This window comes from Streptomyces silvae (assembly GCF_016745505.1).
Lineage (GTDB): Bacteria > Actinomycetota > Actinomycetes > Streptomycetales > Streptomycetaceae > Streptomyces > Streptomyces silvae.
The window spans coordinates 1-56553 of record NZ_JAERUC010000103.1; the positions used below are offsets into that span (position 1 = coordinate 1).

Below are 56553 nucleotides of genomic sequence, written 5' to 3' on the forward strand. Positions count from 1 at the left end.
CCGGCCGCGCCCGCCGCTCCGGCCCAGGCCGCCCCGGCACCTGCCGCACCCGCCCCGGCTGCTCCGGCTCCGGCCGCCGCCGCCCCGGCTCCGGCCGCACCGGCCGCGCCTTCCGGTGACGACGGCGCGTACGTCACGCCGCTGGTCCGCAAGCTCGCCGCCGAGAACGGCGTCGACCTGGGCGCGGTCAAGGGCACCGGTGTCGGTGGCCGCATCCGCAAGCAGGACGTCGTCGCCGCCGCGGAGGCCGCCAAGGCCGCCGCTGCTCCGGCTCCGGCCGCCGCCGCCGCTCCCGCGGCCAAGGCCGCGCCGAAGCTCGAGGCGTCGCCGCTGCGCGGTCAGACGGTCAAGATGACCCGCATGCGCAAGGTCATCGGCGACAACATGATGAAGGCCCTGCACTCGCAGGCGCAGCTGACCTCGGTCCTCGAGGTCGACATCACGAAGCTGATGAAGCTGCGCAACCAGGCGAAGGAGTCCTTCGCCGCCCGTGAGGGCGTCAAGCTGTCCCCGATGCCGTTCTTCGTGAAGGCGGCGGCCCAGGCGCTGAAGGCCCACCCGGTCGTCAACGCCCGGATCAACGAGGACGAGGGCACCATCACGTACTTCGACTCGGAGAACATCGGCATCGCCGTGGACGCCGAGAAGGGTCTGATGACCCCGGTCATCAAGGGTGCGGGCGACCTGAACATCGCCGGTATCGCGAAGAAGACCGCCGAGCTGGCCGGCAAGGCCCGCGGTGGCGGCCTCACCCCGGACGACATGTCCGGCGCGACCTTCACCGTCAGCAACACCGGTTCGCGCGGTGCGCTGTTCGACACGGTCATCGTCCCGCCGAACCAGGCGGCCATCCTGGGCATCGGCGCCACCGTCAAGCGTCCGGCGGTCATCGAGACCGCCGAGGGCACCGTCATCGGCGTCCGCGACATGACGTACCTCTCGCTCTCCTACGACCACCGTCTGGTGGACGGCGCGGACGCCGCCCGTTACCTGACCACGGTCAAGGCGATCCTGGAGGCGGGCGAGTTCGAGGTCGAGCTCGGCCTCTGAACCGGCCGGCTGTAACCAGCCTCACCAGCGGCGCCCCCGTCCGGAACCCTTCCGGGCGGGGGCGCCGCCGTATTGTCTAGACACCAGCCGGTCACCCCCGGCCGCCGTGTCGGCGCAGGCAGCACCGGTTCGCCCCCGAAGGAGCCCCCCATGACCCCGCCCGTCGTCCACTCGCTGCGCGAACAGATCCGCGAGCACATCGTGGAAGGGATAGTCAGCGGGCGCTGGAAGCCGGGTGAGCGCATCGTGGAGCGCCGCATCGCCACCGAGCTGGAGGTCAGCCAGACGCCCGTGCGCGAGGCGCTGCGGGAGCTGGAGACGCTGCGGCTGATCGAGTCGGCGCCCAACAAGGGCGTCCGGGTGCGCAATCTGACCGCGGCCGATCTGGAGGAGAGCTATCCCGTACGGGCCGGGCTGGAGCAGATCGCGGCGGAGCTGGCCGCCCCCGCGCTCGGCGAGGACTGCTCGGCGCTCACCCCGCACGTGACGGCGCTGTACGAGGCGGACCGGCTGGCGGACGGCGAGGCGCAGGTGCGGCACACGGTGGCCTTCCACCGGGAGATGGTGCGCGCCGCGGGCAACGCGGTGCTGCTGCACACCTGGGAGGGGCTGGGCATCGAGGTGTTCACGGCCCTGTCGATCCGCTGGCTGGGCACGGTGCAGAAGTCGTACGCGGAGGAGCACGAGGCCCTCATCGAGGCGTTCCTGCGGCGCGACCCGGCGATCGCCGTGCTGGTGAAGGAGCACGTCCTCGGGTGCGCGCCGCGCGCCTGAGCGGTACGGCCTGTCGCCCATCTGTGGGGACAGGCGCTCGGCCGTGCGGGCCGGTGCCCGTTTCACCCCCTTGATCCCGTCACTCCGTGCCCCGTTTCGCGGCACCGCATGCCACTTTTCTTCATATCGAGAAGTTTTGCCCTTCACCCTTTGATCGATCATCGATCGGCGACTTACAGTTCAGTCGCGGGCCCACCGGCCCGATCGCCCTGTCCTGCCAGTCAGGGCCTTCTCCACCCCCCTCCACTCCGGAAGGCGGCGATCATGACCGACCCCGTAGCACAGCTTCCGAGCGAGCTCGACCAGCTCCCGGACCGCGACCCCGAGGAGACCGCCGAGTGGGCGGCCTCCCTGGACGCCGTCACCAAGGCCGCGGGCCCGCACCGCGCCGCGTACCTGATGCGGCGTTCGCTCCAGCACGCTGAGGGCGCCGGCATCGCGCTGCCCAAGCTGCTGGAGAGCGATTACGTCAACACCATCCCCACCTCCGCCGAGCCCGAGTTCGACGGCGACCTGGAGATGGAATCGAAGATCACCGCGTGGAACCGCTGGAACGCGGCCGCGATGGTCACCCGTGGCGCCCGGTACGGCGTCGGAGGCCACATCGCCACGTTCGCCTCGGCGGCCTGGCTGTACGAGACCGGCTTCAACCACTTCTTCCGCGGCAAGGAAGGTGACGGCTCCGGCGACCAGCTCTACATCCAGGGCCACGCCTCGCCCGGCATCTACGCCCGCGCCTTCCTCGACGGCCGCCTCTCCGAGCAGCAGCTCGACAACTTCCGCCAGGAGTCCGGGGGCGACGGCCTGCCGTCCTACCCGCACCCGCGGCGGCTGCCCTGGCTGTGGGAGTTCCCCACCGTCTCGATGGGCCTCGGCCCGCTCTCGGCGATCTACCAGGCGCGCTTCAACCGCTATCTGACCAACCGCAGCATCAAGGACACGTCGAACTCGCACGTCTGGGCCTTCCTGGGCGACGGCGAGATGGACGAGCCCGAGTCGACCGCCGCCCTCGCCCTCGCGGCGCGTGAGCAGCTCGACAACCTGACCTTCGTCATCAACTGCAACCTGCAGCGCCTCGACGGCCCGGTCCGCGCCAACTTCCGCGTGGTCCAGGAGCTGGAGGGCGCGTTCCGCGGCGCCGGCTGGAACGTCATCAAGACGCTCTGGGGCAACGCCTGGGACGAGCTGTTCCAGCTGGACACCACGGGCGCGCTGATCCGCCGCCTCCGCGAGGTCCCGGACGCGCAGTTCCAGACGTACGCGACGCGCGACGTGGCCTACATCCGCGAGCACTTCTTCGGCGCCGAGCCCGCCCTCGCCGAGCTGGCGAAACTCCTGAGCGACGCGAAGATCGCCGAGTGTTTCTACAGCTCCCGCGGCGGCCACGAGGCCCGCAAGGTCTACGCGGCCTACCGCGCGGCCCTGGAGCACAAGGGCGCGCCGACCGTGATCCTGGCCCAGACGGTCAAGGGCTACACGCTCGGCAAGGGCTTCGAGTCCAAGAACGCCAACCACCAGATGAAGAAGCTGTCGGTCGACGAGTTCAAGGGCATGCGCGAGCTGCTCGGCCTCCCGATCCCGGACAGCGCCTTCGAGGACGGTCTCGTCCCCTACGGCCACCCGGGCGCCGACTCCCCCGAGGTCCGCTACCTCCAGGAGCGCCGTGCCGCCCTCGGCGGTCCTGCCCCCGCCCGCCGGGTGCACGCCGTGGCGCTGCCCCAGCCGGAGGAGCGCGCGTTCAAGGCCCTGTACAAGGGGTCCGGCAAGCAGGAGATGGCCACCACCATGGCGTTCGTCCGCCTGGTGAAGGACCTGATGCGGGACAAGGAGACCGGCAGGCGCTGGGTTCCGATCGTCCCGGACGAGGCCCGTACCTTCGGTATGGAGTCGCTGTTCCCCTCGGCCGGCATCTACTCGCCGCTCGGCCAGACGTACGAGCCGGTCGACCGCGACCAGCTGATGTACTACAAGGAGGCCAAGGACGGCCAGATCCTCAACGAGGGGATCACCGAGGCCGGGGCCATGGCCGACTTCATCGCCGCCGCCTCGTCGTACGCGACGCACGGCGAGACGATGATCCCGTTCTACATCTTCTACTCGATGTTCGGCTGGCAGCGGACCGGCGACCAGATGTGGCAGCTCGCCGACCAGCTCGGCAAGGGCTTCATCGTGGGCGCCACGGCGGGCCGTACGACGCTGACGGGTGAGGGTCTCCAGCACGCGGACGGCCACTCGCACCTGATCGCGTCCACGAACCCGGCGTCGCTCAACTACGACCCGGCGTTCGCGTACGAGATCGCGGTGATCGTCAAGGACGGTCTGCGCCGGATGTACGGCCCCGAGGCCGAGAACGTCTTCTACTACCTGACGGTCTACAACGAGCCGAAGCAGCAGCCCGCGATGCCGGAAGGCGTCGAGGACGGCATCGTCAAGGGCCTGTACCGCTTCAAGGAGGGCGTGCCCGCCGAGGCGGACGCCCCGCGCCTCCAGCTGCTCGCCTCCGGTACGGCGATCCACTGGGCCCTGGAGGCCCAGGAGCTGCTGGCCGCCGACTGGGGTGTCACGGCCGACGTCTGGTCCGCCACCTCGTGGGGCGAGCTGCGCCGCGACGCGCTGGAGTCCGACGAGGCACTGCTCCGCGGCGAGGAGCGCGTGCCCTACGTGACCCAGGCGCTCTCCGGTGCGCCGGGCCCGGTCCTCGCGGTCAGCGACTGGATGCGCGCGGTCCCGGACTCCATCAGCCAGTGGGTGGAGCAGGACTGGTCCTCGCTCGGCACGGACGGCTTCGGCCTCTCCGACACCCGCCAGGGCGCCCGTCGCCACTTCGGTGTCGACGCCGAGTCCGTCGCGGTCGCCGCGCTGGCCCAGCTGGCCCGCCGTGGCGAGATCTCGGCCTCCAAGGTCAAGGAGGCCCGGGAGAAGTACGGCATGTGAGTCCGCGCGGGGGCGGGTACCGGGTCGCCCGGTACCCGCCCCCGCCGCGTTCTCCGCCGCGTCCTCAGCCGCGTGCTCCGGGCGCCCCACAATGGGTTCATGCGTGCTGCCCGGCTGATCAAGATGGTGCTGCTCCTGCAGTCCCGGCCCTCCATGACCGCCTCACAGCTGGCCCGGGAGCTGGAGGTCTCGGAGCGCACCGTGACCCGGGACGCCCAGGCGCTCTCCGAGGCTGGTGTGCCCGTGTACGCCGACCGGGGCCGGGCCGGCGGCTACCGGCTCGTCGGTGGCTACCGGACGCGGCTCACCGGGCTCGCCCGCCACGAGGCCGAGGCGCTCTTCCTGTCCGGGCTGCCCTCCGCCCTGCGCGAGATGGGGCTCGACGACGCGGCGTCGGCGGCCCGGCTGAAGGTGACGGCGGCCCTGCTCCCCTCGCTCCGGGACGCCTCGCGGACCGCCGCCCAGCGCTTCCACCTGGACGCCCCGGGCTGGTACCAGGATCCGGCCACTCCCGAGCTGCTGCCCGCCGTCGCGGAGGCCGTCTGGGACGACCGGCTCGTCCTGGCGCGCTACCGCCGCCGGGCCTCGGACGAGGTGGAGCGGGAGCTCGCTCCGTACGGTCTCGTCCTGAAGGCCGGGGTCTGGTACGTCTGTGCCCGGGCCGGGGACGACTACCGGGTGTACCGGATCGACCGGTTCGCCTCCGTCGACGTGTCGGAGACCCGGTTCGTCCGGGACGAGGGCTTCGACCTGCCGCGCTTCTGGGCGGATCGGGCCGCGCAGTTCGCCCGGTCGATCCTGCGCACCGAGGTGACCGTACGGCTGTCGGAGGACGGCGTACGGCGGCTCCCCCACGCCGTGGACCGGGCCGCGGCCGACGAGGCGCTGGCGGGGGCCGGGGCGCCGGACGCGGAGGGCCGGCGCACGGTCGTCCTGCCGGTCGAGTCCGCCGAGGTGGCGTACGAACAGCTGCTGGCCCTCGGGCCCGAGGTGGAGGTCCTGGCCCCCGCCGCCCTGCGCGAACGCTTTGCCGGTACGGCCGAACGACTGCGCGACCTCTACCGCTGAAGGGACCCGGAAGTGAGGCCGAAGGCTTCAATTCGGTGTCTGGGCGTGCGTCGCCCGCCGCCGGGGCAGATGCTGGACCCGTGATGGACGAGACGGAGTTCTGGGAGATCATCGACAGCACCCGCGAGGCCGCCGAGGGCGACCCCGAGGACCACGCCGACCTGCTCGTCGAACGGCTGGTGCGGCTCGATCCCGACTCCGTGCTGGACTTCGCCAGGCACTTCGAGGCCCGCTACAACCGCGCCTACCGCTGGGACCTGTGGGGCGCGGCGGCCGTGCTGCTCGGCGGGGCCAGCGACGACGCCTTCGACTACTTCCGCTGCTGGCTGATCGGCCAGGGCCGGGAGGTCTTCGAGGGCGCGATGCACGACCCGGACAGCCTGGCCGAGCTGCTGGACGACTTCGACGACGAGCTCGACGGGGACGGCGAGGACATCGGCTACGCCGCCGACGAGGCCTACGAGCAGCTCACCGGGGCCGTCGCCCCCGACCTGGGGCTGCCGCCGCAGGCCGCGGAGCCGGCGGGTACGCCCTTCGGCTTCGACGACGACGCGGCGCTGGCGGAGCGCTACCCCGCGCTCTGGGAACGCTTCGGTCCGGTCTGATCCGCGCCCGGCTGCCGTCCGCCCGGTTCAGGCCGTCAGCGAACGGCCCATCAGGACGTCGTCGACGTACCGCCCGCCCAGGAAGAACTCACCCGGCAGGACGCCCTCGACGGCGAAGCCCTCGGCCTCGTAGAGCGCCCGCGCGGCGCTGTTGTGGCCGAGCACCCGCAGGGTGAGCCGCCCGGCGCCCTGCCGCCGCGCCTCGGCGTACGCGGCGCGCAGGAGCGCCCGCGCGACGCCGTGGCGCCGCGCCCAGCCGGCGACCGCGAGCCCCTGTATCTGGCGTACGTGCGCGTTGCAGGCGAGAGGCGTCGGGCGGGCGAGCCGCAGATATCCGGCGATGCGCACCTCGACCCCGCCTGCGGCGGCCTCGGCCACCAGGATGTCCTCCGGCCGGTGCCGGTCGTCGAAGAACGGCTCGTACGGCGGCTGCGGCCTCGGCTGTACGGCGTGGAGGGTCGACCAGGTGGCCCGGTCGAGCTCGCCGAGCGCGGGCCCGTCCCCGGGCACGGCGGGGCGGACGGGGCGGAGGGAGCTGAAGCGCGGCGCGGACATGCGCGCCACTGTGCCATGCGGGTTCCGTGTCACCGGAGGCCCATGGGGCAGGATGGTCGTCATGCCGCGCTCACGCATCGCCGTCACCGGATCGACCGGACTCATCGGGGCGGCGCTCGTGCGCTCGCTCCGCGCCGACGGGCACGAGGTGGTGCGCCTGGTGCGCCGCCCGGCCGCCACCGGTGACGAGGTGGAGTGGGACCCGAAACGCCAGTACGTCGATGTGGCGGGCCTGGTCGGCTGCGACGCCGTCGTCCACCTCGCCGGGGCCGGGGTCGGGGACCACCGGTGGACCGAGGCGTACAAGCAGGAGATCCGTGACAGCCGGGTGCTGGGCACGGCGGCCGTCGCCGAGGCCGTGGCGTCCCTGGACACCCCGCCGAAGGTGCTGCTGTCCGGGTCGGCCATCGGCTTCTACGGCGACACCGGTGACCGTGCCGTCGACGAGGGCGCGCCGCCCGGTGAGGGCTTCCTGCCGTCGGTCTGTGTGGAGTGGGAGGAGGCCACGGCTCCCGCCGAGGAGGCGGGCGTCCGCACGGTCCACGCACGGACCGGTCTGGTCGTCTCCCGGCGGGGCGGCGCCTGGGGCCGGCTCTTCCCGCTGTTCAAGGCGGGGCTCGGCGGCCGGATGGGGGACGGCCGGCAGTACTGGAGCTTCATCGCGCTGCACGACCACATCGCGGCCCTGCGGCACATCCTGGACACGGAGACGCTGTCCGGGCCGGTGAATCTGACGGGCCCCTCCCCCGTCACCAACGGCGAGGTGACGGCCGCCATGGGACGGGTGCTGCGGCGTCCGACCCTGTTCACCGCCCCGGCGCCCGCGCTGAAGGCGGCGCTGGGCGAGTTCGCCGGGGACGTCCTGGCCAGCCAGCGGGTGCTGCCCGGCCAACTTCTCGACTCGGGCTTCGCGTTCGCCTTCCCCGGCATCGACGACGCCATCCGCGCCGCACTGCGCTGACCACGGCCCGGCGCCGTCCGGGCCCCGCACCGGGCCGCCGTGCGACCCCGTGCTCCGGTGCCCGGGGTGCGCGCGACTGCGCCTCTCTCGGCCATACGCCTAGCCTCATCCCGAACTCGGGCATTCCGGGGGCCTGTTGGGGGCAATAGCCCCCCAGCAGTCGCACCGACTCGGGGAGGGGCACGTGATCGGGGCACACACAGCGGACCACGCGGATGTGGTCATCATCGGGGCCGGGATCGCCGGCCTGTCGGCGGCCCACCGGCTGATCGGCGCAGGGGTGGGCGTCAGCGTCCTGGAGGCCGCCCCGCACGTGGGCGGCCGGATGGCCACCCAGGACCTGGACGGGTTCCGGCTCGACCATCTGGGTCCGCTGCTCAGCTCCGCGTATCCGGAGCTGAGCGGCACACCGGGGCTCGAAGGGCTGGTGCTGCGGGACTTCGCCCCCGGGGTGCTCGTCCACAGCGGGGGGCGGCGGTACAGCGCCGGGGACGTGCGGAGCGCGAGGGGCGCACTCCGCGCCGTACGCTCCCGGCCGAGCGCCCCTCACGCCCCCCTGGGCGGGGCCATCGAACAGGCCAGGCTCGGCGCCTGGCTGGCCCGTCTCGCCACCACCGGGGACTCCCGGATCCTGGCCCGGCCCGACAGGACGGCACTCGACGCCCTGTCGGCGCGGGGCCTGCCGCCCCGTACGGTCGGCGGCTTCCTGCGCCCGCTGCTCTCGGCGCTGCTCGCCGACCCCGGGCTGACCACGTCCAGCCGTATGGCCGACCTCGCGCTCCGGGACTACGCGCGCGGCGGGCTCTGCGTGCCCTCGGGCGGCTCGGCGACGCTGCCCGAGCTGCTGGCGGCCTCCCTGCCGCCGGGGACCGTGCGCACCGGGGTGCATGTCACGGGGGCCGACATCACCTCCGTACGCACCAAGGAACACGGTGAGCTGAGCTGCCGGTCGCTCCTGCTGGCCACCGGCGCGGGGGCCGCCGCCGAACTGCTGCCCGGGCTGCGGACGCCCGCCTTCCACCCGGTGACCGTGCTGCACCACACCGCCCGGGAGGCACCGCCGACCGGTGGCCGTCTGCTGCTGGACGCGGACCGCTCGGGTCCGGTCGCGCACACCGTCGTGATGAGCGAGGTCGACCCCTCGCGCGCCCCGCGCGGCCGGGCGCTCATCACCTCCACGGTGCTCGGCACCCCGCCCGGGGACCTCGACGGCGAGGTACGCGCCCATCTGGCCAGGCTCTACGGCACCCCCACCGGCGACTGGGAGCTGCTGGCCGCCCGTCACGACCCGGAGGCGGTCCCGGCCATGCCGCCGCCGCACGATCCGCACCGGCCGGTCCGGCTGCTCGCCGGGCTGTACGTGTGCGGCGACCACCGCGACACCAGCACCGTCCAGGGCGCGCTGCGCTCCGGCAGGCGCGCCGCCTCGGCGATCCTCACGGACCTGGGGGTGCGCCTGCGGCAGGGCGACGGGACGGAGCTGCCGGCCGCCGCCTGAGGCCGGTCAGCCGAGCGCGGCGACCCGGTCGCGGTAGCCGCGCACGGCGACGGCGTCGCGGTACGGCTCCAGGCGGCGCTCGAAGTCGCGTACGTACTCCGTGGCGCGCACCGACCGCATCTCCGCCGCCTGCTGGGCCGCCTCGGCGCCCAGCAGGCAGGCCTGGTCCAGCTCGCCGAGGCCGAGCCGCGCGGAGGCGAGCACCACCCGGCAGAACAGCCTGCTCCGGGCGTACGCCGGCGCGCGCAGCTGGAGCGACCGCTCGGCGTGCTGCGCGGCGACGCGGTACTGCTGGAGGTCGCGGTGGCAGTGGCCGAACTCGTCGGCGAGCTGGGCCTCGTCGAAGTACCGGGCCCAGTACGGCACGTCGTCCCCGGGCCGGGAGATCCCCAGCGCGCGTTCCGCCCGCGCCAGGGCGGCGACGCACTGCCTGGTCTCCCCGAGGACGCCGTGCCCCCGGGCCTCGACCGAGTGCAGCAGGGCCAGCACGACGGGCGGCGCCGACGAGCCGATGCCCTGCTGGGCGACGCGGGCGAGCTGGACGGCCTCCCTGCCGTGCCCGAGGTAGACCGCCTGCCGGCTCATCGTGATCAGGACGAAGGCGCCGTACGCCCGGTCCCCGGCGGCCTGGGCGAGCCGGAGGGCCTGGACGAAGTAGCGCTGGGCGAGGCCGTGCGCCGCGATGTCGTACGAGGTCCATCCGGCGAGCCGGGTCAGATCGGCGGCGGCCGCGAACAGCCGCCGGCCCAGCGCCTCGCCGTAGCTCCCGCGGAGCATGGGCTCGGCCTCGTGCTCCAGGTACCGGACGAGGGCCTGCCTGGCGTGACCGCCGCCGTAGGCGTTGTCCAGGGTGCGGAAGAGCTCGCCCACCGAGCGCAGGGCGGCGACGTCACCGCTGCCGACCCGCTGGCCCGCGCCGCGGTCGGTCTGCCGCTGGCGCGGGACGCCGAGGAGCGGCGGGGCGGGCGCGGGCGGACGGGAGGGCGCGGGGCCCCGGGTGGCGCCGGGCCGTGCGCCGTTGGCCCCCGCCCCGTACGCCGTGCCGGGGGCGGCGGGCCCGTGCGGGGGCCGGTTCCCGTGCCCCTCGGCGGGCGTACGGGGACCGGGCAGGCCGGCGGAGCCGTTCGCACGGTCCTGCGGCTCGCCGCGGCCGACCCATTCGTCGGCCCGGCCGATCAGCCAGTCCCTGCTGGGGACGACCAGTCCGGCGGGCGTGAACGCGATCTTGCGCAGCTCCGCGTGGCTGCCGGAGTCCTTGCGCCAGAGCCCGCTGACGATGTCGACGGCCTCGGCGGGCGTGGCCGCGAACTCCAGGCCGGCGTAGACGGGCGCGCACGCGTCCAGGCCCAGGTCCTGTGCGGAGAGCCGGCGTCCCAGCCGTCGGGTGAAGACCTCGGCGATCAGCGCGGGGGTGGTGCCCCGGGGCTGCTGGCCGCGCAGCCAGCGGGTCACCGAGGTCTTGTCGTATCGCAGGTCGAGCCCGTGTTCGAGGCCGAGCTGGTCCACCCGGCGGGCCAGGCCCGCATGGGAGAACCCGGCCTCCGCGATGAGGGCAGCGAGCCGCCGGTTCGGGGTGCGCTGCGGAGGTCGTTCCGACATCAGCTGTAAGGTCTCCTGCCTTCGGCGCCGGGCGGGCAGCCCTTACGGGCTCCCCCACGTTTGGGAGCGGGCGAGCCCGTTATGGAACGGCGCGAACTTAACCGCCCCGGCGGTGGCGGCGACGGCCTTCGCTCCACGTTCATCCGATCGTGTGAGGATTGTCGGATCGCTGACGGAAGGCGCCCTGTCCGTAACCTGCCGGACGCCGTCCTCCGGAGCGGTCGTACAGTGGCTCAGGGCGCACATCAGTGCATGGTGACGTGGCTCCGGGGACTCCCCCCGGCCCTCCGGCACCGCGAGTAGGGAGGCACCCGAGTGAGTGAGCTGCGGTTCGTCCGTCTGGGATTCGGTGAGGAACGCGTCGACTACCAGGAGGCCTGGCAGAAGCAGCGCGAGGTTCATGCCGCCCGGTTCGAGGACACCGTCCCCGACACCTGCCTGCTCCTCGAGCACCCGTCCGTCTACACGGCGGGGAGGCGCACGACGGAGAGCGAGCGCCCGCTGGACGGCACCCCCGTCATCGACGTCGACCGCGGCGGGAAGATCACCTGGCACGGTCCGGGACAGCTCATCGGCTATCCGATCCTCAAGCTGCCCCGCCCGGTGGACGTGGTCGCCCACGTCCGCCGCCTGGAGGACGCCCTGATCCGCACGGCTGCGGAGTTCGGCGTGGAGACCAGCCGGGTCGAGGGCCGCAGCGGCGTCTGGGTCCTGGGCGACCCGGTCGAGGACCGTCCCGCGCTCGGCGGGCTCTCGCTCGACTTCGACCCCCGGCTCCACGACGAGGAGTTCGACCCCCGGCTGAACGGCCCCGAGTACGCGCCGTCCAACGCCGGGCAGCGCCGCGAGGACCGCAAGCTGGCCGCGATCGGCATCCGGGTCGCCAAGGGAGTGACCATGCACGGCTTCTCCCTGAACGTGAACCCGGACAACACCTCGTTCGACCGGATCGTGCCGTGCGGCATCCGGGACGCGGGCGTCACCTCGCTCTCGTACGAGCTGGGCCGCGAGGTCACGATCGACGACGTGCTCCCGGTCGCCGAGAGGCACCTGCGGGACGTCCTGGAGAACGCGGATCTCGCGCCCCGCGTCGTCGCGCCGAAGGAGCCGGTCGCGTCGGCGTAGGGAATAGGCCCTGTCGGCCACAGGTTGGCCAGACGCAAGGCCGTTCTAACCACGGGCGTACCCTGGTGTTCGCCGAAGAATCCAATGCAGCGAAAGCAAAGGGGTGCCGGAGTGTCCGGTGTCGCACCCGACGGGCGCAAGATGCTGCGCCTGGAGGTCCGAAACAGCCAGACCCCCATCGAGCGCAAGCCCGAGTGGATCAAAACCCGGGCGAAGATGGGCCCCGAGTACACGAAGATGCAGGCGCTCGTGAAGAGCGAGGGACTGCACACCGTGTGCCAGGAGGCCGGCTGTCCGAACATCTACGAGTGCTGGGAGGACCGCGAGGCGACGTTCCTCATCGGCGGCGACCAGTGCACCCGGCGCTGTGACTTCTGCCAGATCGACACGGGGAAGCCGCAGGCGCTGGACCGTGACGAGCCGCGCCGCGTGGGCGAGTCCGTCGTGACGATGGACCTGAACTACGCCACGATCACCGGCGTCGCCCGCGACGACCTGGACGACGGCGGCGCGTGGCTGTACGCGGAGACCGTGCGCCAGATCCACGCCCAGACCGCGGAGCGGGAGGGCGGCGCCACCAAGGTGGAGCTGCTGATCCCCGACTTCAACGCGGAGCCCGCGCAGCTCGCCGAGGTCTTCTCCTCGCGCCCGCAGGTGCTCGCGCACAACGTCGAGACGGTGCCGCGGATCTTCAAGCGGATCCGCCCCGGCTTCCGTTACGAGCGCTCCCTGGAGGTCATCACGCGGGCCCGCGAGGCCGGCCTGGTGACGAAGTCCAACCTGATCCTCGGCATGGGCGAGACCCGCGAGGAGGTCAGCGAGGCGCTCCAGGACCTGTACGACGCGGGTTGCGAGCTGATCACGATTACGCAGTACCTGCGGCCCTCCGCGCGGCACCACCCCGTCGAGCGCTGGGTGAAGCCGCAGGAGTTCGTCGAGCTGAAGGACGAGGCCGACGCGATCGGTTACTCGGGCGTCATGTCCGGCCCGCTGGTGCGTTCCTCGTACCGCGCGGGACGTCTCTTCCAGCAGGCGATGGAGCGGCGCGGTGCGACCGCCGCGACCGCCTCCGCCGTGTGAATCGGCGCACAGACAGCTACTGAGCGTCAACGCCCGCAACGACGCGGCCCGTACGTCCCCCGCAGGCAGGGGGCCCGTATGGGCCGCGTCGGCGTGCGCGCCGCCGAAATCAGAGTTTCATTGGTGTTTGACCGACCGGTCATGCACTGGTAACACCGAGCAGTGACCCTAGGTACATACGCGGTGGCTCCGCAGCCGCCGTCGTCATTGCTTCCCGCTACTCAGTGCGCGCCGGGCGCGCGCATCCGCTCCGAGGGGGAACACCCACGATGCACGCCGCACCGGTACGAGCCAACGCCATCCCGACCGTGACCACCGCGCTCCGCGCGGTCGAGTCGCTGCTCATGAGCAGCGGCCAGCGCACCGCCCGCCGCAACGCCTGGACGGCCGTCCTGGAGGACCGCCGCAGGGCACAGGACCGGGTCGAGGCGGAGCATGTGCTGAAGGCTGTGGCCGACCACCGTTCCTAGGTCGCTCCTGCGCCACGTAAACTTCGTTGCATGGCGAGGAAGGCAAACACTGAAGGCGCGGACAGCGCCGAGAACGCGGGGCGGCTCAAGCAGATCGCCCTGACCTACAAGATGACCAGGCGGTCGGACCCCAAGGTGGGTCTCGTCGTCGCGGGTGTGGGAATCGTCACCTTCGGTGTCCTCCTCGCGATCGGTTTCCTGATCGGTCACCCCGTCTACGCGGGCATCCTGGGCTTCGTCCTGGCCTTCCTCGCGATGGCGATCATCTTCGGACGGCGTGCCGAGCGTGCGGCCTTCGGACAGATGGAGGGCCAGCCGGGCGCGGCAGCGGCGGTGCTGGACCGGGTGGGCCGTGGCTGGACCACGACTCCGGCCGTCGCGATGAACCGCAGCCAGGACGTCGTCCACCGGGCGGTCGGCAAGGCCGGCATCGTCCTGGTGGCCGAGGGCAACCCGAACCGGGTGAAGAGCCTGCTGGCGGCCGAGAAGAAGCGGATGGCCCGCATCGTCGTCGACGTACCGGTGCACGACATCATCGTCGGTGACGGCGAGGGCCAGGTGCCGCTGAAGAAGGTGCGCACCACGATGCTGAAGCTTCCGCGGGTCCTGACCGGCCCGCAGGTGACCGCGGCCAACGACCGGCTCCGGGCGATGGGCGACCTGATGAGCAACATGCCGCTGCCGAAGGGCCCGATGCCGAAGGGCATGCGGATGCCGCGCGGCGGAAAGATGCGCTGACCGAGCACGTACGCGGAGGAGCGGCCCCGGACGACGTACACGTCCGGGGCCGCTCCTCTGCTCTCTGTCGTCCTCGGTTGCCCGTACGTCTCAGATGCGGACCTGGACGGCGCGGGCCAGCCGGTCGTGGAGGCCGCGGCTGTCGCGGTCCCAGACGATGGCCGGGATCACCAGGAGCAGCAGCACCGTCCGCAGGACGACCCGCACGGTGCCGAGCCGTCCGCCGTCCTCGGCGACGACCCGCAGGCCCATGATCCGCTTGCCGGGGGTGGAGCCGACGGTCCCGACGGTGAGCAGGCTCAGGACGAGGAAGACGCCGAGCGCCCAGTTCCCCGCGGCCTGCTGGTCACCGCGAGCGATCAGCCCGTATGCGATCAGCATGCAGGCGGCCCAGTCGATGAAAAGAGCCCCGAAACGCCGGCCGAGCGGGGCCACGGACCCCGGGCCTTCCTGGGGCAGACCGAGGCGCTCGCCCCGGTAACCGAAGTCGGCGCCCATCTCCTCGGCCGCCGCGCGGGGCCCCGAGAGCCACGATCCGATTGCTTGCCTGTTGTCCACCCGACCACGGTACTGCGCCCAGGTTTGCACCCCGCCGGGCGGGGCACCGAACACGTCGCTGAGGTGCTGACCACCGGCGCCCTGGTTAACTTGTGCGAAACAAATGGGTCATGCTGGAGAAATCCTGTCTGCCTATGGTCGGGTCCAGCGTGTGCCACCGCACTGGCCACACAGACGAGCTGCAACCCCGCCCTTTCCCGGGTCGGGAGTAGGAGGAGTTGGATGTTCCAGAACGCCGACGAAGTCCAGAAGTACATCGCCGACAACGACGTCAAGTTCATCGACGTCCGGTTCTGCGACCTGCCGGGTGTGATGCAGCACTTCACGATCCCTGCGGCGACCTTCGACCCGGCCGATGAACTGGCTTTCGACGGCTCGTCGATCCGCGGCTTCCAGGCCATTCACGAGTCGGACATGGCGCTCCGTGCGGACCTGTCCACGGCCCGTGTCGACCCGTTCCGCCGCGACAAGACGGTGAACGTCAACTTCTTCATCCACGACCCGATCACGGGCGAGCAGTACAGCCGTGACCCGCGGAACGTGGCCAAGAAGGCCGAGGCGTACCTCGCCTCGACCGGGATCGCCGACACCGCGTACTTCGGCCCCGAGGCGGAGTTCTACGTCTTCGACAACGTCCGCTTCCAGACGTCGGCGAACGAGAGCTTCTACCACATCGACTCCGAGGCCGGCGCCTGGAACACCGGTGCGGTCGAGAACAACCGCGGTTACAAGGTCCGCTACAAGGGCGGCTACTTCCCGACGCCCCCGGTCGACCACTTCGCCGACCTGCGCGCCGAGATCTCCATGGAGCTGGACAAGAACGGCCTCCAGGTCGAGCGCCAGCACCACGAGGTCGGCACCGCCGGCCAGGCCGAGATCAACTACAAGTTCAACACGCTGCTCGCCGCGGCCGACGACCTGATGCTCTTCAAGTACATCGTGAAGAACGTCGCCTGGCGCAACGGCAAGACCGCGACGTTCATGCCGAAGCCGATCTTCGGTGACAACGGCTCGGGCATGCACGTCCACCAGTCCCTGTGGTCCGGCGGCTCGCCGCTGTTCTACGACGAGCAGGGCTACGCGGGCCTCTCGGACATGGCGCGCTACTACATCGGCGGCATCCTGAAGCACGCCCCGTCGCTGCTGGCCTTCACCAACCCGACGGTGAACTCCTACCACCGCCTGGTCCCGGGCTTCGAGGCGCCGGTCAACATGGTGTACTCGCAGCGCAACCGCTCCGCCGCGATGCGTATCCCGATCACGGGCTCCAACCCGAAGGCGAAGCGCGTCGAGTTCCGCGCCCCGGACCCGTCGTCCAACCCGTACCTGGCGTTCTCGGCCCTGCTGATGGCCGGCCTGGACGGCGTCAAGAACAAGATCGAGCCGCCGGAGCCGATCGACAAGGACCTCTACGAGCTGGCTCCCGAGGAGCACGCGAGCGTCCAGCAGGTCCCGACCTCGCTCCCGGCGGTCCTCGACGCGCTCGAGGCCGACCACGAGTACCTCCAGGCCGGCGGCGTCTTCACGCCCGACCTGATCGAGACGTGGATCGACTACAAGCGCACCAACGAGATCGCCCCGATCCAGCTGCGCCCGCACCCGCACGAGTTCGAGCTGTACTTCGACCTCTAGGCTGTGAATTCCGCACGAAGGCCGCCACCCCGCTCCGGGGTGGCGGCCTTCGTGCGGAAGCAGGCTACTACTCGGGTGGTTCGGGGATCCGCCAGACGATCGTGAACCGGTCCGAGCCCGAGAGACTGAGTGGGCGTACAGGGCTGATCTGCTGGATCAGGTAGCCGAAGACCATGTGGTGGGCCTCTTCCGAGACCTCGTCCCAGGTGTCGGGCGTCACGATCATCACCTCGCGCATCAGGCTCGGATCCGACTCGTTCTCCAGCATTTGGGTCCTGTCGTCCCGGTCCATCGTCTCGTCGGCGCGCATCGCGCGGATCGACTCCGCGAGGAGGTTCGGCTCGCGGCGCAGGCGCCCGAGGATCTTCTGGCAGCCGTACTGGAAGGCCGCCTGCGCCTCCAAGGCCTCCCGGTCGGGGTTGCGGTAGCCGTACGGTGCGCCTTCGTCTGCCCCGACGTAGTCGCCCTTCAGCAGGTGCAGCAGAACCCGTAGTGCGTGTTCTGCCCCCTGCTCCTCGATGAACCGCAGCATCGCTTGGACCCATTGGTCCTCCGTCATCTGCGGCTCGTGCGGTACGGCCAGCGAGGGGTGGATCTCGATGGCTATGAAGGGGTTGATCAGCATTCCCATGACCAGTTCCGGGGTCCACCGGCCGTCCTCGCCTCCCCAGCCGCCATTGAGCAGCTCCTGGAACGACTTCAGGGCTCCGGACTCCCCTTCGCCGATCGCCCGCCACAGCGGCAGGAACCTGGCCGTCTCCGACTTCTCGTCGCGGGGCGGACTGCACTGGCCCGCCAGCACCAGGACAATGTCGTGAACGGTCTCCCAGCGCGGCACGCGTATCCCGTTGACCGCGGAGCGAACGGTCTCGTGACTCGCGGCCGACAGCCGGTCGTCCTCCCGGCGGCCGATGAGTTCGCTCATCTTCCGGAAGCTCAACCGGCCTGCGGCCCGGTGCAGTTCTTTCAGGGCTTCGGTCAGTTCCTTGTGAGGGCCGGAAGGTTGAGGAGCGGCGGCGGAAGCGGACAACGGGATTCCTCCTGCTCGAGTGTCAAGTTCCGTCCATACGGTAGAAGTCGCAGGCCAGGGCTGAGACAGGATTCGTCAAGTTGACCGGCCACCCGCCAAACCGTGACTCGCGGCCGTCCGGCGAAGTGAGCATGGAGACGGCGCCGACAGAGCGCCTTCGCCCAAGGAGTCGCCGAACATGCACATCCCTTCCTACGCTCATCACACGATCCGTGCCGCCGTGCTACCCGGCGTGCCGACGTCCCGGCAGGCGGGCGGCCTGGAGTGCCGCCTGTGCGGGAAGTCCTTCGGGGAGGACCTCACCGCCATCCCCCTCGGGCCGACGCCGACATCCGGCCTGTTCGGATGCCGCCCCTGTCTGACCCGGTTGGTCACCCGGGCACGACGGAACCGGGACGCCTCGCTGGCGCAGGACGCCGAGCGGGTCCACGCGGAGTCCACGGCCTGGCTGCCGGTGCGCGAGCGCCACCTCGCCCGGCTCGACCGCGTACGGGAAGCCGCTGAGGCAGTGGCTAAGGTGGCCGGAGACGAGGACACCGAGGCTCTCCGCATCGCCTGGCTGCTCATCTCGCTGGAGTCGGCGTATGCCTGGGTCCCGGAAGCACCTGAGCCACCCGCTTCCGCGGACCGTGCGGATACGGAGCTGAAGGACCAGGCCTTCCGGCTCGACCTGGCCATGATCACCGCGCGGGAGACAGTGGCGGAACGGCTCGTGTACCACCTGATCAATGAGGCGCAGCCCGAGGACCCCGAGATGTGCGGGGAGTTGGAATGTGCCGACGACTGTTCAGGGCGCCATGACTCCTCGCACATCGACTGCGGCCCTGACGCTGTCTTCGACGATCTGGCGGAGCACGGATTCACCGTGGAGCAACCGGAGCCCGAACCCCTGTCACCCCGCCTTGCCGCCCTCGTGGGGAAGGACACGGCCGAGGAGAAGACCCGACCGCTTCCGGACATCGAGGAGCACGCGCCAGCAGTCCTTGCACACTTCGGTATCACCGCGGACGACACGGAAGCCCTGGTGAGCGCGGCAGCTGTCGGCCTGGTCGCCGACGCCTGGCGTGAGGGGCCGCTGGATGAGATCCGCGCGGCAACCGACGGGCCGAGCGACGGGGAGATTTTCGCGCAGAGCGTCGATCTGTATCGCAGGGCCCATGCCGCTCTGACGGCCGCGCGCGACGACGGGCCCGAGTCGCTGCTCGCATTCGTGGCGGTCGCCTCGGACGTGGACCTTCCCTGGGCCGGAGGTTCGCGCTTCACACTGCGGATGGCGCCGTCGGGGTTCGTGGCGGAGTTGGTCCAACAGGTTGACGACCGGACCTGGTTCACCGGGGAGGTGATGCGCGAACAAGGCTGGCGCGCCGCGCTGCTGCACAGAGCGGCTTCGGCCACGTTCAAGGCGCTCCATCACTTCGGTATGCCGGGCTGGACCGGTGCCGTCGCCACGGCGATGGAGCGAATCGCCGTGCGGGACCGCTCGGGGGCACCTGAGTCGCTCACGGACCTCGAGGCGGTGGAGGCCGCTTTGCTCGAGGCGCCCGACCGGCTCGGGGCGGACGCCCTCGACTGGATCTCGTACCAGGCTCTGCTCGGCTAGCGCGCCCCATGAGCTGGGACAACCTCAGTCTTGTCATCCTTGCCGCCTTCGGCTGCCTCACACTCGTACTGACACAGGTAGGCGAGGTGCTGTCGAAGCTTCCGCAGATCATCCGCGCCTGGCGGCAAGTCCGCAACGAGCTGCACAATCCGACGGGTCATGATTGCCGGGAGACCTCGCAGGAGCACGATCGAGGTGTCGGATCCGGGCCCGCGGCAGCGCGTTCCGTTGGTACCCCCTGCCGGTGTGAAACCCGCGGAGAGCCGTCAGCACTGAGTACCGATGAGTGAATGCCCGACACCCCTCAAGTCGTATGTCCAGTGTGGAGCGTCCGGCTAATAATGTTCGCTGCATGTCGCCGGTGCACCGGTTGTGCACCGAACGACTTAGGGAGGGGCGTTGGTACAGGTCAGAGGCAATGCCGGCATGTACTTCGACCTCTAGGAGCGGGGTGGGCCGCACGGCCGGTCCACCGCGTTGAGCTCAGGAACACGGGTGAGGGCCGCCACCCCCAGGTCGGGGTGGCGGCCCTCACCCGTGTCCGAGCGGGCCGGTGTGCGCGTTCGCGTACGACGGAAGGTGTGATTAAAGATCCGTGAGAACACGCGTTTGGAAACGCCGGGACGGTAAACACGGTTCCTTGACAGCAGCTTCATACAACGTACGAGGTAGGAGACGCACCATGGGCATCATCGCCTGGATCATCATCGGTCTGCTCGCCGGCCTCATCGCCAAGGCACTGATGCCGGGCAAGGACCCCGGCGGCATCATCATCACGATGCTCATCGGTATCGCGGGTGGCCTCCTCGGCGGCTGGCTCGGCAAGGTCATCTTCGGGGTCGACTCCATCGACGGATTCTTCGACCTCTCCACCTGGATCGCCGCCATCGTCGGCTCGCTCATCCTCCTCGCCCTGTACCGCGTGATCACGGGCAACCGGCGCTCCCACCGCTGATCCGCCCCGCAGTCCTGCCGTCCGGCTCCGCCTCCCCCTGGGGGTGCGGGGCCGTTCCGCTGTCCGGAGCGCGGGGATCCGGTCGGGGCACGGCACCTAGACTGAAGCCTCTTCGGGCCCGGCAGCGCGGCCCAGGCCGGACAGGAGCGCGAAGGTGACAGCAGGGAACTCCGACGATCCGCCCGCCGAGGTGCTGGCGGACGCGGCTGCGGCGTTCGGGCTGCTGGCGTCGCCGCCGCGTCTGCACATCGTGTGGGCCCTGGCCGAGGGCGAGAGCGATGTGAGCGGGCTGGCCCAGCGTGTGGGCGGCGCCCTGCCCGCGGTGAGCCAGCATCTGACGAAGCTGAAGCTCGCCGGTCTCGTACGCTCCCGTCGGGAGGGGCGGCGGCAGGTCTATTTCGTCGACGACGCCGATGTGGTGACGGTGGTACGGCTGATGATCGGCCAGCTGACCACCCGTGCCGAGGGGGCTTCCCGCCCCCGTCTCCGTGACCTCGGTGCCTGAGGCCGTAACGGCAGGAAGTACCGATCCTGCGGGGCCCGGGGAGCAGGAGGCGCGGCAGGCGCGGCAGGCGCCGGGCGGACCGCCGTCCTGGTCCGGGCTCACCTCCCTCCAGGTGCTGCGGCAGCTGGACAGCGGGCCGCGGGGGCTCGTCGAGGCGGAGGCCGGGGAGCGGCTCGCCCGGTTCGGTGAGAACACGGTTCCGCCGTGGCGCACGGTCTCCTGGCCCCGCCGCCTCGGCGGAAGCCTGCGGGACCCGTTCACCGCGGTGCTGCTGTGCCTGGGGCTGGTGTCGGCCGCCGTGTCGGCCTGGGGCACCGCCGGGGTCATCCTTTCGCTGGTGGTGGTCAGCTGCGTGCTGCGGGCGGGCGGGGAGCGCCGGGCCGACCGGTCCGTGGCCGAGCTGCGGAAGCTGGTGGCGACCACGGCGACCGTGCTGCGGCGCACGGCGGAGGACGGGGCGCCCCGGTCACGGGAGCTTCCGGTCACCGAGCTGGTGCCCGGCGACGTGATCCGTCTCGCGCCCGGTGATCTGGTCCCGGCCGACGTACGGCTCCTGCGCGCGAGCGGCCTCACGGTGCATCAGGCGCCGCTGACGGGCGAGTCGGCGCCGGTGGCCAAGCACCCCGTCGACGTACCGGAGCCCGAGGGTGGTCCGTTCGACCAGCCGCAGCTGTGTTTCCAGGGCAGCAGCGTGGCGTCGGGCAGCGGTACCGCGGTCGTCGTACGGACCGGGGCGCACACCCGTTTCGCCGCCACCCGGACCGGCCCGGGGCGGCGTGCGGCCAGCGCGTTCGACCAGTCGGTGCACGGGATCTCCTGGGTCCTCATCCGCTTCATGCTGCTGACGCCGCCGCTGGTGCTCATGGCCAACGCGGCGCTGCGCGGCCGGGGCTTCGAGACGCTGCCGTTCGCGGTGGCGGTCGCCGTCGGGCTCACCCCGGAGATGCTGCCGGTCATCGTCACGACCACCCTGGCCCGCGGGGCGTCGCTGCTCGCCCGGGACCACAGGGTGATCGTCAAGCGGCTCCCCGCGCTGCACGATCTCGGCGCGGTCGATGTGCTGTGCCTGGACAAGACGGGCACCCTCACCCAGGACCGGCCGGTCCTGCACCGTGCGCTGGACGCGTGGGGACGGCCGGATACCGAGGTGCTGCGCTGGGCCGGCGTCAACGCCTGGTGGACGCTCCAGCTCGCCGATCTGCCGGCCCCCGACGCCCTGGACGAGGCGATCCTGGACGCCGTCGGGGAGGACGCGCCCTCGGCGTACGAAGGTGTGGCGGCGCTGCCCTTCGATCCGGTGCGGCGCCTGTCCACCGCGGTCGTACGCCGCCCCGGCCGCCTCGGGCTCCACACGACGGTGGTCAAGGGCGCCGTGGAGGCCGTGATCGAACGCTGTGCGCTCGCCGAGGACGAGCGGGCCCGGCTGCTGGCTCTCGCCGCGCGGGAGGCGCACGGCGGGCTGCGGCTCCTGGCGGTCGCCACCGCCGAACGGCCCGCCCGGAGCCGCGCCTTCACCACGGCCGACGAGCGCGGCCTCACCCTCCTCGGCTTCGTCGCCCTGCGCGACGCCCTCGCGCCGACCGCCGCGGACGCCCTGGAGGTCTTCGCGGACCGGGGCGTCGCCGTCAAGATCCTCACGGGTGACCACCCGGGCACGGCGGCCCGCGCCTGCCGGGACCTCGGGCTCGACCCCGGTGCCGTCCTCTGCGCCGACACCATCGAGGGCGTCACGGACGACGAGCTCGCGGACCTCGCCCGCCGCACCACCGTGTTCGCGCGGTGCGCTCCGGAGCACAAGGCTCGGATCATCTCGGCGCTGCGCGCCGGCGGTCACACCACCGGCTTCCTCGGCGACGGCGTCAACGACCTGCCCGCGCTCCGGGCGGCCGACGTCGGCATCTGTCCGCGTGACGCGGTGGACGTCGCCCGGGAGAGCGCCGACGTGGTGCTGGCCGAGAAGGACCTCACGGCCATCGCGCACGCGATCACCTCCGGCCGGCACAGCAGCGTGAACATCGCCACGTATCTGCGGATCACGCTCTCCTCCAACCTCGGCAACGTGATCGCGATGCTCGCCACGGGCCTGATGCTGCCGTTCCTGCCGATGCTGCCGTCGCAGATACTCGTCCAGAACCTGTGCTTCGACGCGGCCCAGCTCGCGTTCGCCTTCGACCGGCTCCACCCCTCCGCCCTGCGCAGGCCGACGGTGCTGCAACCCCGTCGCATCCTGCGGTTCATCACCGGCTTCGGGCTGCTGGGGGCCGCCGCCGACCTGGCCACCTTCGGCGTGCTGGCATTCGCCCTGCACGATGCCGGCGGTCCGGTCGGGGCCGGCGGGACCGGTGAGGCCGGTGAGGCCGCCTTCCACGCGGGCTGGTTCACCGAGAACCTGCTCACGCAGGCACTGGTGATGCTGCTGCTGCGTACGGGCCGCCGACCCGCCCCCGGCGCCCCCGTCAGCCCCGTACGGCGGGCCGCCGCAGGCCTGGCCGTCATCGGCATCCTGCTGCCGCTCTCCCCGCTGGGTCCGCTGCTGGGGATGACCGCGCTGCCGCCCATGTACTACCCGCTGCTCGGCGCGGTCCTCGCGCTGTACACGGTGGCGCTGAGGATCAACCGGTCCCGTTACGAGAAGGCGGGCACCGGGCGGTGACTCCGCCGGCCAGGCTTGTACAGTTGCGCAATCCAGCAATCTTTTTTTACGCGCGACGAGAGAGGACGGGGTGGCGATGCTCCGCAACGGACTGGAACCCTGGCACCTGCTGATCCTGGGGATCGTGGTCATCATGCTGTTCGGGTCGAAGAAGCTGCCGGAATCCGCTCGGGCACTGGGGCAGTCCCTGCGGATCCTCAAGAGCGAGACGAAGGCCATGAGGGACGAGGACGCGGCACCGGGCACCGCTCCCGGCCGCACGGCACCGGCCCAGCCGTCCGCCCCGGCCCAGCCGTCCGCCCCGGAGGGTGGCACCGGCGCCTGAGGGCGCACCGTACCCTCTCCATCACCCCCGGAACGGCCCGCACGAGGTCGTCCGGCCACCGTCTCGACTCGGGAGAAGCAGCGCACATGGGCGTCAGCCTCACCAAGGGCCAGAACGTCGTCCTCAACCAGGACGGCACTCCACTCGCCGACGTCACCGTCGGACTCGGCTGGGACGCCCGGCCGGCCGACGGGGCGGACTTCGACCTGGACGCGTCCGCGATCGTCTGTGGCGCGGACCTGAAGGCCGTCTCCGACGAGCACTTCGTCTTCTACAACAACCTCACCAGCCCCGACGGCGCGGTCCGGCACACCGGCGACAACCTGACCGGCGAGGGCGACGGCGACGACGAGCAGATCCTCGTCGACCTGGACCGCCTCGGGGAGGGGACCGGCCAGATCGTGTTCACCGTCTCCATCCACGCGGCCGAGGAGCGCGGCCAGAGCTTCGGCCAGGTCGACGACGCCTTCATCCGGGTGGTGGACAACCTCACGGGCCGGGAGATGTGCCGGTACGAGCTGTCCTACGACGCCGCCGACGAGACCGCGATGGTCTTCGGCGCCCTGTACCGCCGGGGCGGCGAGTGGAAGTTCCGCGCCATCGGCCAGGGGTACGCGTCGGGCCTGAGCGGTATCGCCGGGGACTACGGGGTGAACGTCGGCTGACCGCCGCGGGCCCGACACTTTCCGGGTTGCGCAATCGATGGAACCATGGCGGCCGCCCCCGCGTTGGACGGGGTGACGACGCAGACCAGAAGCAGTGCCGGAAGCAATGGAGGATCACCCGTGGGAGTCAGCCTGGCCAAGGGCGGCAACGTCTCGCTCAGCAAGGAGGCCCCCGGCCTCACCGCCGTGACGGTCGGACTCGGCTGGGACGTGCGGACCACCACCGGCGCCGATCACGACCTCGACGCCAGCGCCCTGATGTGCACGGAGGCCGGCAAGGTCGTCTCCGACGGCCACTTCGTCTTCTACAACAACCTCACCAGCCCGGACGGTTCGGTCCAGCACACCGGCGACAACCTCACCGGTGAGGGCGAGGGCGACGACGAGTCCATCAACGTGGACCTGGCGACCGTGCCGGCCGGGGTCGCGAAGATCGTCTTCCCGGTCTCCATCCATGACGCCACCGCGCGCGGACAGAGCTTCGGCCAGGTCCGCAACGCGTTCATCCGGGTGGTCAACCGGTCGGACAACGCCGAGCTGGCCCGCTACGACCTGAGCGAGGACGCCTCGACGGAGACCGCCATGGTCTTCGGCGAGCTCTACCGTCACGGCGGCGAGTGGAAGTTCCGCGCGGTGGGCCAGGGCTACGCCTCCGGCCTGGCGGGCATCGCCGCCGACTTCGGCGTCAACATCTGAGCCGCGTGCCGTAGGACCGGGCGACGGCCCTTGGGCGACGGCCCTTGGGCGACGAGGGGAGGGGCCCGCAGGACGGGTCCCTCCCCCGGTGTCCCTCTCGGGTCAGTCCGTCAGCAGTGCGCGGAGTTCGGTGACCGCCTCGCGGAGGTGGGTGGCGAAGGCGTGCATCTGGTCCGCCACCGCCAGGGGTGTGCTCAGGTAGAGGTTGAAGCGGTCCGGCAGCAGGACGTAGGCGACGCCGATGCAGCGGCTGCTCGTGGAGCCGAAGCCGAAGTACTGGATGTTCTCCGACGGTGCCGAGCTGGTGCTCAGGTAGTCGTCCCGCATCGTGAGCCAGCCCGGGGAGCGGTACAGGGCGGGCTGTTCGGTGACGCCGAGTTCGTCGCCGCGGCGGCGCTGGATCAGCTCCAGTTCCCAGAGGTGCTGTTCGGGGGCCTCGCCCGCCTGGCACTCCTTCGCCCGCGCCACATGGGCCCCGGCGGCGGCCCGGAACGCCGCGCGGCGGGTGTCGCGGTCCGCCTCCGGGTCGTCCATCGCCGCGACGAAGAGCGGCATCTCGGGGGTGACGACGCGCATCGCCTCGGTGCGCCCGTGGCGGTACTGCCGGGTGGCGATCGACTCGTACGTGGCTCCCAGGTGGCCCTTGGCGCGCTGGTGGGCCAGTTGGTACGCGGCCTGGACGAAGGCGTCCGGGGACACCCCGAGCCCCTTGGCGGCCGTGCTGCCGAAGTCGTCGAAGGACACGGTGCGGGTGGCGGTGTCATGGCCGTACGCGGCGAACGCCTCGGCCGCGGTGCGCACCTGGGCCCGCAGGGGCGCGTCCAGTTCGAAGGACAGGGGGTGCGGGACCGGCTCGCCCTGGGGGCGGGCGCCGGAGCCGCGGGAGTGTTCGTCCGGCGTGGTGCCGAGCAGGGCGTCGGTGAAGCTGAGGATCGTCGTCCCGTCCAGCTCGCAGTGCTCGACGTTGATGCCGGCCCGGCCGTCCGCGAAGACGACGAAGGAGACGGCCTTGTCGAACCAGCGGTTGCCCCGGTCCCCGTACAGCAGTTCGTCGCAGGCGTTCTGGGTGTCCCGGGGCGCGAAGTCCTCCAGGCAGACGCAGAAGAGCGCGGTCTCGATGTCGTCCAGCGTCCGGGCGTTGCCGGGGTGGCCGTCGACGAGGGACGCCCGGGCGGCCGCCCACTCCGCGCGGGCCATGGTGGTGAGGTGGCCCGCCCGGTCCTCCTCGGCCGTGTGGACGTCGGCCTTGGTGACGGCGCGCAGCCCGGCCTCGATCTCGTCGAGGCTGTGCGGGACGCCGTCGGGGCCGAGCACGTCCAGCCGGAACATGGTGCCCCGGAAGAACACCACGATGTGCCGGGCCGTGGACGGCCCGGGTTCCTGATCGCTGTACGGGGCGCGCACGCTGTCCAGCGGCACCCCGGGGATGCGGGTCGTGGAGAAGAGGTACGCGTTCTGCACCATCGACTGGGGCACCCCGCGCTGCTCCACCGGCGCGATCAGCCCCTCGTCGAGCCGGCGCTTGTAGTGCAGCGCCCCCGCGACGAGCCCGGCCGCGCGGTCGAGCTGCCCCTGGCCGGTGTCCTCGAACAGGAAGAAGAAGTTGGCGTTGAGCGCGATCCGGTCGCGGCGGCCGAGGTAGCGGTAGGGCCAGAAGGTGTCGAGCCAGCTGTGCACGCCCTCGGTCGCGTCGTACTCCTCCAGCGCCGCGTGCAGCGTGCGGCCGGGGCCGCCGGGCCGCAGGAACGCGGCGACCTCGGCCTCCGTCGCCGCCCGCTCCTCGGCGGTCAGCAGCGGGGCGCACCAGGCGAGGAACCTCTCGCAGCTCGCCTCCGGCGTGGGCAGCGGCACGCGCGGGAGGCTGCCTTCACGGGCGAAGGTCGCGCCGGCTGCTGCTTCCTGACTGACGTTCAATGCGGCTCTCTTCTCGGTGAGTGGGGATGGTGGGTCGTCTACCGTCGGTGCGGCCTGGAGAGATGGAGCTGAGCGTAGAGCCAGCCGTCCTCCTCCAGCCCGCGCGCGTCGACACCGGCCGCGGCCAGGCTGTCCAGGACACCCCGTTGTTCCTCCGGGCCCGCGAACCGGCGCTGCTTGAAGACCTCGTCGACCCGGACCGTCCGGTAGCCCAGCTCGTCGAGGGCGGCCTCGACGGGGTCGAAGGGGAACATCCGCAGCACGAAGTGCGCCATCCAGGGGAGGCGGCCGTCCTGCGCGCGCACCACCCGGGTCAGGGTGCGCTCGGTGACGTAGCCGATGCAGCCGGTCGAGATCACCAGGTCGGTCCCGGCGAGCCGGTCGCGCTGCTCGGGGGTGGGGTCGTACGCCTCCAGGTCGGCGTTGACGGTGTCGTCGAGGAACCCGGCCTCGCGCGCGTAGGCCAGCGCACTGGTGGAGGCGTCCAGGCCGGTGAAGCGCAGGGGGTGCGCGGGGCTGCGGGAGCGGGAGAGGTCGCGGTCGCGCTCCAGGAGTGCGGCGCGGGAGGCCGGGGCGCTGCCGTCGTAGCGTGCGTACAGCTCGTCCATCGTGGCGTCGTACTTGAGCAGGGCGGCGTTGATCCCGTACGAGCAGCCGATGTCCAGGACGCGGGGGACGGCGACCCGTTCGGTCTCCCGGTACTCCTTGATGAGCTTGTCGAACCAGGGCTTGGCCAGCTGCGGGACGCGGTAGCCGAGCGGGCGGAGCACCTGGAAGTACGTACGGGGGTCGGGCGCGGTGTAGATGTGGTCCAGCGAGACTTTTCCGGACGCGTCGAGACGCAAGGGGCTTCTCCTCGGTGGGGCGCGTAGCAGGGCCGGGAACCGTTCGCCGGTGCTCTAGTCCAGCAGCTGGTCGCCCCGTACGGCGCGGCCCTCCGCGGCCAGGTGTTCGGGCAGGACGCGGCCGAAGAGCTGCCGGGTGCGGGACACGCTCCCGATGACGCCGGGGCGCTCGCTGTAGGCGAAGATCGCGCTGTGGCGGGCCCGGTCGCCGCGGACGGGGCTGACCCGGTGCAGCGAGTAGCGGCCCTTGAACAGCTGGAGGTCGCCCGGGCGCAGCGGCAGGCGCTCGGGCTGCCGTGCGCCGGTACCGTCCAGGACACCGCGGACGTCGTCGAAGCGCTCGTCCTCGGCGGACCTGATGTTCGGGCAGTACTCGAAGGAGCCGCCCTCGCGCGCCTCCTGGGTCAGCATGCTGACCGTGTACTCGTTGGTGTCGAAGTGCCAGGGGTGCTCCATACCCGGCCGTACGACGTTGAGCACGAGCCCGGAGAGCGGGTCGGCGAGCTCGTACAGGCGGGGCAGCCCGAAGCAGTCGGCGACGAAGCGCTGGAAGGACTCGTGGGCGTAGAGCCTGCCGATGAGGGTGTCGGAGGGGATGCGGTCGCGGGCGACGAAGGCGTTGCCGCGCTCGAAGGTGCGCCGGCCGGGGTGGTCATCGGGCAGGTCCGCGTCCACGTCGATGTTGTAGACGTTGACCGTCTCGACGTCGAAGTACGCGTCCGGGGCGAGGGCGGCGCACTCCTGTCGCAGGACCTCCTGGAGCGAGGGCCGGATGAAGTCCGGCAGTACGGTGCACCCGACCTCGGCCAGTTCGCGTCTGGCCCGCGCGACGACGGCGCGGGTTTCGGTGTGCCCGGGGTCCGACAGGGGGTAGTTGTCCGTGTCGACCACCTGGTCGAGCGTGATGGCTTGCAGAGTGCTCATCTGACCCTCTCCGCGCACATGTCGGTAACTCAACTGGCGAGTAACAGAGTTGAAGTTCCCACAGGCCCGCTGCGTTGTCTGTGACACGTCACACTTCCCGAGCACGCGCACGGTGGCCAGAGGACCTTTCCGGCCGCGCCCCGGCTCCCGCGGGCCGCCGCGTCAGCCGAGCTCGATCACCGGGCGCACGAGGAAGTCCTCGAACATGTCCTCCCCTTCGGGCCCGCCGAGGAATTCCGCCGTGGCCGGATTGTGGTTGGCGGTGGCCAGCGGCAGCCATTCGAGCAGCGAGCCGTAGCCCCCGCAGACCGCCTCTCCCCCGTCGCCGCCGTAGACGGATCCCGGGTCCGAGGTCATCTCGGCGCTGTCGTAGACGTCGTACGCGAGGTGCAGCCCGAAGGCGTTCGGCAGCTGGTGCGGGCCCGCGCCCGGGCCGTAGGGAGGCGTGCCCGCCGGGTAGCCGTCGCCCCAGCGGAACAGGGTGCGGGCGCCGGCTCCGCAGGCGTGCTCCCATTCGTCGGGGTGGGGCATCCGCAGGCCCTGCGCCGCGAGCAACGCGGGTATGAGGGCGGGGACTTCGGGGAGCTTCCTGGGCTCCACCGCCATCAGCACGGTGGGCAGGGTCACCGTGCGCGGCGGGGTCATGACCTGTGCGAGATGGGCGCGGAGGTCGGCGTCGAAGCCGAAGCCGCCCGCGAGGCTCTCCTCGCGGTAGGAGGCGAGCTGTTCGGGAAGCGGCTGCCAGGCGTCCACGTCGAAGCCGACGGTCACCTCTCCCCCGGGGACCAGGGCATACCGCTCGCCGGCCCGCTCGATCACGGCGCGGTGCCGGTCGCCGCCGGGGTGCGGGCGGGTGTCCAGCCCGAGGAGCCGCCCGCCGGCCCGGCGGGCGGCCTCATCCGCGTGACGCGTGGCGGTGGCCGCGTCCAGGGCGGACCAGCGGGCGAAGGTCAGGTCGGCGAGAGACATGGCGCGCAGTCTCGCACCCGTCCCGCGCGGCGGGGCCCGCGCCCCCGGCTGCTCCGGGGACGCGGGCCGGCCGGGTCAGCGGCCGTAGCGGATCAGGGCGCGGACCATGCGGCAGGTGGTGTCGGACGGCGGGTGGATGGCGAGGCGGTCGGCCGCCGCGCGGATACGGGCGTTGTCGGCGCTCGACGGCTGGTACACCCCGGTGTCGAGCAGGGCTATCGCCAGGCGCATGGCCTTGAGCCGGCGGTTGTGCGAGACGTACCACTCGCGGGGCCGGCCCGCGGGGAGCGGCTTCTTCCGCAGGGGCTTGTGGAGCGGCTGGGTCGTGACTGTGGCGACGGCCATCGGCAACCTCCTGGCACGGTGGTGGAACCCTCACGAACTCCCTCCATTCTACTGCCCCGCACTGACAATCGCCCCTGGCCAGAGGCCTTTTGAGGGGTCACTCGCGTACCCTGGGCCCCATGGACCGCCGCCGGGTGCTGCTCGCGGTCACCGCGTCGGCGGTGGAGCGGGGGCAGGAGTTCTTCGGTCGTCCCCTGGCCCGGATGACCGAGCTGCTGGGGACGTTCGACCGGCGGGAGGCCGCTGCCGTCCGGCGCTTCCTCCTGGAGGCCCACACGGCGCTCACCGAGAAGTAGCGGCCCCGCCCCTCGCGCCCTCCCTTCACGCCGGGCCGAGCGCGGCCTCCGCCCGGGCGAGCACCTCGGTGAGCTGCAGCCCGAACCGTGCGTCGCAGGGGTGCGCCACCCCCGTACGCGCCGCGTCGGCCAGCGCGTCCACGGCCGCCGCGAACGCGCCGAGCGCGTCGCCGCCGCCCGGGGGCAGGGCCGACACCCCCCGCTCACCCCGGAATTCGACCTCGGTGCCGGTCGCGGCCTCCGGCGCGTCCAGGGCGAGTGTCACCGTGCTGGACGCCCCCGAGGTGTGGCGCAGCAGCAGATGCGCGGCGTCGGACGGGCCCCGGGCCGCGACCACCTCGGTCACGTCGCCCAGGACCGGGATCAGGACCGACAGCGCGTGCGGGCCGCAGTCCCAGAGGCCGCCCTTCTCGCGGCGCCAGGGCGAGGCGGCGAACTCGTTGCCGGTGCCCGGGGCCCAGAGGGCGGCGAGCCACTGGGCGCGGGCCGTGAACCAGCCGCCCGCCTCGGCCTGCTCGGCGATCCAGCCGGCCGTGCCCTCGGCGAACCGCAGCGTGCAGAAGACCACGGAGGCGACCTGGGCCCGCCCGGCGGCGTCGGCGACCTCACGCGCGCCGGCCACGGTGGTGGCGACCGGTTTGTCGAGCAGGAGGTGGCGTCCGGCCTCGGCGGCACGCACGGCCAGCGGCGCCTGGACGTCCGGCGGCACGGCGAACGCCACCGCGTCGCTCGCGGCCACGAGCGCGTCGAAGCCCGCCTCGCCGGTGTACGCGTCGGTGCCGTGGGCGGCGGCCAGCGCCTCGGCCGCTTCGGGGCGGCGGCCCCAGACACCGCTCAGTACGGCACCGGGGTGGGCGGCGAGGGCGGGGGCATGGGTCAGGCGCGCCCACGGGCCCGCCCCGACGAGGCCGACCCGCAGCGGCGCGGCGGAAACTGGAGGTGTGGTCATGGCGCCAGTCTGCCCGGCCCGGTGCGACGGTGCGACGGTGCGGAACGTATCCAGTACGACGCAGGGTGAGACGCCCCCCGGCGGCGGGGACCTGCTGCCCGGTACGCCCGCGAAACGTCGGTAACACCGGGTTCACATTCGGGCAACGGACGGGAAATCGCGCCTTGCCAAGCTGCGCACATAGACCGCAGCACCCGCAAAGGATGGCGTCCGTGACGTTCAAGGCTGAGTACATCTGGATCGACGGCACCGAGCCGACCGCCAAGCTTCGCTCCAAGACGAAGATCATGGCCGGCAGCCCCGCGCAGGGTGTGGCGGATCTGCCCATCTGGGGCTTCGACGGTTCGAGCACCAACCAGGCCGAGGGCCACTCCTCCGACCGGGTCCTGAAGCCGGTCTTCGCCTGTCCGGACCCGATCCGCGGCGGCGACGACATCCTCGTCCTGTGCGAGGTCTTCAACATCGACATGACTCCGCACGAGTCCAACACCCGTGCCTCGCTGCGCCCGCTCGCCGAGCAGTTCGCGGGCCAGGAGCCGATCTTCGGCATCGAGCAGGAGTACACCTTCTTCGCCGGACACCGTCCGCTCGGCTTCCCCGAGGGCGGCTTCCCGGCCGCGCAGGGCGGCTACTACTGCGGTGTGGGCTCCGACGAGATCTTCGGCCGCGAGATCGTCGAGAAGCACCTCGACAACTGCCTGAAGGCGGGCCTCGCCATCTCCGGCATCAACGCCGAGGTCATGCCCGGCCAGTGGGAGTTCCAGGTCGGCCCGGTCTCGCCGCTGGAGGTCTCCGACCACCTGTGGATCGCCCGCTGGCTGCTCTACCGCACCGCCGAGGACTTCGACGTGTCCGCGACCCTGGACCCGAAGCCGGTCAAGGGCGACTGGAACGGCGCGGGCGCGCACACCAACTTCTCCACGAAGGCGATGCGCGAGGGCTACGACGCGATCATCACCGCGTGCGAGTCGCTCGGCGAGGGCTCCAAGCCGATGGACCACGTCAAGAACTACGGCGCGGGCATCGACGACCGTCTGACCGGTCTGCACGAGACCGCCCCGTGGAACGAGTACAGCTACGGCGTCTCCGACCGCGGCGCCTCGGTCCGTATCCCGTGGCAGGTCGAGCAGGACCGCAAGGGCTACATCGAGGACCGCCGCCCGAACGCCAACGTCGACCCGTACGTGGTCACGCGGCTGATCGTCGACACCTGCTGCACCGCTCTGGAGAAGGCCGGCCAGGTCTGATCCCTCACCGGCCCGGCACGGAGGGGCGTCCGCTCGCGGGCGCCCCTCCGGCCTGTCCGGCCGGTACGGAAGGGGAGCGTGAGGAACCTGACACAGGGGTCCGTATCGACGGGTGAGAGAACACTGCTGCGCGACGCCGATGTCTGCTTCAATGGGGGCATGGCCAGCTTCCAGTACATCGCGTCGGGTCGCAGCGACCTCGAGCCGTTCTGGCCCTCCCGTCAGCACCATGACTTCGACCGGGTGTGTTGCCGCGCGTGGAACGCGCAGGCCCTCTAAAGCCGCATCACCCCGGCCTTCGGCCCGCGCGCACGACGTACGTCCTCGACGACTCCTCGCGCGAAAGAGCTGACCCTCATGGCGAACACCCGTACCTTCTCCACCGCGTCCGCCGCCACCGCGGCGTCCGCGGTGCCCGCTGCGGCCACCACCACCGCCCGCACCCCGCTGTCCCCCAACCGCCGGCTGCGAGCCGTCGACCGTGACGAGGTCGTCGAGTTCCCGGACGTCGCCGGCTTCCTGCCGCCGGGCGCCACCTGGCTGCCCGCACCCCAGCACACGCTGCCGGCCCTGCCGGGCCGGCCTCCGATGGTCGGCTACCTGGTGCTCGTGCCCGCCGACCAGCAGCCCGCCCTGGCCGGGGCCGTGGCCTCCGCCCAGCACCGGGAGCTCGTGCCGGAACAGGCGCCGCCCGGCACCGCCCCGGCAGGCGGTCCCGTGCGGATCGACTCCACCCGGCGCACCGCCGCCGTGGACGGCGTCACCCTCGACCTCACGTACCTCGAATTCGAGCTGCTGGCCCACCTGGTGGCGCACCCGCACCGGGTGCACACCCGCGACCAGCTGGTGACGACGGTCTGGGGATACGGACATGTGGGCGACGGCCGCACCGTCGACGTCCATGTGGCCCGGCTGCGCCGCAAGCTGGGTGCCGAGCACCGCCGGTCGATCCAGACCGTGCGGCGCGTGGGCTACAAGTACGCGCCCTGATCACACCGTGCTCGTGAGGGAGGCCCCGGGTTTCACCGCCCGGGGCCTTCCCGCGTCCCGATGGTGGTGCCAGGTACACCCCCGGCCGGGTGGCGGAACGGCTGACGGCGGCCCCCTCCCGCAGGCGAGACTGGGTGCCGGACGGGGTCCGACGGGGGCCCGGTGAGGGGAGACCACCATCATGAAATCGGCACAGGGCAGGGTACGGACGGCGCTGCTCACCGGCGGACGGGCGTTCGTCCTGTCCTTCGCGAGCATCGTGGGCTCGACCGTCCTCTTCGTCCTGTCGGTCCTCTCCGTCGTCTTCGTGGTGCTGGGTCTCGGGCTGGTCACCACCCCCTGGGTGACGGAGGCGGTGCGCAGGCACGCCAACCGGCGCCGGCTGCTGGCGGCGGAGTGGTCGGGCATCCGCATCCCGGTCCCCTACCGCCCGTTCCCGAAGGACGTCCGCGCCGGCTTCACCGGGCAGGTCGAGCGCACCACGCTGCTGCTGAAGGACCCGGCGACCTGGCGGGACCTGCGGTGGCTGCTGCTCGACATGACGGCGGGCTACGTGCTGCTGGTCCTCACCTTCGCGCTGCTGGTCTACCCGCTGGAGGGGCTCGTCCTGGCGGCCGGACTGTGGCGGGTGTTCGAGGACAGCACCTACTGGTACGGCTTCGTGCCGGTCAGCGGCCAGGGGACGGGGCTGGCCGCCGCGGCGCTCGGCGTCGCCCTCTTCCTCGTCGGCATGTGGGCGAGCGGGCCGCTGCTGCGGCTGCACTTCGTGCTCGCCCGCTCGGCGCTGTCACCCGCCCCGGGGGAACTCTCCGAGCGCATCGACCGGCTCACCGAGACCCGGCACGAGGCCGTGGACACGGCGGCGTCCGAACTGCGGCGCATCGAGCGGGACCTGCACGACGGGGCGCAGGCCCGGCTCGTCGCCATGGGCATGAACCTCGGCACGATCGAGGCGCTCGTCGAGAAGGACCCGGCGGAGGCGAAGAAGCTGCTGGCGATGGCGCGTACGTCCTCCGCGGAGGCGCTGACCGAACTGCGTGACCTCGTACGGGGCATCCACCCGCCGGTGCTCGCCGAGCGCGGGCTGGGGGACGCGGTGAAGGCGCTGGCCCTGCGGCTGCCGGTGTCCTCGGAGGTGACCGTGGAGCTGCCCGGCCGGGCGGACGCCCCGGTCGAGTCGGCGGCGTACTTCGCGGTCAGCGAGACCCTGACGAACGTGGTGAAGCACGCGGAGGCCGACCGGCTGTGGGTGGACGTGCACCACGCCGACGGCATGCTGCGGATATCCGTCACGGACAACGGCAGGGGCGGAGCGTCCGTCGGAGGGGGTTCGGGACTGAGCGGGATCGAACGCCGACTGGGTACATTCGACGGCGTACTGGCCGTCAGCAGCCCCGCGGGCGGTCCCACCATGGTGACCATGGAGATCCCTTGCGCGTTGTCCTAGCCGAAGATCTCTTCCTGCTCCGCGACGGCCTCGTACGGATGCTGGAGGCCTACGACTTCGAGATCGCGGCGGCCGTCGAGAGCGGGCCCGAACTGACCAAGGCGCTGGCGGAGCTGGAGCCGGACGTCGCCGTCGTCGACGTCCGGCTCCCGCCGTCCCACACCGACGAGGGCCTGCAGTGCGCGCTGGCCGCCCGCCGCGCGAGGCCGGGGCTTCCGGTGCTCGTCCTGTCGCAGCACGTGGAGCAGCTGTACGCCCGTGAGCTGCTGGCCGACGGCAACGGCGGCATCGGCTATCTGCTGAAGGACCGGGTGTTCGACGCCGACCAGTTCATCGACGCGGTGCGCCGGGTCGCCGCCGGCGGTACGGCGATGGATCCGCAGGTCATCTCCCAGCTGCTGTCCCGGCGTTCGGCGGACGCGCCGATGGGGGGCCTGACGCCCCGGGAGCGCGAGGTCATGGAGCTGATGGCGCAGGGCCGTTCGAACGTGGCGATCGCCGCGCAGCTGGTGGTCACGGAGCGGGCGGTGGCCAAGCACACCTCGAACATCTTCGGCAAGCTCGGCCTGCCCGTGTCGGACGACGACAACCGCCGCGTGCTCGCGGTCCTCGCCTACCTCGACCGGGGCTGACCGCCTGCGGCCCTCAGCCCGCGAACCACCTCTCCGCGTCCAGCCGGAACGCCCCGGCGGGCGCCATCCTCCGCAGGTCCGCCTCCAGGGCCGCGACCCGCTCCGCGCCGAGGGCTCCGGTCCACTCGGCGCGGATCCGGTCGAAGCCCTCGGCGGATCTGACCAGCATGTCGGCGCCGCGTGCGGTGACCCTGACCCGCTTGCGCCGGCCGTCGTCCGGGTCGTCGACCCGGACGACGTATCCGAGGCCCTCCAGCTTGTCGACCGTCTTCCCGGCCGCCTGCTTGGAGACGCCCAGCCGCCGGCCGATCTCGCTGGCGCTCGCCCCGTCCGGCCCGACGGCCTGGAGCGCGAAGCCGTAGGCCGGGCGCACGTCCGGGTGGCCATGTGCGGCCAGGTCGCGGTGGAGCGTGTCGATGATCGACCGGAAGCCCGCGAACAGCAGGAGCGGCAGTTCGAACCCCGCCTCACCGCTCCCGCCCCTCTCCTCAGCCATTGCGCACCTCGACAACCTGGTTTACCTTTTCGACAATCACGTTGTCGAGTTTACCCGCGAGGGGACCACCATGTCCGGAACCCATGACCCGCACTTCCCCGATCACACCATCGACTCCGCACCGCCCGCCGCCCGCCGCACCATGGAGGCGATGGCCAGGAAGCAGGGCGGCCGCGTCCCGTCCGCGGTGGCCCGGCTCGCCACGTCACCGGAGACACTGGGCGGCTTCCTCCAGGCGAGCGCGGCCTTCGAGTCCAGCACCCTGGACCCGCTGTCCCGCGAGGTCGTCGTCATGACGATGGCCACCCGTAACGCGTGCCACATCTGCGTGGAGATGCACACGGCGAGACTGGTCGCGCTCGACGCGGCACCGGAGCTCGTCACCGCTCTGCGGACGCCCGGGGAGCAGCCCCTGGCGGACGAACGGCTGGAGGGCGTACGCCGGTTCACGCTCACCGCCCTGGAGACCGCCGGGGCGGTCGGGGACAAGGCCCTCCAGGACTTCCTGTCGCTGGGGTACACCGCGCGCAACGCCCTGGAGGTGGTGCTCGGCATCGGCGCCTACACGATGTCGACGCTGGCCAACCGGATGACGGGGGCACCCGTGGACGCCGTGCCGGTGTAGCCGGCCGCGCGGATTCCGCGGGGTGCTGAACGGATGGGGCTCCCGGTCCGTATGGGACGTCACGCTTCCGACGCGAAGCACTCGAGGCGGACTCGAAGCGGAGGAGTTCCATGGCACGCACATCGCGCAAGAAACGCTCGACGCTCACCAACCGGGCCGTCGTCGCCGCGGCAGCACTGTTCCTGGGGGGAGGCGGGCTGATCGCCGTCAATGTCTACGCGAGCGCGGGGGAAGGCGGGTCCGGCGCACCTCCGGGGCAGTTCCGGAACGCGGCCAGTCAGATGTCCACCATCGACTGTCCCGACGCGGGGATCGCCCTTCCCGACGTACCGGACGGGGCCCGGCCCGAGGTCGACCGCGAACTGGCCGCGATGGACACGCAGATCACCGACGCGTACCGGGAGTTCGCGGACCGCAAGGAGCGGATCGCCCGGGACCCCGAGCTCGCCGGGAACGCGGTGCTCGGTCCGCTGAGGAGCAGACGGGCGGCCAGCCTCGACCGGATCGGAACCGCCGTCGAGCGGGTCGAGGGCCGGCGGCCGCAGGGCCTTGAGGGGCTCGCCGGATGCAGCCTGCGCGCCGACGACGACAACGGCGGAGATGGCGGCAACGGCAACGGCCAGGACGGCGGTCAGGGCGGCGGCAACGGCCAGGACGGCGGCGGCGACGGCCAGGGAGACGGCCAGGACCAGGGCGAAGGACAGGGCCAGGGGGACGGCCAGGACGGCGGCCAGGGCGGTGACCAGGGCCGGCAGGGCAACGGCCCCGAGGCGTCCGACTTCGTCGACATCCAGTCCGTGGAGCCCGCCGCCGACCGCCCGCGCAACCGCCGCGGCGCCTCCCGGGGCACCTTCACCACCGACTGCGGGCGCAACGAGAACGGCAAGTTCAACCCGGACAACGTCATCGCCGCCCCCGGTGTGAGCAACGGCGCCCACCACATGCACGACTACGTGGGCAACCAGGCCACCGACGCCTTCGCCGGCGACGACCAGCTCGCCGCCGGGGAGACGACCTGCCGCAACCAGGGCGACCGGTCCACGTACTACTGGCCCGTGCTCCGCCTCCAGAACGGCCAGGACGAGAACGACGTGGACGCGGACGGCGGCGGCAGGGACCAGAACACCGGGGAGATCCAGACCCCGTCCCAGGTCACGCTGACGTTCACCGGCTCCCCCGCCGGGAAGGTCACGGCCATGCCGCGCTTCCTGCGGATCATCACCGGGGACGCCAAGGCCTTCACCAACGGCGACGCCAATGCCAACGCCTCCTGGAGCTGCACCGGCTTCGAGGACAGGCAGCTCAAGGACAAGTACCCGATCTGCCCCGAGGGCAGCCAGGTCGTGCGGTCCTTCGCCTTCCAGAGCTGCTGGGACGGGCAGAACACCGACAGCGCCAACCACCGCACCCATGTGGCGTTCGCCCAGGAAGACGGGCGGTGCCCGGACGGCTTCAGGGCCATCCCGCAGTTGGTCCAGCGCATCGTGTACGACGTCCCGCCGGGCCCCGGCTTCGCCGTGGACTCCTTCCCGGAGCAGCTGCACAAGCCCGTCACCGATCACGGCGACTTCATCAACGTCTTCGACGAGAAGCTGATGAAGAAGGTGGTGAGCTGCGTCAACGGCGGGCGCAAGTGCCGCTGAGGCGGCCTCGCCGTACCCCTCATACCTGCGCGGTCAGCTCGTCCGGTGACCGGAGTGCCCTTCCTCGCTCCCCCCACTGCCACTGTTCCCCGAGTGGTGCGGCGAGGCGGTCTCCACCGTCCCTCCGAGCCGGCCGCGCAGCGCCGCGACCACCTCCGCGTCACCGACCGCGACCCACTTCCGGCCGACCAGGTACGAGCCGCCGTAGTCGTTGGCCTCGTTGATCCACTCGCGCTGGCCGCGGTCGGTGGCGAAGGTCGCCAGGACGTAACGTCCGTCGTCGGTCGTGCAGTTGGCCTGCCGGATCTCCTCGGCGTCGGTCTGGAGGTCCGGCTCGCAGCGCGCCTTCGACGCGATCTGCTCCAGGGTCCCGCTCGCGGTGGGCGGCACGGCGGGCCTGTCGTCGCCGTCCGCTCCCCCGCCGCACGCGGTGAGCGCTCCGGCGGCCGTGAGCAGGGCGAACCCCGCAGCCACGGCCCCGGGTATCCGGCCGGTCCGTCCTCTTCGCCACTCCAGCTGTCCCGCCATGCGGCCATCGTGCCCCGGTGCTCCCGGCTTTCGCGCGGAAACCGCACAACCCGCTCCGGAGCGCGCACGCCGGAGTGACCATCGCACCATTCGCTCGTTCAGCTGAATATGCCCCCTCTGCGAGCAGTACCGCCGTCCGCCGGCCGCCCGTACGCGGAGCAGGCCGCCGGGGAGCGTGCGGAGGCCGCGCCCGCCGAGCACTACGCCCGGCTGGTGCGGCTCGCGTATCTCGTGCTGGCGCCCTCGCTCGGCCGTAACCGCCGGGTGCTGTCGGCTCATTGGATGGCCCAGCGGGCCCTGGCCTGCGGGCCGGCCGCGGACCCGGGGGGTGCGTACGCGTACGTACGGCTCCGGGTGCTGCGGTCCGCGCTGGAGGCGGGGCTGCCGCTGCTCCGGTTCGGGCGGCCCCGGCGGGCGCAGTTCCCGCCGCTGGTGCCGCAGGTGTGGGGGCTGCGGCTGTTCCCGCACTCCTGCGGCGCGGACGAGCTGGCCCTGGAGCAGGCCCTGGCCGAGACGTCGGCGCCCTGCCGGGCCGCGCACGTGCTGCGGGGCCTCGAAGGGCTGGACGACGCCGAGGTGTGCCGGGTCCTCGACGCGGCGGGCGTCGCCGATCCGCGGGCGGCGCTGTTGGAGGCGGACGCGCTCACGGCACCCCACGCGCTGCTGTCCTCACCGGAGTTCGACCCGTGCTCGCTCCAGGTGCGGCCGACCGACCCGGTCCGCCGGCTGCGGCGCGGGCGCACCCTGCTGGCCGGGGCCGGCGCCCTGCTGGTCTGCGGGACGCTGCTGCTGATGCCGGGCGACGGGCTGGGCGGGCCGCGCGCCACCTCGGCGCCGCTCTACTCGCGCAACCCGGCCGCCCAGCGGGCGCTGGATCCCGCCGCGCTGCGCCGGGTGCCGGAGGGGCTCTGGCGGGGCTCCACCCGCCGGGACTTCACCGTCTGGCCGACCCGTGGCGACCGGACCGGGGACACCGGGCTGCTGGGCCGCGCCCTCGCCGCGTGGGCGCGGCCCGGCCCGGCGGTGGTCCCGACGGCGACGCCCGGGACGCCCGACGGGCCGCCGATGGGACCGCCGCAGCTGCTGTACGCGGGCGAGGTCGGCGGGGCCGCCGTGGTGCTGTTCCACGACGGTCTGCGGGTCGTGCGCTACGCCGAGCCGCGCAACGCCGATCCGTCGGGCGGCGCGGCGCTGGACTTCGCCCGGGTGGACGGCGCGGACGCGGTGGCCGCGAGTGCGCTGGTGGTGCAGCGCCGCCGCACCGGCCGGATCCGCTATCTGACGGCGCCCTGGGTCCGGGAGGCCGCCGTACGCGACCTGCTCGCGCCGCACGGGGCGGCCCGGCCGCTGCCCCGTGACCGGCACGGGGTGACGGACCCGGTGACCGAACCGGAGACGAAGGAGGGCGGCCGGGCCGACTGCCGTTCCTGGCAGGCCCTGGAGCTGCGGGACGGCACCGCGGCGCGGCTGATGACGGATCTGGGCGAGCTCACCCCCGTACGCCTCACGTCGGGCTCGCCGTCGGCGCCGCACGATGTGTCGGGCCGGGCCGAGCGGGAGAGCTGGGCGCGCACGGCCTGTCTCCTTCCGGCGGTGCGGTCCAACGGCGTCCGGTCGGTGAACTCCTGGCCGTTCGCGCGGCAGCGGCTGCCGGAGGGCGCGGGGGACGCCCTGTGGTTCTGCACCAGGGCGGACACCTGGCGGGGTACGGGCAGCAGGGTGCTGGCGCAGTTCCAGGCGCCGCCCGAGCTGTCCGGCGGCACGGGGGCACCGGCGGCGGTCGCGGCCCGTGCCGAGGACTCGCCGGACTGCGGGATACGCAGACCGCGGGTGCTGGCGGGCGTGCTGTGGAAGTCGGACGCCGGGCGGTGGTACGTACTGGCGGCGGGTTCACGGCAGTTCGCGGCCCTGTCGGCGTCCGGAGGGGTGAGCGGCCGGGCGTCCGGGCGGCTGCTGGCGCTGCCGGCCGGCGAGGGCGACCGGCCCCGGCTGGCGGGGCTGCTGGCGGACGGCAGCCGGGTGGGCTCGCTGCGCTGAGGGCGGGGGCGGCGGGCGGCGGAAGTCCGCCCGCCCTCCCCCGTTAGGCTGTTCGGCATGACGACCGGGGTGCGACGCAGGATGGGCGTCGACGAGCGCAGGGCCCAGTTGATCCGTGTCGCCCTGGAGTTGTTCAGTCAGCGCTCCCCGGACGAGGTGTCGATCGACGAGATCGCGGCGGCGGCCGGCATCTCCCGCCCGCTCGTCTACCACTACTTCCCGGGGAAGCGCAGTCTGTACGAGGCGGCGCTGAAGCGGGCCGCCGACGAGCTGGCCGGCCGCTTCCTGGAGGCGCACGAAGGGCCCCTGGGGGCGCGCCTGATCCGGGTGATGCGCCGGTTCTTCGACTTCGTCGAGGAGCACGGCCCGGGTTTCGCGGCCTTGATCCGGGGCGGCCCGGCCGGTGGTTCGTCCACGGCCAACGCCCTGGTGGACGGGGTGCGGCAGGCGGCGTACGAGCAGATCGTCGCCCACCTCGGCGTCCCGCAGCCGCCCGCGCGGCTGGAGCTCGTGGTGCGGTCCTGGGTGTCGCTGGCCGAGTCGACGGCGCTGCTCTGGCTCGACGGGAAGCGCATCCCGCGCGGCGAGCTGGAGTTGCAGCTGGTGCACGACTTCGCGGCGCTGGCGGCGGTGAGCGCCGCGTACGACCAGGAGATGGCCGGCATCATGCTGCGGGTCTTCGCGCAGGAGCCGGCCGACGGCCCGTTCGGTGAACTGCTGTCCAGGCTCTCGGTCCTGGCGCCCGCCGCACCGGCCGTCCCGGCGCAGCGGCTGCCGGCGTCCTCTCAGCCCTTGCGGTAGGAGGCGTCCAGGTCGCGGACCTCGGCCGAGGTGTGGACAGTGACGCCGTCGACGGGCTTCAGGTGCCCGGCCAGCAGCTCCAGGACGGCCTCCGTCAGCCGCGCCTTGGTCTCGGGGGTGCGGCCCGGCAGCATCGCGATGGAGACGTTCACGAGGGAGTCCCCTGTGGCGGCATCCCCGACGACCGAGTCCTCGGCCCTGCGGAACCGGGTCTTGCAGGCCGGGACCTTGGTGGACACGGTCTCGGCGACCAGCGGGTGCAGGGCCAGCGCGAAGCCGCGCCGGTCGAAGGCGTCGTCGAGTTCGGCGGAGTAGTCGACGGTGATCTGCGGCATCAAGCGCTCCTGGTCGCGGGGGTGTTACGGGTCCATGTACGTGTACGGCGTGTATGGACGTGTACGACTGTACGGCTTCAGCTTCGCCTGATCGTGCCGCCCGCACAAGGGAGCGCGAAAAGGGCCGGCCCCGGCTCCCGCCACGAGGGGCGGGAGCCGGGACCGGCCCGTGGGAGCGGGCGCCTCAGCGCTGGGAGAACACGGCGACCGTGCGTCCCGGGACGGTGAAGCCTCCCGACTTCTTCTCGTACGAGGCCTTCTTGACCGTGGCGTCCGCGCCCGCCGCCTGGACGGGGTGGAGCGCGTACGCCTTGCCGGCGAGCTCCGGGACGGCCTGGAGCTGGGTGCCGGGGGTGGCGTTCAGGACGACGACCAGCTTGCCGAGCCGCATCGTGATCACCCCGGGGGTCTCCTCCGTGCCGGAGAGCGGGAAGGACAGGGTGTCCTGCACCTGCCCGGCCGTGGCGAGGCCGAAGTCCTTCTCGGTGGTGCGGATCGTGAGCAGGTCCTGGTACGCGGCGGACGCGCCCGTGATCTGCGCGCACCCGGGGCTGAGCGCGGCGTTGGTCAGCAGCGGCTTGCCGTAGGACCACTTGTCCTTGTTGTCGGCGGCGGGCGGCAAACCCCGCCCGAAGCCGTTGCCCTTGCGGCAGTCCCAGTGCAGCGCGTTGAACCAGTCGCCGCTGTCGAAGGAGTTGCGGTCCAGCGACTTGGAGCGGAGCAGGTCGGTGCCGGCCTGGGAGAGCGCGGGCCCCTGCGAGAGCACGGCGGTCGCCATCGCCAGGACCTGCATACGGGCCCGGTCGGCGGCCGTGGTGTCCGCGGGGAGCTTGAAGGCGAGGGCGTCGTAGAGGGTCTCGTTGTCGTGGGCGTCGGCGTAGGCGAGCGCGTCTCCGGGTGCCGCCGCGTATCCGGCGGGGGCCCCGTTGTAGTCGACGGCCGAGCCCTTGACCGTACGGCCCTGGGTGTCGGTGAAGGTGTAGTCGGCGAGGCTGCCGGTGAGGCCGACCTTGATCAGGTCCTGGTAGTGGAGCAGCCGGGCCTTCTGTTCGGCCTCGGTGCCGTTGGCCGCCGAGGCGTTGGGGTCGGTGTAGAGGCCGGTGGCGAAGCCCTGGACGCCCGGGTCCTCGTCGAAGGGGCCGCCGCCGCGCACGGCGTCGCGGGCCCGGTCGGAGAAGGTCGCGATGCCGGTGCCGGCCATGTTCTTCTGGGTGGCCTGGACGAAGCGGGCGTCGTCGGCGATCTCGCCGAAGTTCCAGCCCTCGCCGTACAGGATGATCTTCTTCCCGTCGACGCCGTCCTTGGCGACCGTCAGCTCGTCGAGGGCCTTGCGGACCGCGAGGATGTTGGCCTTGGGGTGGTGTCCCATCAGGTCGAAGCGGAAGCCGTCGACCTTGTACTCCTTGGCCCAGGTGACGACCGAGTCCACGACGAGCTTGCCCATCATGGTGTTCTCGGGCGCGGTGTTGGCGCAGCAGGTGGAGGTGGCGACGGTGCCGTCCTCCAGGAGCCGCTGGTAGTAGCCGGGCACGATCCTGTCGAGGACGGACTTGTCGTCCTGGCCGGAGGCGACGGTGTGGTTGTAGACGACGTCCATGACGGTGCGCAGCCCTGCGCCGTTGAGGCCCTGGACCATCTGCCGGAACTCGACGGTGCGCTTCGTGCCGTTCGGGTCGGAGGCGTAACTGCCCTCCGGAACCGTGTAGTGCAGCGGGTCGTAGCCCCAGTTGAAGGCGTCCTTCGCGGCGGCCTTCGTGACGCAGGCCTGCTGCTCCTCGGAGTCGGGTGCGTAGACGGACAGGTCGCAGGCCGGCTTCTGCTGGCCGGACTTCTTCTCGGGGATCGTCCCGATGTCGAAGGCGGGCAGCAGGTGCACATAGCTGGTGCCGGAGCCGGCGAGCTCCTTGAGGTGCTTCATGCCGTCGGAGCGGGTGTCGGTGAAGGCGAGGTACTCGCCGGGGTGCTTCGACGTGGTGTCCGTGACGGAGAAGTCACGGATGTGCAGCTCCTGGATCTGGGCGTCCCGCAGCGGCACGGCGGCGGGCTTCTTCAGCCCGGACCAGCCGCGCGGGGCGAGCTCCGGGGCGTCGAGGTCGACGACGAGGCTGCGGGCGGAGTCGGTGGTGAGGGCGGTGGAGTAGGGGTCGGTGACCTTGTTGGTGACCGTCTTCTGGACGGTGGGTGCCCAGACCTGGACGGCGTACCGGTAGGGCTTGCCGGTCCAGGACTTCTTCCCGGTGACCGACCAGACGCCGGTGCGGTCGTCGCGCCGCATCGGGACGCTCTTCCCGTCGAGTTCGAGGGAGACGGTGCGGGCGGTGGGGGCCCAGACGGAGAGCGTCGGGGTGTTCTTCCGGAAGACCGGCCCGAGGGCGGCGCCGCTCGCGGCCTTCCCGTACAGCGTGTCCAGGACGCCCGCGGTCTGTACGCCGGTCGCGGCGAGCAGGGCGCCGTTGGCGGCGCGCTGGGTGGCGATCAGCTGACCGCGCAGGGATTCACGGACGCGGTCCCGGTCGCGGGGGTCGACGGTGAACGCCGGGTAGTCCTTGAGGTGCGGGTACTTCGCCTTCAGCGCGTCGGTGAGTTCGGTGGCGCCGAGCCGGAGCCACCGGCCCTCGTCGGAGAGTGCGCCGTCGACGACGGAGATGCCGCCGTTCTTCGCGTACACGAGCTGCTGGCTGGTGGCGGCGGTGGCCTTCACCTTCCAGACGACGGTGTCCGCGTCGATCCACTGGGCCTCGGCCTTGGTCAGGTCGGGTGTGGGCACCCCGCCGGCCTGCGGCAGCAGGTAGCCGGGCTTCCCGCCGAGCATCCAGACCTCGTGCCCGTAGGAGGCGATGTCCAGGGACTGGTCGCTGGGGAGGTCCTTCTCGTCGCCCTTGTGGAGGATGTAGCTGAGCGAGGTCGCGCCGTCGGTGAGCGGGACCTCGAAGGTCACGCCGTAGGCGTCGGTCCGCACGGGCTCCAGCGGCTTGGCCCAGTCCGTGGGGGCGGCGGCACCGGTCCAGGTGTGCAGGCCCCAGCCGTCGTAGTTCCCGTCGGCGCGGTGGTAGTGCAGGACGGCCTTGGAGGTGTCCTGCGGCGGGGCCTCCGGAGCCTCGGCGGTCTGCTCGTCCTTGCCCTGCTCGACCCAGACCTGGCCGGTGGCCGCCAGGTCGACGGTGCGCTCGGGGCCGTCGGCCGTGCCGTTCTTCTCGATGGTGTACGGGACCGAGGAGGTGCCCTCGTCGAGGTCGACCCAGGCGAACGCGCCGTAGGCGTCGCGGCCGATGAAGTCGGCGCTCTTCCCGCCGGACTTCAGCTGCCAGCCCTCGTAGTCGCCGTCGGACCGCTGGTAGTGGACGATCGCCCGGTCACGTTCGACGGCGACGGGCTTCGGGTCGGGCGGGGCCTGGCCCGCGGTGCCGGCGGCGAGGGCGCTCGCGGTGCGTCCGGCGCGGTCGACGACGACGGCCTTGTAGCGCAGCGGCGTCCCGGCCTTCACGGAACCGTCCAGGTGCTGGGTGACCTTGTACGGGGCGTGGTCGGCGGAGCCGAGGGTGACCCACCTGCCGTTGCCGGTCTGCGCGGCGAACACGACCCGGTCGGTCCCGCCGCCCTTGACGTCGGCGGTGAGCTCGACGGTGCCGGTGGCACCGGCGGCCGGGGCCTTCAGGGTGACCGACGGCTTGGCGGCGGGGGTGCCGAGCGGCTTGTCGGCGCGGAGCACGATGCTGGAGAGCGCGGGCACGGTGACCTTGACGGTCTTGTCTGAGCCGCTGCGCAGGGTGCCGGAACCGCCGTACAGCGTGCGGAAGTTCATCCCGGCGGACTCGGTAGTCAGCTGGACCTTCCGCGCCTCGGTGGAGTTGTTCGTGGCGACGACGTACTCGTACGGGCGCTTGGTGTGAGTACGGGAGAAGGCGTAGACCGAGTCCTTGGCGTAGCGCTCGGTCTGCACGCCGTCGCGCAGCGCGGGGTGGTCGGCCGTGAGCTTCGAGAGGGCCGCTATGGAGCGGTAGAGCGGATGGGTCGTGTCGTACGCGTCGGAGGCGTGCGTACGGTCGGTGCCCAGCTGGTCGTCGTCGAGGTAGTCGGCGGTCTTCGAGGCGAACAGCGGCTGGCGGGCGTCCTTGTCGCCGCCCGCCCCGGTGTAGCCCTGCTCGTCGCCGTAGTAGATCACCGGGTTGCCGCGGCCGAGGAACATCAGCTCGTTCGCGAGGCGGGCCCGGTCCAGGAGCTCGGCGTCACCGGCCTTCGGGTTGTCCTGCTTCAGGAAGGTGCCGATGCGGCCCATGTCGTGGTTGCCGAGGAAGGTCACCTGCTCGTAGGCGTTGGCCTTGTCGGTGGTGTAGCGGTAGTCGTCACCGTAGACCGCGGCGAGCTTCGAGGCGGGCGCGCCCTGGGAGGCGTACTGCCGGGCGGCTTCCTGGAAGGGGAAGTCGAGCGTGGCGTCGAGGCGGCCCCGCGTCACATAGGGCGAGGTGATCGCGGTGTCGGCGGAGTAGACCTCGCCGAACATGAAGAAGTCGTCCCGCCCGTGCTTGGCCGCGTAGCCGTCCAGCGCGGTGGCCCACTGGGTCCAGAAGTCGAGGTCGACGTGTTTGACGGTGTCGATGCGGAACCCGTCGATGTCGAAGTCCCGGACCCACTTCTCGTAGATCTTCTCCATGCCGGAGACGACCTCGGGGCGCTCGGTCCACAGGTCGTCGAGGCCGGAGAAGTCGCCGTACTCGGTGGACTCGCCGGCATAGGTCGAGTCGCCCCTGTTGTGGTACATCGTCGTGTCGTTGAGCCAGGCGGGGACCTTCTTGCCCGTGTTCTTCGGGGTGTACGGGAAGGAGTCGGCGTCCACCTTGCCGACGCCCCGGGTGTCGTCGAAGGGGCGGCCGTCCTTGTCGAGGTAGGGGTAGGCGCCCTTGGACCGGTAGCCGTACTCCTTCTCGGCGTAGTCGACGGTGTCGGCGGTGTGGTTGGTGATGACGTCGAAGAAGACCTTCATGCCCTTGCCGTGGGCCTTGTCGATCAGCTTCGTGAGGTCGGCGTTGGTCCCGAAGTGCGGGTCGACCTGGGTGAAGTCGGTGATCCAGTAGCCGTGGTAGCCGGCCGAGGCGTCGTCCCCCGTGCCCTGGACGGGACGGTTCTTGAAGATCGGGGCGAGCCAGATGGCGGTGGTGCCGAGGCCCTTGATGTAGTCGAGCCGCTGGGTGAGGCCCTTGAGATCGCCGCCCTGGTAGAACCCCTTGTCGGTGGGGTCGAATCCGGTCTCCAGCCGCGAACCCGTGAGCGTGCCCCGGTCGTTGGAGGTGTCTCCGTTGGCGAACCGGTCGGGCAGCACGAAGTAGAACTGCTCGCGGGTCAGGTCGTGCCGGGCCGGCTCCTGGGCGAGCTTCGCGTCCGAGGGCGGTGACGGAGGTCTGGGCGCGGCGGACGCGGAGGTGGCCGCCGGTACGACGGGCAGCAGCGCCGCGCACAGTGCGGCGACGGCTCCCCGCCGGAGGGTGGTTCGGGACACGGGCGGGTACTCCTCGGCTTTCGGGGGTGGGATCGAGCGGTGCGGGCCGGGGACGCCGTCGATCGCGCCCCCGGCCCGCAGGTGGTGGTTCAGCTGCGCCAGACGTCGGCGGTCAGGGCGACCTTGCCGGAGGCGGGCACGGTGGCGGTGCGGTTGGCGCCGCTCTCCCAGGTGACGTTGCCGCTCGCGTCCTTGCGCAGGTACTTGTACTCGAAGGACGTCCCGGCGGGCAGGGCGACGTCGAGCTTCCAGACGGGGTACGTCGCCGGGTCGAGCTTCAGCGCGCTGCCGGGGGCCCAGCTGCCGAGGGCGGCCTGGTTGCCGGTGACGTAGATGTTCTGGCCGAGCTGGGTGGTGGCGTTGACGCCGAACGAGGCGCCGGACTGCCCGGTCCCGGGGTCCGGGGTGGTGCCGCCACCGCCGGTGCAGGTGCGGGCGCCGATGTGCAGGGCGACGGCGGTGTTGGCGCCGAGGGTGGCGGTGAACTGGCCGGAGCCGTTGACGGTGACGCCGTTGCCGGACTGGACGTCGCAGTAGTCACCGGCGGGCAGCGACGTCTGGAACGTGCGGGTCAGCGAGGAGCCCTCGTGGTTGATCGCGACGTACGCCTTGGAGCCGCGGCCGAAGGCGATCTGGTCGCCGCCGTTGTCCCACCAGTTGGAGACGGACTCACCGCGGGCGGTGTTGCGGAAGCCGACCATGGAGGAGATCTCGCGCCAGGCGTGCTGGCACTTCCAGCCGTCGCTGTAGCAAGCATTCACCTGGCCGCCGTTGGGCGGGCCGGCGTCCTTGTCGGACCACTCGTAGCCGGAGTGGACGTCCGGGGAACCGTAGGGGTAGGCCAGCATGAAGACGCTCGCCAGGGTGTAGTTGGCGCCGTCCTTGTAGTTCAGCGTCTCGCCGTTGCGCTCGGTGTCGTGGTTGTCGACGAAGACCGCCGACTTGCCCGACTCCATGAAGCCCCAGCCCTCGCCGAAGTTCTTCAGGTTGGCGAGGTTCTCGTTGTTGAAGGTCTGCTTGAGGCTGCGGGCGTAGCGGAACTCCTGGACGTCACCGCTGCCGAGGTACTCGGTGGGCGAGACCGCCTCGCCGGCCCCGTAGATCGCCTCGTGCTTCCAGTGGACGCCGGGGTTGCTGAGCCGGGACTTGATGTTGGCGAGGTCACCGGCGGGCATGTGCTTGGAGGCGTCGATGCGGAAGCCGTCGACGCCGAGGGAGAGCAGGTCGTTGAGGTAGCCGGCGATCTTGCCGCGTACGTAGTCCTCGCCGGTGTCCAGGTCGGCGAGGCCCACCAGTTCGCAGTTCTGGACGTTGGCCCGGTCGCCGTAGTTGTTGATCTGCGACTGGCAGTCGTTCATGTCGTTGACGGAGTAGAGCCCGGGGTAGTCGTACTTGGTGTACGAGGATCCGCCGGTGCCGGTACCCGATCCGGACGACATGTGGTTGATGACCGAGTCGGCGATGACCTTGACGCCCGCGCCGTGACAGGTGCTGACCATGTTCGCGAAGGCCGTACGGTCGCCGAGGCGGCCGGCGATCCTGTAGCTGACGGGCTGGTACGAGGTCCACCACTGGCCGCCCTGGATGTGCTCCTGGGGCGGCGAGACCTGGACGTAGCCGTAGCCGGCCGGGCCGAGGCTGTCGGTGCAGGCCTTGGCCACCGAGTCGAACTTCCACTCGAACAGCACCGCGGTGACGTCCTTCGCACCGCCCGGCGCGGCCTGGGCGGTACCGGCGGCCGCGGGGACGGCGAGGGCCGCGGCGCCCAGGGCGAGGGCGAGCGCACCGGCGGACAAGGGTCTGTGTGCCATGAGGATCCTCCTGCGGTGGGGGAAGAGCGGGGATGGCGGAGCAGCCTCACATGGCAACGCGCCGTGCCCTCAAGGCTTATGAAGGTTCTTGCAGCAAGGATGCAATTCCCTGTGTGCCGCAGACCGTACGAGCCTGATCTGCCCCGGTCAACCCCCTGGACACGACGCGATTACGTCCCGCTCACATCCACGAAATCCCGGAGATTTCTTCCTGCAAGGACTTACGCAAAATATTGCGAGCCTGTTAAGTTCATCCCGACTCCGGCCCGGTCGGCCGGGGGTCCGGATCCCCGGGCCCCACGCGCCCGGCCGACCGGTCCGGTCATGACGCGGAGAGGTCCGGAAGTCGCTTCCCCGCCGGCCCACCCTGGGCCGACTCCCGGACCTCTCCCGCACGTTGCCGCGCAGGACCGTCATGGACCCCCGGACACACCCGCCCCTCCCCCGCAGGTCCGCCGCTCAGGCCCCGCCGGCCCGGAACCGGCGCCGGTACTCGGTCGGTGTCGTGTCGAGCCTGCGGCGGAACGCCCTGACGAGGGTGTCGACGGTGCCGAATCCGCAGGAGGCCGCGACGCGTTCGAGGGTGGCGTCGGTGGATTCCAGCCGGCCGCGTGCCACCTCGACCCGGGCCGATTCGACGTACGCGTGCGGGGTCGTGCCGAGTTCGGCCTTGAAGATCCGGGTGAGCTGCCGGTCACCGATGTGGGCGTGGGCGGCGAGGTCCGCGAGGGTGAGCGGTTCGCCGATATTGCGCAGGATGTGGTGCCGGAGGTCCTCGATGCGCCGCGTCATGGACACCCGCTCCAGGGGCACGCTGAACTGGCTCTGCCCGCTCGGCCGCTTCAGGTACATCACGAGCTGCCGGGCGATGTTCAGCGCGACGCTCTCGCCGAGGTCGTCCGCGATGAGCGCGAGGGACAGGTCGAGGCAGGCGCTGATGCCCGCGCCGGTCCACACGTCGCCCTGCCGGATGAAGATCGGGTCGGCGTCCACCTCGACCGCCGGGTAGTCGTCGGCGAGCTGCTGCGCGGTCGACCAGTGGGTGGTGGCGCGCTTGCCGTCGAGGAGTCCGGCGGCCGCCAGGATGTGCGCTCCGACGCAGACGGAGGTGACCCTCCGGGCCCGCCCGGCGAGCTGCTTCACCCGCGCCACCACGCCGGGGTCGGTCAGCGGGTGCACACGGCGACGGTGGTCGACCTCGACCGCGCCGGGCACGATCAGGGTGTCGATGCTCCTGGTGGACAGGTCGTCGAAGGTGGTGTCGGGGAGGACGCGCACCCCCGCGCCGGTGGTGACCGGATCCATGGTCTCGGCGGCGAGGACCACCTCGTAACCCGCCGCCTCCTCCGACTCGCGGCGCGCGAGGGAGAACACCTCGGGCGGTCCGGTGACATCCAACAGGTCGACGCCGTCGAAGAGAACGATGACGATCAGCCGGCTGACGGTGCTCATGGGACTCCCGGGGACGGTGACGTCGATGTCGGTTTCTGCAGGTTAGACGACATTGCCGACACGCGGTGGCGGCCATAGCGTCGTAGGCACAGCTCACCGCGCCGGTGACCTGCTCTCCGACATCCGATCCCCAGGTGGTTCCCCCATGCCCAGAACGACACTGCGCCGGCTCAACGGTCTCGACGACAACCCCGCGAGGCTCGCCGGATCGACGCTGGTCCTCATCGACTACCAGAACACCTACACGACCGGCGTGATGGAGCTGGACGGCTGGCAGCCCGCACTCGACGCCGCCGCCGAACTGCTGGCCCGGGCCCGCCGGGAGGGCACGAAGGTCATCCACGTCATCAACGACGGCGGCGAGGGCACCCCGTACGACATCCGGGCGGAGATCGGCCGGATCCACCCCCGCGTGGCCCCGGCCGACGGTGAGCCGGTCGTCGTCAAGCAGACACCGAACGCCTTCGCCGGTACGGACCTGGACCGGCACGTCGACGCGGCCGGCCACTGCGACCTGGTCATCGCCGGGTTCATGACCCACATGTGCGTGGCCTTCACCGCCCAGGGTGCCTTCCTGCGCGGCAACCGCCCCACGGTCGTCGCCGACGCCTGCGCCACCCGGGCCCTCCCGGTCCTCGACACCGAACTGCCCGCCGAACAGGTCCACTCCGCCGCACTCGCCACGATCGCGGACCTGTACGGGGTCGTGGTCCCGACGCAGAAGTCCCTCACCTGAGACGTGAGTGCGTGCCGGACGGTTTCGGTGGGCGGCGGTCACCGTCCGAGGTCGAGTTCGGCCCAGACCGTCTTGCGCGGGGCGGGTCCGACGTCCACGCCCCAGCGGTCTGCGAGTGCTCCGACGATCAGCAGACCACGCCCCGACTCCGCGTCGGCGGCGGCGGCCCCGAGCGCGAGAGGCAGTCGTTCGCCCCGGGTGTCGGTCACCTCGATACGGAGCAACGTGTCCCGGTGGACCATGAGGCCCAGCCGGAAGTCCCGTCCGGATACGCGGCCGTGCACGGCGGCGTTGGCGGCCAGTTCGGCCACGATGTTCGCCGCCGGCTCCGTGGGCAGCCCCCAGTCCCCCAGGTGCGCCACGGTCAGCAGGCGCGCGAGCCTGGCACCGCGGCGGGTGGGAGAGAGCAGCACGGTGAACTGCCGGGTGGGAACGGAATGTTCGGTTCGGGTGATTTCTTGGGTCACGTCACTCAGCGTGGCCCCACCTGCCTACCGTGAAGAGCGACAAGCCGGTTGCGTACGGCGATTGTCCAGGCCTTGTCCAGCGCTGTCCCGGCTGTCCGGGGTGACTCGCCGGGGACGACAGAGGTTGGTGCAAGAACGGCAGCACGTCGGAAGTGGGGCACGGATGAGCGTGGATGAGGTCGGCACGACAAGCGGCACCGACGGAGCGGACGACCCCGGCTGGGAGGTCGACCCCGACGACGAGCCCGGCACGGCTCTGGTCGCCTCCGTGGGACGTCAGATCAAGGCATGGCGGGAGTCGGCGGGCATGCGGGCCGGGGAGTTCGGGGCCACGATCGGGTACGGCGAGGACCTGGTCTTCAAAGTGGAGAGCGGCCGGCGCATTCCCCGGCCGGAGTTCCTGGACAAGGCGGACGAGGCCCTGGGCGCCGCAGGCAAGCTCGCCATGTTCAAGAAGGAGATGGCGGAGGTCCGGTACCCGAAAAAGGTGCGGGACCTGGCGAAGCTGGAGGCCAAAGCCGTCGAGGTGGAGGCGTACCACCACCACAACATCAACGGTCTGCTGCAGACCGAGGAGCATATGAGGGCATTGTTCGCCTCGTGGCTGCCGGCCTATACACAGGACGAGACGGACCGGGTGGTGGGCGCTCGCCTGGCCCGACGGTCCATCCTCGACCGGACTCCCCTGCCATCACTGAGCTTTGTCCAGGAAGAGGTGACACTCCGCCGTCCGGTCGGAGGCACAATGGTTCTGCGCCGCCAACTCGAACATCTCTTGGAAGTGGGGCGGTTGTCGAACGTGGCAATCCAGGTGATGCCGACATGTCGCGAGGAGCATCCCGGAACGGGCGGACTGATCGAGGTGCTGAGGTTTGCCGACGGCAGTGCGGTAGGGCGATCCGAGGGCGCGTTCAGCGGCCGCCCGGTCTCCGACCCGAAGCAACTCAGGATCCTCGGACTGCGCTATGGCATGATCCGGGCGCAGGCTCTCACGCCACGTGAATCGCTGGCCTTCATTGAGCAACTGCTGGGAGAGACATGATCCACAAGCCCTCTGCCGAGGGAGCCGCGGAGCTGAAGTGGCTCAGGAGCAGCTACAGCAGCAGTGGTGACGGCAACGACTGCGTCGAGGTGGCGACCACCCCCGCCACCGTGCACGTACGCGACTCCAAGAACCCGCCCGGCCCGCTCCTCGGCTTCGCCCCCGCCACCTGGGACGCCTTCCTGGCGTACGCCGCCGAGAACTGACGATGGGGTCACCCGACATCGAGACCGAGTCCGCCCCGTACGTACGGTTCCAGTCGCCGCATCCGAACGGGCGTGGCCAGTTCACCGGGGTCTTCGGGCTCGTCAACAACCTGGCGCGCGAAGGGCTGCTCTCCGACGAACAGGAGACCTTCCGCCGCAGCAACAACCGCTGGTACGACGCCGCGTACACGGACCCCTCGACCGTCGACCCCACCGTCTACGACGACGACGTCAACCCTGGCGCCGCAGCCTGGTTCAAGCCGACCGCCGCCCACCTCCTCGGACGGGTCCCCGGCTACCTGGAGATCCTGGCCGCCCACAACGTCGACTGCCAGGTGCTGCGCTCCGCGGATCCGGGGCGGGTCGTCTACGAGGACGACGTCCAGGTCGTGGTCGTACCGCACGCCGCCCCCTTCGCTCACCGGCACTGAGATCGCCTCATCCGAATCCGTCGGGAGTTCGGACGCAACCGGCGCTCAAGCCCCCGGGGCCTGAGGCCCCGGAGTGTCCGAAGTCCCTGAAGATCCAGCGGTGGTACCGGCGGGGCCGGGTCCCCCCTCCGGACCCGGCCCCGCGATTCCCCGCCGACGCGCCGGCTCAGGCGGCCCGTGCCGCCGCCGTCGAGCCGCGTACCACCAGCTCCGGCTGGAACACGTACTCCGTACGCTGCACCGGGCTTCCGGCGATCTCCTCCAGCAGGGCTCCCACCGCCGCTGCCGCCATCGCCTGCACCGGCTGGCGGACCGTGGTCAGGGGCGGGTCGGTGAAGGCGATCAGCTGGGAGTCGTCGAAGCCGACGACGGAGACGTCACGCGGGACGTCCAGGCCCCTCCCCCGGGCCGCCCTGACCACGCCGAGCGCCATCAGGTCGCTGCCGCAGACGATGCCGGTGCAGCCGCGGTCGAGCAGGGCGCCCGCCGCGACCTGGCCGCCCTCGACGCTGAACAGCGTGGAACACACCAGGAGTTCGGCCTCCTCCCGGTCCATGCCCAGGACCGAGACGGCCGCGTCCACGAAGCCGTCGGCCTTGCGGCGGGAGGGCACGTAGCGCTGCGGTCCGATCGCCAGGCCGATCCGCCGGTGCCCGAGCTCGGCGAGGTGGCTGACGGCCATGCGTACGGCGGCCTGGTCGTCGGGCGAGACGAACGGGGCGCTGATGCGTTCGTTGTAGCCGTTGATCAGGACGAACGGCACGCCGCGTTCGGTGAGCGCCGCGTACCGCGCCGGGTCGGCCGAGGTGTCGGCGTGCAGCCCGGACAGGAACACGATGCCGCCGACGCCCCGCTCGACGAGCTGTTCCACGAGCTCGTCCTCCGTCGCGCCGCCGGGCAGCTGGGTGCAGAGCACGGGCGTGTAGCCGTGCCCCGCGAGCACCTGCTCCACGGACTGGGCGAACGCCGGGAAGATCGGGTTGGTGAGTTCGGGCGTCACCAGTCCGATGAGTCCGGCGCTGCGCTGCCGCAGCCGCACGGGCCGTTCGTAACCGAGGATGTCGAGCGCCGCGAGCACCCGCTGACGCGTGGTGTCCGCGACGCCCGGCTTCCCGTTCAGCACCCGGCTGACGGTGGCCTCGCTGACCGCGGCCTGACCGGCGATGTCGGAGAGCCGCAGCGCCGGTCCGGTCCTGGGTGCGGGGACGGTCACACCGTCCACCACACCGTGGTGTCGGCGGGCAGCTCGACCGTGTCGCCGTCGACGGCCACCGGGCCGCTGGACAGCAGCAGGCGGCCGGGGGCGTCGATCCGTACCGGCGCGCCCGTCGTGTTGACGGTGCAGACGAAGCCGGGGCGGCCGAGGGCGAGCACGCCCTCGGGGGCGTCCAGCCACAGGACGTCCGTGCCCGCGCCGAGGCCCGGGTGCTCGCGCCGGGTGGCGATGGCGGCGCGGTACAGCTCCAGCGTGGAGCCCTCCGTGCCGCTCTGCGCCTCGACGGAGTACGCGCCCCAGCTGCCGGGCTGCGGAAGCCAGCTGCCGCCGGCGCCGAAGCCGTACGAGCTGCCCTCGCGGGTCCACGGGATCGGCACCCTGCACCCGTCGCGGAAGCCGTCCTGGCCCTCGGCGCGGAAGAACGACGGGTCCTGGCGGGCCTCGTCGGGCAGGTCGGTGACGTCGGGCAGGCCGAGCTCCTCGCCCTGGTAGACGTAGGCGGAGCCGGGCAGGGCCAGCATCAGCAGGGTCGCCGCGCGCGCCCGGCGCAGGCCGAGTTCGCCGTCGCCGGGGGTGCGGATCTGGGTGCCCAGGCCCGGCGGGTTGGCGAAGCGGGTGGTGTGCCGGGTGACGTCGTGGTTGGAGAGCACCCAGGTGGTGGGGGCGCCCACCGGACGCATCGCGTCGAGCGAGGAGTCGATGACGGCGCGCAGCTCGGCGGCGTCCCAGGCGGTCGACAGGTACTGGAAGTTGAACGCCTGGTGCATCTCGTCGGGGCGCACGTAGTTGGCGGTGCGCTCGACGGTGGGCGTCCACGCCTCGGCGACCAGGATCCGGTCGCCCGGGTACTCGTCGAGGATGGTGCGCCAGCTGCGGTAGATCTCGTGCACACCGTCCTGGTCGAAGAACGGCATGACATCGTTGCCCAGCAGCTTCAGCTGGTCGTGCGATCCGAGGTCCGGGAGGCCCTCCGCCTTGACGAGGCCGTGGGCGACGTCGACGCGGAAGCCGTCGACGCCCATGTCCAGCCAGAAGCGCAGGATGGAGCGGAACTCGTCGGCGACGGCCGGGTGCTCCCAGTTGAAGTCGGGCTGCTCCGGGGCGAAGAGGTGCAGGTACCACTCGCCGGGGGTGCCGTCCGGGTCCGTCGTACGGGTCCAGGCGGGGCCGCCGAAGATGGACTCCCAGTCGTTGGGCGGGAGTTCGCCGTCGGTGCCCTTGCCGGGACGGAAGTGGTAGCGCTCGCGCAGGGCGGAGCCGGGGCCTTCGGCGAGGGCGCGCTTGAACCACTCGTGCTGGTCGGAGGAGTGGTTGGGGACCAGGTCGACGATGATGCGCAGGCCCAGGTCGTGGGCCTCACGGATCAGCCCGTCGGCGTCGAGGAGCGTGCCGAACATCGGGTCGATCGCCCGGTAGTCGGCGACGTCGTAGCCGGCGTCGGCCTGCGGCGAGGCGTAGAAGGGGCTGAGCCAGACGGCGTCCACACCGAGGTCCCGGAGGTACGGGAGCCGCGCGGTGACGCCCGCGAGGTCTCCCATGCCGTCGCCGTTGCCGTCGGCAAAGCTGCGCGGGTACACCTGGTAGATCACCGCGTCCTGC

51 protein-coding genes (1 of these 51 only partly in view) are annotated in these 56553 nt (G+C 71.7%); 32 read left to right on the plus strand and 19 right to left on the minus strand.

Annotation, left to right across the window (positions count from 1 at the left end):
- From sucB to JKV81_RS16000, 5 genes are all read left to right on the plus strand, one after another.
- On the plus strand, positions 1 to 1050 hold a 1050-nt coding region (gene sucB, locus JKV81_RS15980; protein ID WP_202076444.1), incomplete at its 5' end, for a 2-oxoglutarate dehydrogenase, E2 component, dihydrolipoamide succinyltransferase.
- Between the two features lie 150 nt (positions 1051 to 1200).
- Entirely contained in the window at positions 1201 to 1824 is a 624-nt protein-coding gene (locus JKV81_RS15985) for a GntR family transcriptional regulator (protein ID WP_099176320.1), read from the plus strand.
- A gap of 264 nt (positions 1825 to 2088) precedes the next feature.
- A complete protein-coding gene (gene aceE, locus JKV81_RS15990) occupies positions 2089 to 4758 on the plus strand; it encodes a pyruvate dehydrogenase (acetyl-transferring), homodimeric type (protein WP_202076445.1) in 2670 nt (889 codons plus the stop codon).
- Between the two features lie 99 nt (positions 4759 to 4857).
- A complete protein-coding gene (locus tag JKV81_RS15995) occupies positions 4858 to 5826 on the plus strand; it encodes a helix-turn-helix transcriptional regulator (RefSeq protein ID WP_129262322.1) in 969 nt (322 codons plus the stop codon).
- An 83-nt stretch (positions 5827 to 5909) separates the two neighbouring features.
- Positions 5910 to 6431, plus strand: coding sequence for a DUF4240 domain-containing protein (locus tag JKV81_RS16000; RefSeq protein WP_124277234.1), 522 nt, complete (start codon positions 5910 to 5912; stop codon positions 6429 to 6431).
- 27 nt (positions 6432 to 6458) lie between these two features.
- Here JKV81_RS16000 and JKV81_RS16005 read toward each other — a convergent pair whose 3' ends face one another.
- Complete coding sequence (locus JKV81_RS16005; protein WP_129262324.1) at positions 6459 to 6986, minus strand: GNAT family N-acetyltransferase; 528 nt, start codon at positions 6984 to 6986, stop codon at positions 6459 to 6461.
- A 61-nt stretch (positions 6987 to 7047) separates the two neighbouring features.
- Here JKV81_RS16005 and JKV81_RS16010 point away from each other — a divergent pair, with 61 nt between their 5' ends.
- Both JKV81_RS16010 and JKV81_RS16015 read left to right on the plus strand, forming a co-directional pair.
- Positions 7048 to 7947, plus strand: coding sequence for a TIGR01777 family oxidoreductase (locus tag JKV81_RS16010; RefSeq protein ID WP_129262326.1), 900 nt, complete (start codon positions 7048 to 7050; stop codon positions 7945 to 7947).
- Between the two features lie 184 nt (positions 7948 to 8131).
- Positions 8132 to 9445, plus strand: a complete 1314-nt coding sequence (locus JKV81_RS16015; RefSeq protein WP_202076446.1) for an NAD(P)/FAD-dependent oxidoreductase — start codon at positions 8132 to 8134, stop codon at positions 9443 to 9445.
- Between the two features lie 6 nt (positions 9446 to 9451).
- Here the strand turns inward: JKV81_RS16015 and JKV81_RS16020 are convergent, their stop codons facing one another.
- A complete protein-coding gene (locus tag JKV81_RS16020; RefSeq protein WP_202076447.1) occupies positions 9452 to 11044 on the minus strand; it encodes an NsdA family TPR-like regulatory protein in 1593 nt (530 codons plus the stop codon).
- A 315-nt stretch (positions 11045 to 11359) separates the two neighbouring features.
- Here JKV81_RS16020 and lipB point away from each other — a divergent pair, with 315 nt between their 5' ends.
- The 4 genes from lipB to JKV81_RS16040 all read left to right on the plus strand — a co-directional run bounded on the left by lipB (position 11360) and on the right by JKV81_RS16040 (position 14457).
- Complete coding sequence (gene lipB, locus JKV81_RS16025; protein ID WP_129262332.1) at positions 11360 to 12169, plus strand: lipoyl(octanoyl) transferase LipB; 810 nt, start codon at positions 11360 to 11362, stop codon at positions 12167 to 12169.
- 111 nt (positions 12170 to 12280) lie between these two features.
- Positions 12281 to 13249 carry a lipoyl synthase gene (lipA, locus tag JKV81_RS16030; protein ID WP_129262334.1) on the plus strand — a complete coding sequence of 323 codons (969 nt, stop codon included), beginning with the start codon at positions 12281 to 12283 and terminating at the stop codon, positions 13247 to 13249.
- Between the two features lie 269 nt (positions 13250 to 13518).
- Entirely contained in the window at positions 13519 to 13719 is a 201-nt protein-coding gene (locus JKV81_RS16035; protein ID WP_099176328.1) for an SCO2195 family GlnR-regulated protein, read from the plus strand.
- 30 nt (positions 13720 to 13749) lie between these two features.
- On the plus strand, positions 13750 to 14457 hold the full coding sequence (locus JKV81_RS16040) for a DUF4191 domain-containing protein (protein ID WP_124276851.1): 708 nt from the start codon (positions 13750 to 13752) through the stop codon (positions 14455 to 14457).
- Between the two features lie 90 nt (positions 14458 to 14547).
- On the opposite strand, the gene JKV81_RS16045 is transcribed toward JKV81_RS16040, so the two are convergent.
- Positions 14548 to 15015 carry an RDD family protein gene (locus JKV81_RS16045; RefSeq protein ID WP_099176330.1) on the minus strand — a complete coding sequence of 156 codons (468 nt, stop codon included), beginning with the start codon at positions 15013 to 15015 and terminating at the stop codon, positions 14548 to 14550.
- A 222-nt stretch (positions 15016 to 15237) separates the two neighbouring features.
- Between JKV81_RS16045 and glnA the strand changes: the two genes are divergently transcribed.
- The gene (glnA, locus tag JKV81_RS16050; protein ID WP_099176331.1) at positions 15238 to 16647 is read left to right on the plus strand and encodes a type I glutamate--ammonia ligase; all 1410 of its coding nucleotides are present in this window, start codon (positions 15238 to 15240) and stop codon (positions 16645 to 16647) included.
- Positions 16648 to 16714: 67 nt separating this feature from the next.
- On the opposite strand, the gene JKV81_RS16055 is transcribed toward glnA, so the two are convergent.
- The gene (locus tag JKV81_RS16055) at positions 16715 to 17572 is read right to left on the minus strand and encodes a hypothetical protein (protein WP_236056807.1); all 858 of its coding nucleotides are present in this window, start codon (positions 17570 to 17572) and stop codon (positions 16715 to 16717) included.
- 283 nt (positions 17573 to 17855) lie between these two features.
- On the opposite strand from JKV81_RS16055, the gene JKV81_RS16060 reads away from it, so the two are divergent.
- The 7 genes from JKV81_RS16060 to JKV81_RS16090 all read left to right on the plus strand — a co-directional run bounded on the left by JKV81_RS16060 (position 17856) and on the right by JKV81_RS16090 (position 25076).
- Positions 17856 to 19277: a hypothetical protein gene (locus tag JKV81_RS16060; protein WP_129262338.1), complete on the plus strand. Its 1422-nt coding sequence runs from the start codon at positions 17856 to 17858 to the stop codon at positions 19275 to 19277.
- A gap of 682 nt (positions 19278 to 19959) precedes the next feature.
- Positions 19960 to 20232, plus strand: a complete 273-nt coding sequence (locus JKV81_RS16065; protein WP_124276850.1) for a GlsB/YeaQ/YmgE family stress response membrane protein — start codon at positions 19960 to 19962, stop codon at positions 20230 to 20232.
- A 154-nt stretch (positions 20233 to 20386) separates the two neighbouring features.
- Positions 20387 to 20737, plus strand: coding sequence for an ArsR/SmtB family transcription factor (locus tag JKV81_RS16070; RefSeq protein ID WP_124276849.1), 351 nt, complete (start codon positions 20387 to 20389; stop codon positions 20735 to 20737).
- Positions 20721 to 23390 (plus strand): magnesium-translocating P-type ATPase, encoded by a 2670-nt coding sequence (mgtA, locus tag JKV81_RS16075; protein WP_202076448.1) that lies wholly within the window; start codon positions 20721 to 20723, stop codon positions 23388 to 23390. The genes JKV81_RS16070 and mgtA overlap by 17 nt, the downstream gene beginning before the upstream one ends.
- 76 nt (positions 23391 to 23466) lie before the next feature.
- A complete protein-coding gene (tatA, locus tag JKV81_RS16080; RefSeq protein ID WP_202076449.1) occupies positions 23467 to 23715 on the plus strand; it encodes a Sec-independent protein translocase subunit TatA in 249 nt (82 codons plus the stop codon).
- An 86-nt stretch (positions 23716 to 23801) separates the two neighbouring features.
- Positions 23802 to 24380 carry a TerD family protein gene (locus JKV81_RS16085; protein WP_129262346.1) on the plus strand — a complete coding sequence of 193 codons (579 nt, stop codon included), beginning with the start codon at positions 23802 to 23804 and terminating at the stop codon, positions 24378 to 24380.
- A gap of 120 nt (positions 24381 to 24500) precedes the next feature.
- On the plus strand, positions 24501 to 25076 hold the full coding sequence (locus tag JKV81_RS16090) for a TerD family protein (RefSeq protein WP_124276846.1): 576 nt from the start codon (positions 24501 to 24503) through the stop codon (positions 25074 to 25076).
- Positions 25077 to 25178: 102 nt separating this feature from the next.
- Here the strand turns inward: JKV81_RS16090 and JKV81_RS16095 are convergent, their stop codons facing one another.
- From JKV81_RS16095 to JKV81_RS16115, 5 genes are all read right to left on the minus strand, one after another.
- On the minus strand, positions 25179 to 26927 hold the full coding sequence (locus tag JKV81_RS16095) for a choline/carnitine O-acyltransferase (protein ID WP_241748431.1): 1749 nt from the start codon (positions 26925 to 26927) through the stop codon (positions 25179 to 25181).
- 101 nt (positions 26928 to 27028) lie between these two features.
- A complete protein-coding gene (locus JKV81_RS16100) occupies positions 27029 to 27835 on the minus strand; it encodes a class I SAM-dependent methyltransferase (RefSeq protein ID WP_129262350.1) in 807 nt (268 codons plus the stop codon).
- Between the two features lie 54 nt (positions 27836 to 27889).
- Positions 27890 to 28759 carry a HalD/BesD family halogenase gene (locus tag JKV81_RS16105; RefSeq protein ID WP_129262352.1) on the minus strand — a complete coding sequence of 290 codons (870 nt, stop codon included), beginning with the start codon at positions 28757 to 28759 and terminating at the stop codon, positions 27890 to 27892.
- A gap of 162 nt (positions 28760 to 28921) precedes the next feature.
- A complete protein-coding gene (locus JKV81_RS16110; protein WP_202076450.1) occupies positions 28922 to 29728 on the minus strand; it encodes a hypothetical protein in 807 nt (268 codons plus the stop codon).
- Positions 29729 to 29803: 75 nt separating this feature from the next.
- The gene (locus tag JKV81_RS16115; RefSeq protein WP_099176343.1) at positions 29804 to 30073 is read right to left on the minus strand and encodes a hypothetical protein; all 270 of its coding nucleotides are present in this window, start codon (positions 30071 to 30073) and stop codon (positions 29804 to 29806) included.
- A 119-nt stretch (positions 30074 to 30192) separates the two neighbouring features.
- Here JKV81_RS16115 and JKV81_RS16120 point away from each other — a divergent pair, with 119 nt between their 5' ends.
- Complete coding sequence (locus JKV81_RS16120; protein WP_236056812.1) at positions 30193 to 30369, plus strand: hypothetical protein; 177 nt, start codon at positions 30193 to 30195, stop codon at positions 30367 to 30369.
- A gap of 25 nt (positions 30370 to 30394) precedes the next feature.
- Here the strand turns inward: JKV81_RS16120 and JKV81_RS16125 are convergent, their stop codons facing one another.
- Positions 30395 to 31318 carry a Gfo/Idh/MocA family protein gene (locus tag JKV81_RS16125; RefSeq protein WP_202076451.1) on the minus strand — a complete coding sequence of 308 codons (924 nt, stop codon included), beginning with the start codon at positions 31316 to 31318 and terminating at the stop codon, positions 30395 to 30397.
- Between the two features lie 212 nt (positions 31319 to 31530).
- Here JKV81_RS16125 and glnII point away from each other — a divergent pair, with 212 nt between their 5' ends.
- The 4 genes from glnII to JKV81_RS16145 all read left to right on the plus strand — a co-directional run bounded on the left by glnII (position 31531) and on the right by JKV81_RS16145 (position 35634).
- A complete protein-coding gene (gene glnII / locus JKV81_RS16130) occupies positions 31531 to 32565 on the plus strand; it encodes a glutamine synthetase (protein ID WP_129262359.1) in 1035 nt (344 codons plus the stop codon).
- A gap of 357 nt (positions 32566 to 32922) precedes the next feature.
- On the plus strand, positions 32923 to 33555 hold the full coding sequence (locus JKV81_RS16135; RefSeq protein WP_129262361.1) for a winged helix-turn-helix domain-containing protein: 633 nt from the start codon (positions 32923 to 32925) through the stop codon (positions 33553 to 33555).
- A 181-nt stretch (positions 33556 to 33736) separates the two neighbouring features.
- On the plus strand, positions 33737 to 35002 hold the full coding sequence (locus JKV81_RS16140) for a sensor histidine kinase (protein ID WP_129262363.1): 1266 nt from the start codon (positions 33737 to 33739) through the stop codon (positions 35000 to 35002).
- Positions 34987 to 35634 carry a LuxR C-terminal-related transcriptional regulator gene (locus JKV81_RS16145; protein WP_129262365.1) on the plus strand — a complete coding sequence of 216 codons (648 nt, stop codon included), beginning with the start codon at positions 34987 to 34989 and terminating at the stop codon, positions 35632 to 35634. The genes JKV81_RS16140 and JKV81_RS16145 overlap by 16 nt, the downstream gene beginning before the upstream one ends.
- Positions 35635 to 35647: 13 nt before the next feature.
- On the opposite strand, the gene JKV81_RS16150 is transcribed toward JKV81_RS16145, so the two are convergent.
- Positions 35648 to 36130 (minus strand): MarR family winged helix-turn-helix transcriptional regulator, encoded by a 483-nt coding sequence (locus JKV81_RS16150; protein ID WP_202076452.1) that lies wholly within the window; start codon positions 36128 to 36130, stop codon positions 35648 to 35650.
- A gap of 70 nt (positions 36131 to 36200) precedes the next feature.
- Here JKV81_RS16150 and JKV81_RS16155 point away from each other — a divergent pair, with 70 nt between their 5' ends.
- On the plus strand, positions 36201 to 36755 hold the full coding sequence (locus JKV81_RS16155; protein WP_236056816.1) for a carboxymuconolactone decarboxylase family protein: 555 nt from the start codon (positions 36201 to 36203) through the stop codon (positions 36753 to 36755).
- Positions 36756 to 36865: 110 nt separating this feature from the next.
- Positions 36866 to 38398, plus strand: coding sequence for a DUF1996 domain-containing protein (locus JKV81_RS16160; protein ID WP_202076453.1), 1533 nt, complete (start codon positions 36866 to 36868; stop codon positions 38396 to 38398).
- 33 nt (positions 38399 to 38431) lie between these two features.
- Here JKV81_RS16160 and JKV81_RS16165 read toward each other — a convergent pair whose 3' ends face one another.
- Positions 38432 to 38926, minus strand: coding sequence for a hypothetical protein (locus JKV81_RS16165; protein WP_236056818.1), 495 nt, complete (start codon positions 38924 to 38926; stop codon positions 38432 to 38434).
- A 108-nt stretch (positions 38927 to 39034) separates the two neighbouring features.
- On the opposite strand from JKV81_RS16165, the gene JKV81_RS16170 reads away from it, so the two are divergent.
- Together JKV81_RS16170 and JKV81_RS16175 are read left to right on the plus strand one after the other, a co-directional pair.
- Entirely contained in the window at positions 39035 to 40963 is a 1929-nt protein-coding gene (locus tag JKV81_RS16170; RefSeq protein WP_202076454.1) for a hypothetical protein, read from the plus strand.
- 57 nt (positions 40964 to 41020) lie between these two features.
- Positions 41021 to 41764, plus strand: a complete 744-nt coding sequence (locus JKV81_RS16175) for a TetR/AcrR family transcriptional regulator (RefSeq protein WP_124276831.1) — start codon at positions 41021 to 41023, stop codon at positions 41762 to 41764.
- On the opposite strand, the gene JKV81_RS16180 is transcribed toward JKV81_RS16175, so the two are convergent.
- The 4 genes from JKV81_RS16180 to JKV81_RS16195 all read right to left on the minus strand — a co-directional run bounded on the left by JKV81_RS16180 (position 41749) and on the right by JKV81_RS16195 (position 50856).
- Positions 41749 to 42099, minus strand: a complete 351-nt coding sequence (locus JKV81_RS16180) for a 5-carboxymethyl-2-hydroxymuconate Delta-isomerase (protein WP_202076455.1) — start codon at positions 42097 to 42099, stop codon at positions 41749 to 41751. The two genes, JKV81_RS16175 and JKV81_RS16180, sit on opposite strands and share 16 nt — an antisense overlap.
- Positions 42100 to 42283: 184 nt before the next feature.
- The gene (gene pulA / locus JKV81_RS16185) at positions 42284 to 47593 is read right to left on the minus strand and encodes a pullulanase-type alpha-1,6-glucosidase (RefSeq protein ID WP_202076456.1); all 5310 of its coding nucleotides are present in this window, start codon (positions 47591 to 47593) and stop codon (positions 42284 to 42286) included.
- Between the two features lie 89 nt (positions 47594 to 47682).
- On the minus strand, positions 47683 to 49404 hold the full coding sequence (locus JKV81_RS16190; RefSeq protein ID WP_202076457.1) for a carbohydrate-binding module family 20 domain-containing protein: 1722 nt from the start codon (positions 49402 to 49404) through the stop codon (positions 47683 to 47685).
- 459 nt (positions 49405 to 49863) lie between these two features.
- Positions 49864 to 50856, minus strand: coding sequence for a GlxA family transcriptional regulator (locus JKV81_RS16195; protein ID WP_202076458.1), 993 nt, complete (start codon positions 50854 to 50856; stop codon positions 49864 to 49866).
- A gap of 145 nt (positions 50857 to 51001) precedes the next feature.
- On the opposite strand from JKV81_RS16195, the gene JKV81_RS16200 reads away from it, so the two are divergent.
- Positions 51002 to 51592, plus strand: a complete 591-nt coding sequence (locus JKV81_RS16200; RefSeq protein WP_129262382.1) for an isochorismatase family protein — start codon at positions 51002 to 51004, stop codon at positions 51590 to 51592.
- Between the two features lie 38 nt (positions 51593 to 51630).
- On the opposite strand, the gene JKV81_RS16205 is transcribed toward JKV81_RS16200, so the two are convergent.
- Entirely contained in the window at positions 51631 to 52059 is a 429-nt protein-coding gene (locus JKV81_RS16205; protein WP_129262384.1) for an ATP-binding protein, read from the minus strand.
- A gap of 163 nt (positions 52060 to 52222) precedes the next feature.
- Between JKV81_RS16205 and JKV81_RS16210 the strand changes: the two genes are divergently transcribed.
- From JKV81_RS16210 to JKV81_RS16220, 3 genes are read left to right on the plus strand one after another with little or no spacing between them, the layout of a single operon-like run.
- Complete coding sequence (locus JKV81_RS16210; protein ID WP_202076459.1) at positions 52223 to 53101, plus strand: helix-turn-helix domain-containing protein; 879 nt, start codon at positions 52223 to 52225, stop codon at positions 53099 to 53101.
- Complete coding sequence (locus tag JKV81_RS16215) at positions 53098 to 53307, plus strand: DUF397 domain-containing protein (RefSeq protein ID WP_202076460.1); 210 nt, start codon at positions 53098 to 53100, stop codon at positions 53305 to 53307. The genes JKV81_RS16210 and JKV81_RS16215 overlap by 4 nt, the downstream gene beginning before the upstream one ends.
- A gap of 2 nt (positions 53308 to 53309) precedes the next feature.
- Positions 53310 to 53738 (plus strand): hypothetical protein, encoded by a 429-nt coding sequence (locus tag JKV81_RS16220; RefSeq protein ID WP_129262390.1) that lies wholly within the window; start codon positions 53310 to 53312, stop codon positions 53736 to 53738.
- Positions 53739 to 53904: 166 nt separating this feature from the next.
- On the opposite strand, the gene JKV81_RS16225 is transcribed toward JKV81_RS16220, so the two are convergent.
- Positions 53905 to 54963, minus strand: coding sequence for a LacI family DNA-binding transcriptional regulator (locus JKV81_RS16225; RefSeq protein ID WP_202076461.1), 1059 nt, complete (start codon positions 54961 to 54963; stop codon positions 53905 to 53907).
- Positions 54948 to 56553: the 3' portion of a glycoside hydrolase family 13 protein gene (locus JKV81_RS16230; protein ID WP_129262394.1), read on the minus strand. It continues 71 nt past the right edge of the window; 1606 of the gene's 1677 nt are visible here — the last part of the coding sequence; its start codon lies beyond the right edge, outside the window — the gene reads right to left on this strand; it ends in the stop codon at positions 54948 to 54950. Before JKV81_RS16230 ends, JKV81_RS16225 begins: the two co-directional genes overlap by 16 nt.

What these genes read in the sequence shown, in the direction of transcription:
- tatA (WP_202076449.1), top strand. Translation starts at nt 23,467, where the DNA reads ATGCTCCGCAACGGACTGGAACCCTGGCACCTGCTGATCCTGGGGATC.
- JKV81_RS16005 (WP_129262324.1), bottom strand. Translation starts at nt 6,986, where the DNA reads ATGTCCGCGCCGCGCTTCAGCTCCCTCCGCCCCGTCCGCCCCGCCGTG.
- JKV81_RS16055 (WP_236056807.1), bottom strand. Translation starts at nt 17,572, where the DNA reads ATGAGCGAACTCATCGGCCGCCGGGAGGACGACCGGCTGTCGGCCGCG.
- JKV81_RS16215 (WP_202076460.1), top strand. Translation starts at nt 53,098, where the DNA reads ATGATCCACAAGCCCTCTGCCGAGGGAGCCGCGGAGCTGAAGTGGCTC.
- JKV81_RS15995 (WP_129262322.1), top strand. Translation starts at nt 4,858, where the DNA reads ATGCGTGCTGCCCGGCTGATCAAGATGGTGCTGCTCCTGCAGTCCCGG.
- JKV81_RS16060 (WP_129262338.1), top strand. Translation starts at nt 17,856, where the DNA reads ATGCACATCCCTTCCTACGCTCATCACACGATCCGTGCCGCCGTGCTA.
- JKV81_RS15985 (WP_099176320.1), top strand. Translation starts at nt 1,201, where the DNA reads ATGACCCCGCCCGTCGTCCACTCGCTGCGCGAACAGATCCGCGAGCAC.
- JKV81_RS16135 (WP_129262361.1), top strand. Translation starts at nt 32,923, where the DNA reads ATGGCGAACACCCGTACCTTCTCCACCGCGTCCGCCGCCACCGCGGCG.
- JKV81_RS16160 (WP_202076453.1), top strand. Translation starts at nt 36,866, where the DNA reads ATGGCACGCACATCGCGCAAGAAACGCTCGACGCTCACCAACCGGGCC.
- JKV81_RS16150 (WP_202076452.1), bottom strand. Translation starts at nt 36,130, where the DNA reads ATGGCTGAGGAGAGGGGCGGGAGCGGTGAGGCGGGGTTCGAACTGCCG.
- JKV81_RS16120 (WP_236056812.1), top strand. Translation starts at nt 30,193, where the DNA reads ATGGACCGCCGCCGGGTGCTGCTCGCGGTCACCGCGTCGGCGGTGGAG.
- JKV81_RS16125 (WP_202076451.1), bottom strand. Translation starts at nt 31,318, where the DNA reads ATGACCACACCTCCAGTTTCCGCCGCGCCGCTGCGGGTCGGCCTCGTC.
- JKV81_RS16010 (WP_129262326.1), top strand. Translation starts at nt 7,048, where the DNA reads ATGCCGCGCTCACGCATCGCCGTCACCGGATCGACCGGACTCATCGGG.
- JKV81_RS16140 (WP_129262363.1), top strand. Translation starts at nt 33,737, where the DNA reads ATGAAATCGGCACAGGGCAGGGTACGGACGGCGCTGCTCACCGGCGGA.
- JKV81_RS16035 (WP_099176328.1), top strand. Translation starts at nt 13,519, where the DNA reads ATGCACGCCGCACCGGTACGAGCCAACGCCATCCCGACCGTGACCACC.
- JKV81_RS16210 (WP_202076459.1), top strand. Translation starts at nt 52,223, where the DNA reads ATGAGCGTGGATGAGGTCGGCACGACAAGCGGCACCGACGGAGCGGAC.
- JKV81_RS16040 (WP_124276851.1), top strand. Translation starts at nt 13,750, where the DNA reads ATGGCGAGGAAGGCAAACACTGAAGGCGCGGACAGCGCCGAGAACGCG.
- aceE (WP_202076445.1), top strand. Translation starts at nt 2,089, where the DNA reads ATGACCGACCCCGTAGCACAGCTTCCGAGCGAGCTCGACCAGCTCCCG.
- glnA (WP_099176331.1), top strand. Translation starts at nt 15,238, where the DNA reads ATGTTCCAGAACGCCGACGAAGTCCAGAAGTACATCGCCGACAACGAC.
- JKV81_RS16110 (WP_202076450.1), bottom strand. Translation starts at nt 29,728, where the DNA reads ATGTCTCTCGCCGACCTGACCTTCGCCCGCTGGTCCGCCCTGGACGCG.
- JKV81_RS16105 (WP_129262352.1), bottom strand. Translation starts at nt 28,759, where the DNA reads ATGAGCACTCTGCAAGCCATCACGCTCGACCAGGTGGTCGACACGGAC.
- JKV81_RS16115 (WP_099176343.1), bottom strand. Translation starts at nt 30,073, where the DNA reads ATGGCCGTCGCCACAGTCACGACCCAGCCGCTCCACAAGCCCCTGCGG.
- JKV81_RS16020 (WP_202076447.1), bottom strand. Translation starts at nt 11,044, where the DNA reads ATGTCGGAACGACCTCCGCAGCGCACCCCGAACCGGCGGCTCGCTGCC.
- JKV81_RS16195 (WP_202076458.1), bottom strand. Translation starts at nt 50,856, where the DNA reads ATGAGCACCGTCAGCCGGCTGATCGTCATCGTTCTCTTCGACGGCGTC.
- JKV81_RS16000 (WP_124277234.1), top strand. Translation starts at nt 5,910, where the DNA reads ATGGACGAGACGGAGTTCTGGGAGATCATCGACAGCACCCGCGAGGCC.
- JKV81_RS16220 (WP_129262390.1), top strand. Translation starts at nt 53,310, where the DNA reads ATGGGGTCACCCGACATCGAGACCGAGTCCGCCCCGTACGTACGGTTC.
- JKV81_RS16200 (WP_129262382.1), top strand. Translation starts at nt 51,002, where the DNA reads ATGCCCAGAACGACACTGCGCCGGCTCAACGGTCTCGACGACAACCCC.
- JKV81_RS16170 (WP_202076454.1), top strand. Translation starts at nt 39,035, where the DNA reads ATGCCCCCTCTGCGAGCAGTACCGCCGTCCGCCGGCCGCCCGTACGCG.
- JKV81_RS16065 (WP_124276850.1), top strand. Translation starts at nt 19,960, where the DNA reads ATGGGCATCATCGCCTGGATCATCATCGGTCTGCTCGCCGGCCTCATC.
- JKV81_RS16190 (WP_202076457.1), bottom strand. Translation starts at nt 49,404, where the DNA reads ATGGCACACAGACCCTTGTCCGCCGGTGCGCTCGCCCTCGCCCTGGGC.
- JKV81_RS16155 (WP_236056816.1), top strand. Translation starts at nt 36,201, where the DNA reads ATGTCCGGAACCCATGACCCGCACTTCCCCGATCACACCATCGACTCC.
- JKV81_RS16175 (WP_124276831.1), top strand. Translation starts at nt 41,021, where the DNA reads ATGACGACCGGGGTGCGACGCAGGATGGGCGTCGACGAGCGCAGGGCC.
- JKV81_RS16085 (WP_129262346.1), top strand. Translation starts at nt 23,802, where the DNA reads ATGGGCGTCAGCCTCACCAAGGGCCAGAACGTCGTCCTCAACCAGGAC.
- JKV81_RS16180 (WP_202076455.1), bottom strand. Translation starts at nt 42,099, where the DNA reads ATGCCGCAGATCACCGTCGACTACTCCGCCGAACTCGACGACGCCTTC.
- JKV81_RS16165 (WP_236056818.1), bottom strand. Translation starts at nt 38,926, where the DNA reads ATGGCGGGACAGCTGGAGTGGCGAAGAGGACGGACCGGCCGGATACCC.